Origin of the sequence: Stenotrophomonas indicatrix (assembly GCA_041545745.1) — a bacterium.
GTDB lineage: Bacteria > Pseudomonadota > Gammaproteobacteria > Xanthomonadales > Xanthomonadaceae > Stenotrophomonas > Stenotrophomonas indicatrix_A.
This window is the reverse complement of the sequence record CP168152.1, coordinates 2,016,452-2,074,122: the sequence shown is the minus strand read 5'-3', so window position 1 is coordinate 2,074,122 and position 57,671 is coordinate 2,016,452. Positions and strand designations below refer to the sequence as shown.

The following is a 57,671-nucleotide window of genomic DNA, read 5'->3' as shown; positions in this document are numbered from 1 at the left end:
GCGCAACCTGGCGCAGACGGTCAGCTACGACGAACTGCTGGAAATCACCAAGGTCTGGGTCGATTCGGCACTGGCCCTGGGCGATCGTTCGCTGCGCACCATGGACCGTTTGATCAAGGCCCAGAACCGACGCGCCAATCTGGATGTGGCCTGATACGTTCCCCTCCCCCGCAGGGTTCAAGCCCGGCTGGCCACCGGGCTTTTTTTATGGGCCGTGCGAGCATGGGCAATCCACCGCACAGGCCGGGAAGGCCCGGCGCTAGCGTTCGCCGTCGTCGGCCACGCCGCGTGCCTTGCGTTCGGCGCGCGCATCAAGCGCGTGTCGGCCTTCCTTGATTGCCCCCTGCAGCACCGCAAGACGCTGCCGCCATTCGGCTTTGAGCTGCCAGTCGGCCATCCGCATCAACTCACCGGCGCGGTTGGACGCGCGCACCAGGCCCAGGTTGCTGGCTACGCCCTTGATCGCATGCGACTGCTCGCGGAAAGCGCCCCAGCGTGCCGCTTCGCCATCGCCTTCGGCCTTGCGCAGGCACGATTCGGCATCATCCAGGCACTGGCGGATGAACTCGCGTTCGAAACCCTCGCCCATTCCCAGCGACGCCAGTTCATCAAGCACGCCGGTATCAAGCACGCCATCGAGGTTGGTGACGGTCCGCACGATCGGCGGCGCACTGGACTTGAGCTGGGCGTTGTTGGCGATCTCGGCCAGGGTGTCCAGCAGGCGCACGGCCACCACAGGCTTGGCCAGGAACGCATGTGCACCGGCCTGGGTACAGCGCTGGATCGCCTCAGGAGTGACGTCGGCGCTGAGCACCAGCACCGGCGTGCGCGGGCCGCCACCGGCCTGCATCACCCGCAGCTCCTTCAGCATGTCCAGGCCACTCATGCCCGGCATGTGCAGATCGACGATGGCCGCATCGAACTCGCTTTCGGCCAATGCATCCAGCACCGCTTCGCCACCATCGACGCACAGCACCTTGTGCCCGGCCTTCTGCAGCAGCCGTTGCAGCACCATGCGGTTGGCCTCGTGATCGTCGGCCACCAGGATCTGCATGCTGCGTACGCGCGCGCGATGACGCAGGAACGGATCAGCGAACGCGATGACATTGCCGCCGGCACCGGCTTCGTCGCCCGCAGCGAGGGTCGGCACCGCACCCGGCACCACCGGCTGCGGTGGCGCAAACGGCAGCTCCACCCAGAAGTGGCTGCCCTGCGGTGGGTTGTCCAGGTAACCGATCTCGCCGTCCATCGCTTCGACCAGTCCCTTGGCGATGGTCGTGCCCAGGCCGGTACCTTCATGACGACGGGCCATGCTGACGTCGGCCTGCTCGAAGGCCTCGAACAGGCGTGGGCGCATCGCCGGTGCGACGCCGATGCCGGTGTCAAGAATGTCGAAGCGCAGCCGCACCCCACCCTGGGTGTCGGCGTGGACAACGCTGACGCGGATCTCGACCCGGCCGTGGTCGGTGAACTTGACCGCATTGCCGGCCAGGTTGAGCAGGATCTGCCGCAGATGCCCGACATCGCCGCGCAGCGTCGGCGGCACGGTCTCGGCCACCTTCACCCGATAGTCCAGGCGCTTGGCCTTGGCCTGCGGCAACAGGATCAGGCCGATGGCCTGGATCACTTCGGAAAGAACGAAATCCTCGGCAACGACGCGCAGCTTGCCAGCCTCGATCGCCGAGATGTCCAGCACTTCCTCGACCAGCGCCAGCAGACTGCGCGATGACGCCTGGATGGTACTCACGCACTCACGCTGCTCGTCATCCAGGCGCGTGGTCGCCAACACTTCTGTCATGCCATTCAATCCATTGAGTGGGGTACGAAACTCGTGGCTCATGTTGGCCAGGAATCGACTCTTGGCTTCGCTGGCGCGCCGCGCCTCGGCCATCGCTTCGGTCAACTGCCGCAGCAGCGTGGAAAAATACAGCGGAACCGCGGCCAGGCCAAGCCACAGGCCGATGGCCAAGCGTGCGTTCTGCTGCCAGTACGGGGTTGACAGTGCGGTACTGCCGAAGCTGACCATCGCCATCGCCACGGCCACATACAGATAGTTGTTGCCGAAGCGCATGCCGTTGCCCACCGTCACCCACATCACCACGATGTAGACCCACGACAGTGGCTCACCCATCTGGATCATGCCGGCGGCGATCAGCCCGTAGTCGGCCAGCATGCCCAGTACGCGGCGCGGATCGGAGCGCTGCGGTCGCCACAGCAGCCAGCCAAACAACAGCAGCGACAGGCTCAGGCCGGTCAGCACGATCGCCAGTACACCGACATACTGCGTATGCGGCAGATCATGCCGCGCCGAAGGCAGCAGCACGTAAGCCAGGATCAGGCTGATCAGGACGATGCGGACGATCTGCTGCCCGTGCTCGCTGTCCTGGCGCTGGGACAGGCGCAACCGCAAGCGCGACAGCAGGCGTTTCACGCGCCCAGTCCCGGCCGTGCAGAGGCCGTGGAGTGCTCGGCGCAGATCTGTTCCAGCTGCTCGCGACCGCGCAGCAACGCGTCCACGCACCGCGGATCGAACAGGCGCCCACGCTGGGCGTACAGGTAGGCCATGGTGGCTTCCATCGTCCACGCTTCCTTGTAGGGGCGCGGCGAGATCAGCGCATCGAACACGTCGGCCACGGCGACGATGCGTGCCTCCAGCGGAATCGCATCGCCGACCAGGCCATCGGGATAACCACTGCCGTCGTAACGCTCATGGTGGCGCAGCGCGATCAATGCACCGACCTGGATGAAGCGGTTCTGGCTGCCACTGAGCAGTTCATGGCCAATACGCGGATGCCGACGCATGATCGCCAGCTCCTCATCATTGAGCTTGCCCTGCTTGAGCAGCACCGCATCGGGAATGGCGATCTTGCCCATGTCATGCAGCGGCGCAGCCATTTCGATCAGCTTGACGTCGTCTTCCGGCAGGCCCAGCTGCTCGGCGATCAGGCCAGCCACGCGCGCCATCCGTTCAAGGTAGGCACTGGTGCCGGCATCACGGAACTCGATCGCACGTGCCAGCCGCGAAAGCGTCTCGCGCTCGCGCTCCTCCACCTCATGCATGCTGGCCAGCAGTCGCTGCTCCAGTGACAGCGCACGCTGCTTCACGTTCTCGGTCTGCTGGCGCAACTGCAACAGGTTGTAGCAGCGTGCGCGCAACTCGCGCGGGCGGATCGGCTTGACCAGGAAATCGATCACGCCGGCTTCGAGCGCTGCCTGGCGGATCGGCTCGTCGCCGACCACGGTGATCAGGATCACCGGAATATCGCGATGTTTGGGCAGCCGACGGAAGCGGCGGGCGAATTCCAGCCCGTCCATCTCCGGCATGCGGTAATCGAGAAGCAGCAGGTCGACCGGGTACGATTCGCACCATGCCAACGCGGTCAACGGATCGCCGAAGTCATGCACGCTCAGTTCCGGCGCGATGTCCTCGATGACGTGACGAAGCATCGTCCGTGCGGAAGTCTGGTCGTCGACGATGACGATGTTCAAGGCGTTCTCTGCCTGCTTTCTCGACCATGCTGAAAGGTCAGCGGGCGAGGATACCCCGCCGCTGTGCACGCTGGCACCCTGCATCGGCTCGACTCCCGTCACAAGCTCCCCGATTCATGATCGTCATCACAGTGTGAAGCGGATTCTCCACATTGCGGCCTCCCCTGACGCCATCAAGCCATAGCCGGTGTCAAAGTTGTGCAATAACGATACGCCGAGTGCGGGACGCGTCAATCACGCCGTCTCAAACCGAGACGGCGCGCACAAACAGACGCCGAAAAAGCCGGTTATTGCTCCGGACGCATGTACGGGAACAGCAACACGTCGCGGATCGAGCTGCTGCCGGTCAGCAGCATCACCAGCCGATCGACACCGATGCCAAGACCTCCGGTCGGCGCCATTCCATACTCCAGCGCACGGATGTAGTCGGCGTCGTAGTGCATGGCTTCGTCGTCGCCGCCTTCCTTCGCCGCCACCTGCGCCTGGAAGCGCTGGGCCTGGTCTTCCGGGTCGTTCAGCTCGGAGAAACCGTTGGCCAGTTCCTTGCCGTTGACGAACAGTTCGAAGCGGTCGGTATAGCCCGGATCGTTGTCGTTGGCGCGGGCCAGCGGCGAGACCTCCACCGGGTGATCGGTGATGAAGGTGGGCTGGATCAGGGTGTGCTCGACGGTGGCTTCGAAGATCTCCAGCAGCAGCTTGCCCCAGCCGTAGGACGGCTTGACGCGGATCTTCAGGCGCTCGCAATGGCGCAGCAGCGCGTCACGGTCGGTGCAGTCGGCCGCGGAGATTTCCGGGTTGTGGTGGCGTACCGCCTCGTCCATGCGCCAGCGGCGGAACGCCGGGCCCAGGTCGATGTTGGCGCCGTCCCACTCGACCACCGTGGAGCCATTCACCGACTGCGCCACGTCACGGATCACGCCTTCGGTCAGGTCCATGATCTCGTTGTACGTGGCATAGGCCTCGTACAGTTCCATCATGGTGAATTCCGGGTTGTGGCGGGTGCTGACGCCTTCGTTGCGGAAGTTGCGGTTGATTTCGTAGACGCGCTCCAGGCCACCGACGGTCAGGCGCTTGAGGTACAGCTCCGGCGCCACGCGCAGGTACAGGTCAAGGTCCAGCGCATTGTGGTGGGTGGTGAACGGCTTGGCCGCCGCGCCGCCGGGGATGTAATGCATCATCGGCGTTTCGACTTCGAGGAAGTCGCGGTTGTCCAGCCAGGCACGCATCGCACGGATGATCTTCGAGCGCTTGATGAACACCGCGCGCGACTCCGGCGTCACGATCAGATCGACATAGCGCTGGCGGTAGCGCTGCTCGACGTCGGCCAGGCCATGCCACTTGTCCGGCAGCGGGCGCAGCGACTTGGTCAGCAGGCGGATCGACTCGGCCTTGACCGACAGCTCACCGGTCTTGGTACGGGTCAGGCCACCTTCGACAGCGATGATGTCGCCCACGTCCCAGCCCTTGAAGGCGGTGTAGGCATCGCCCAGCACGCTGCCCTGCAGGAACAGCTGGATGCGGCCGGATTCGTCCTGGATCTGGGCGAAGCTGGCCTTGCCCATGACCCGCTTGGCCATCAGGCGACCGGCCATCTTCACCTGGCGGCCGTTGCCTTCCAGGGTTTCGGCGGTCCACTGCTCCGCATCGGCGAACTCGTTCTGCAGGCTGCCGGCGAAGTCCTCGCGACGGAAGTCGTTCGGGTACGCGATGCCCTGCCCACGCAGCGCTTTGAGTTTCTCACGGCGCTCGGCGATCAACTTGTTTTCGTCGACGGGGGGGGTATCGGTAGCTTCGCTCATGGATCTGCGGGAATCGTGTAGTGAGGGGGAGTCTTGCGCCCGGCGCAGCCGGTTGCCCAGCATACCAAAAGCGCCCTGCCCCGGCCCCTGGGCGGCCCCTCCCCTGCCGTGGGCCGCCCCTGCTCCGGTAGCCGCCAACCTTGGTTGGCGATTCATCGTGTGTCGACCAAGGTCGACACCTACCGGATATCGCGGCACCGACGCACTGGTAGCCGCCAACCTTGGTTGGCGCCCTACCGTGTGTCGACCAAGGTCGACACCTACCGGGCCATGCCCCGGATTCACCCGTTCCCGGGGAACGCCTGCCGCAGTTCGTCCACCAGCACCCGCTGGTTCTCCGAATAATCAATCGGCACCGACACCAGATGCACGCCGCCCGCCGTGAACGCCGCTTCCAGCGTGGGAATGAACTGCTCGATCGCCGTCACTTCGTGCCCCTGGCAGCCATAGGCCTCGGCGTATTTGACGAAATCCGGATTGCCGAAGGTCATGCCGTAGTCGGCGAAGCCGTCCACCGCCTGCTTCCAGCGGATCATGCCGTAGGCGCCGTCATTGAGGATCAGCACCACCAGGTTCAGGCCCAGCCGCCGCGCGGTCTCCAGCTCCTGGCTGTTCATCATGAAACCGCCATCGCCACACACCGCCAGCACGCGGCGCTGCGGGTACAGGATCGAGGCCATGATCGCCGACGGCAGGCCCGCGCCCATCGTTGCCAATGCATTGTCCAGCAGCAGCGTGTTCGCCACCTGGGTGCGGTAGTTGCGCGCAAACCAGATCTTGTACATGCCGTTGTCCAGCGCCACGATGCCGTCCGGCGGCATCACCTGCCGCACGTCATGCACCAGCCGTTGCGGAGTGAAGCCCGCCTCTTCGGCACGATCGGCGATGTGCTCCAGGATCGTCGCGCGCAACGGCAGCAGCGCCGCGGCGTTGTCGACCTTGCCTTCGATACGGTCGGCCAGCAGGGTCAGCGAGCGGCCGATATCGCCGATCACCTCCACCTGCGGGAAGTACACCTGCTCCACTGCGGCCTGCGAATAGCCGATGTGGATGACCGTGCGCCCCCCCGGACGCATCACGAACGGCGGCTTCTCCGTAACCTCGTGGCCAATGGTCACGATCACGTCGGCCTGGTCGATGGCCATGTGCACGTAGTCGCGCTCGCTCAGCGCCGCCGTGCCCATGTACAGGCCCGAGCCGCCGGCCACTGCGCCCTTGCCCATCTGCGTGGTGACGAACGGAATGCCGGCGCGCAGCACGAAGGCCGACAGCGCCTCGCTGGACTGTGGCCGCGACGCCGCCGACGCAATCACCAGCAACGGCCGCTTGGCGTCGCGGATGATCTGCGCCGCACGATCCAGCGCCTCGGGACTGGCGATCGGCCGATCCACCGGGTGTGGCGGGATCAGTGCAACGTCCTCGACCTCCATCGCCGCGATGTCCTCGGGCAGTTCCAGCAACACCGGTCCTGGGCGTTCTTCCTGCGCGGTACGGAACGCTTCGCGGACGATGATCGGAATCGTGCGTGCCGAGACGATCTGCCGCGCGGACTTGGTCAGCGGCTTCATCGTGCCGACGATGTCCACGATCTGGAAGCGCGCCTGCTTGCTGGCAACGATGCCCTTCTGCCCGGTGATCATGATTACCGGCCACGCGCCAAGCAACGCATAGGCGGCACCGGTGGTGAAGTTCAGTGCACCCGGGCCGAGCGTGGCCAGGCACACGCCCGGCTTGCCGGTCAGGCGGCCGTAGGTGGCGGCCATGAACACGGCAGCCTGTTCGTGGCGGGTGATGACCAGCTCGATGCTGGAGTGGCGAAGCGACTCGACGACATCGAGGTTCTCCTCACCGGGAATGCCAAAAATGCGCTCGACACCCTCGTTTTCGAGTGCGGCGACGAGCAGATCTGAACCCTTGGACATGGAATGACGTCCTTCTCGCAATGCGTGATGATGGAACGTTGCAGGGATGCTGACAGCAAGCGTGGACGGCCCGCGTCAACGGCGGTCGAACCACACCGTCTGCGCGTTGACGAATTCACGGATACCGAAGTGCGACAACTCGCGGCCGAAGCCACTCTTCTTCACGCCGCCGATCGGCACGCGCGGATCGGAGGCCGAGAAGCCGTTGACGAACACGCCACCGGTCTGCAGCCGGCGTGCCAGCTGCATCGCACGGGCATGGTCACCCGTCCACAGATTGCCACTGAGGCCGAACTCGCTCTGGTTGGCCAGTTCCACCGCATGGTCGGCATCGCGCGCGCGACTGATCGACGCCACCGGCCCGAAGGTCTCGGTATCGAACGCCTGCATTCCCGGCTCGACGCCGGCCAGCACGGTGGGCGCATAGAAACTGCCGGGGCGATCGAGCTGCTTGCCGCCCACCAGCAACTGCGCACCGGCCTTGACGGAGGCACGCACCTGCGCATCAAGCTGTTCAAGCAGGTCCTGCCGGGCCATCGGACCGATCCGGTTACCGGCCTCGCGGCCATCGCCGACGGTCAGCGCCTGCACCCGCTCGCAGAACAACGCCACGAAGCGCTCGTACACCGGCGCTTCGACGATGATGCGCTTGCCGGCAATGCACACCTGCCCGGTGTTCTGGAAGCGCGAGGCCACCGCGGCATCGACCGCGGCATCCAGGTCGGCGTCGGCCAGCACGATGAACGGATCCGAGCCACCCAGTTCAAGCACCACCTTCTTCAGCGCCTGCCCGGCCTGTGCGGCGATGCTGCGCCCCGCAGCGACGCTGCCGGTCAGGGTCACGGCAGCGATGCGGTCATCGGCGATGGCGGCACTGGTGCCCTCGCGGCTGATGTTGGCGGCGATGAAGGTGCCGTCCGGCAGGCCCGCATCGCGCCACGCAGCGGCGAGGAGCCCGGCGGTGCCGACGATGTTCTCGGCCGGCTTCAGCAGGAAGCCGTTGCCGCCCATTAGGATCGGCACGGCCGCGCGCATCACCTGCCAGTACGGGAAGTTCCACGGCATGATGCCGAGCACCACGCCCAGCGGCAGGTAGGAGACATAGGCCTTGTTGTCGGCCACCGCGGTCGGCTCGTCGCGGAGGAACGCCGCGCCGTTGTCGGCGTACCAGTCACACAGGACCGCGCACTTCTCAATCTCGGCCAGCGACTCGGCGTGGACTTTGCCCATCTCGGCGGTGGCCAGCGCGGCCAACGGCTCACGGTCGCGACGCAGCACGGCCGCCATCGCACGCAGCACGCTCGCGCGTTGCTCGAGTGACTGCGCACTCCAGGCAGCAAAGCCGGCCTGTCCGCGATCAAGGATCGCTTCCAGCTCGGCGTCAGTGGCGAAGGGGTGGCTGGCGATCTGCTGGCCGGTGGCCGGATCACGGGAAATGGCAGCGGGGGCTGCGGGGGAAGCGGACATGCAGGTCTCCTGTTGTCTCGACAACGGGCGGCTGCCCGTTTCCTGACAACGAATGTGGACCCGTTCGATGGCAGCAACAAGGCGTCTGCATATCCTGTGACCCGCACTTACCTGCCTGAATGGGGTTATCGGCGGGGCTGCGCCCTACCTTCGACAATTTCCCGCGGCTGTTGGTAGGTGTCGACCTTGGTCGACACAGTAGATCCACGCCATGCGTGGATGAATTTCCATCGAGATCGAATATCTCGAATTAAAATCGAAAAGCATCCACGCATGGCGTGGATCTACTCGATCGCGGCAATCCGACACTGCCCCGCCAAACGCTTTACCTGCGCGGCAGGTAAGTCACCAGAGACAGGTCGTGCCGGCTCTCTGGCACCAGCGCCACGTACTGCAGGTCCAGCAACCCACGCGTGGGATGGTTCAGCTTCTTCGCGCCTTCGTCGAAACGACGGACATCGTGCTCCGGCCACCACTCACGGAATTGTTCGCTGTGCGTGCCGATGTCCTCGGCCAGCGCCAGGAACGGCGCCTTGTCCGGTGCCTGCGCCATCGCCGCGCGGAAGCTGGCCAGCAGCCCGCGGGTCATTTCTTCCCAGTTGAGGATCAGCGTGCGGTACGGCGGATACAGGAACATCAGCCGCAGCGTGTTGCGCTCATGCGGTGCCAACTGACCGTAGTCGACAAACAGATCGGCGATGGCCGGGTTCCAGGCCAGGATGTCGAAGCGGGTATTGCGCACGTAGGCCGGGATCGGCTGCATCGCCTCCACCAACTGGCGCAGGCCGTCGGTCACCGTCTCGTCGGGCGATTCCAGCGGCACGCCATAACCGGAGAGCGCGAACGCGTACGCGCGCTCGTCGTCGCTCATCCGCAGCACCTGCGCCAGGCGCTCCAGCACCTCGGGCGAGGCGCGCACTTCGCGGCCCTGCTCGATCCAGGTGTACCAGCTGACGCTGACCCCGATCGCCAGCGCGACTTCCTCGCGCTTCAGGCCCGGCGTGCGTCGGCGCCCCGCTGGCAGGCCCAACGTTGCTGGCTCGACCCGCGCACGGCAGGCCTTGAGAAAGCCTCCCAATTCCTTGCGTTCGGCTTCACTGCGCATCATCACCCTGCCCTGCAGGTATCAACAGCATTGCGGGACGCCCATGACGTCCCGCAACGCAGGGCCCGGGCAGCGGACGGTACCGCTGTCGCCGGGCACGCATCAGGCATCGATGCGCTTGGAGCCGACCGCCAGGCCGGCCTTCAGGCTGGCCTCGACGAACTCGTCCAGGTCACCATCGAGCACCTTCTGCGTATCCGAACGCTCGATGCCGGTGCGCAGGTCCTTGATACGGCTCTGGTCGAGCACGTAGTTGCGGATCTGGCTGCCCCAGCCGATGTCGGACTTGGTGGCTTCCACCGCATCACGCTCGGCATTGCGCTTCTGGATTTCCAGCTCGTACAGCTTGGCGGCCAGCATCTTCATCGCGTTGTCGCGGTTCTGGTGCTGGCTGCGGCCGGTCTGGCAGGCCACGACCGTGTTGGTCGGGATGTGGGTGATACGCACCGCCGACTCGGTCTTGTTGACGTGCTGACCACCGGCACCGGACGAGCGGTACACGTCGGTACGCAGATCGGCCGGATTGATGTCGATTTCGATGTTGTTGTCCACTTCCGGCGACACGAACACCGAGGTGAAGCTGGTATGGCGGCGGTTGTCCGAGTCGAACGGCGACTTGCGCACCAGACGGTGCACGCCGGTCTCGGTCTTCAGCCAGCCATAGGCGTAGTCGCCTTCCACGCGCAGCGTGGCCGACTTGATGCCCGCGACGTCGCCACCGGACACTTCCATCAGCTCGGTCTTCCAGCCACGCGATTCACACCAGCGCAGGTACATGCGCAGCAGGATCTCGGCCCAGTCCTGGGCTTCGGTACCACCGGCGCCGGCCTGGATGTCGACGAACGCCGGAGCGGTGTCCATCTGGCCGGAGAACATGCGCTGGAACTCCAGCTTCTCCACGTGCGCCTGGTGCTTGTCCAGGTCGGCCACCACGGCCAGCGCGGTGTCCTCGTCCTGCTCGGACTCGGCCAGCTCCAGCAGTTCGGTGGCGTCGCTCAGGCCTTCCAGCACCGCGGCGATGCCGCCCACGGTCTTTTCCAGGGTCGAGCGCTCGCGCCCCAGGTTCTGGGCGTATTCGGCGTTGTTCCAGACGTCGGGGCTTTCCAGCTCCCGCGTTACTTCCTCAAGACGCTCTTTCTTGGCGTCGTAGTCAAAGATACCCCCGGAGCGACAACACGCGATCGGTCAGATCGGCGATGCGCTGGCGGACAGGATTCAGTTCGATCATGTCGGCGGTTATGCATTCAAAAGATGACTGCAAATGATACCGCAGGCCGGGGTGAACCGGCGCAGAAGCCGGTGCCGCCTGCCACGCCCCTATCCGCCCAAGGCCTGGCGCAGCAGCGGCAGCTGGCGCCGGCTGCACGGCACCCTGGCCCCATCGGCCATGTGCAGCAAGGCCTCGCCGCCATCCAGCGGTTCGATCGAGCGCAGCTGGCCGCGGTTGACCAGCCAGCTGCGGTGGCTGCGCAGGAACAGGACCGGGTCCAGCCGCGCTTCCAGCACCGCCATGGTGATCCGCAGCGGGTAATCATGGCCGCGCACCCGCAGGTTCACGTAGTTGCCGGCGGCCTGGGCGTACTCGACGTCGGCCGTGGCCACCAGGAACTCCTTGCCCAGCTTGCGCACCAGGAAATGGTCGGGACGATCGACCGGCTCGACCGGCGGGCCGACGTCGGGCTCGGCCAGCAGGCTCGCCTCGCCCTGTCTGCGCCGACCGAACCAGCTGGCAAAGTGCTCCAGCGCCACGAACATCGCGAAGGTGCGCACATCCTTCAAGTATTCGTACGCAAAACGCTCCGACCAGCCGGCATCGTCCTGATAGCGATAGCCCATCGCCGCATAGGCAAGGTGCCGGAGCAACATCATCCCCACCACATGCAGCAACGACCAGCCCACGCTGGCCAGTAGATACAGCGGCAAACGCCGCTTCCAGGTATCGGCGTGCAGCGGCCAGCGTTCGCATCCCCACCACAACAGCGGCAGGGTCAACAGAATCAGGCTGAGGCTGCTGAACTCCCAGATCATCGGCTCCCAAAGGCTGAGATCCGCGCCGCGGCGGCTGGCATCCATCACTTCGACCAAGGCATTGGTCACTGCCGAGGCCGAGAGGATCGCCGCCCACACCAACAGACGGGTGGACGTACGCCAACGCGTGGGGCTGCCTTTGGCCATTGCTGCATCCATGTCTTACGGGCGCTCCAGCGTGCATCAAGGGTTCGAGGGTAGCGGCTCCATTCGTCCCGCGGCGTCCGCCATTGGTCACTGAATCGGTCCCGGCCGCCCCCTGCCGATGGATGACGCCCCGATACACGCTCACCGTGGCCTTACTCATCGACCCACCACGACCATGAATCGACGCCACGACATCGACGCCCTGCGCGTATTCGCCTTTACCCTGCTCATCCTCTACCACACCGGTATGGCCTATGTGGACGACTGGGGTTTCCACCTCAAGAGCGTGCACACCGCCGAATGGCTGCAGTGGCCAATGGTGTTCGTCAACCGCTGGCGGATGTCGCTGCTGTTCCTGATCTCGGGCATCGCCATCGCACTGATGCGGCCGGAGACCAGGCTGCTGCGCTTCGCCGGCCTGCGTACCTGGAAGCTGCTGCTGCCTCTGCTGTTCGGCATGTTCGTGATCGTGCCGATCCAGCCCTACTGCGAGGGCGTGGCCAACGGCCACGTGACGCCTGGTTTCGGCCACTTCCTGCTGCGCTACTGGCAGGTGCGGCCATGGCCGGAAGGCAGCTTCGCCGGCTGGCAGTACGGCATCACCTGGAACCATCTCTGGTATCTGGCCTATCTGTGGAACTACACCGTCGTGCTGGCCCTGTTGATGCCACTGCTGCGGACGGCAGTGGTGCGCCGTGGGATCGAACGCATGGCGGCATCACCGACGCTGCTGATCGGCATCCCTTCTGCCCTGCTGCTGGCCTGGGTCGTGTGGCTCGAGCCGATCTACCCGTCCACCAACGCCCTGCTCGGCGATTGGTACCAGCACGCCAAGTACGCGACGGTGTTCCTGGCCGGTTACCTGCTCGGTCGCGAGCCGGTGTTCTGGGAACGCGTGGTCGCACTGCGCCGTACCACCATGTGGCTGGCACTGACCGCCGTCGGCTGGTACATGGGCCTGCGCATCCTCGGCCAGGTGCTGTCGGCGGACTCACCGCTGCGCCAATGGCCCGAACCGTTCTGGGACCTGCAGGTCAGGACCAGCCAGTCGCTGTATGTTTGGACCGCGCTGCTTGCGATCCTGGGCTGGGGCAAGGTCTTCCTGGACCGCCCGTTCCGCTGGCTGCCGTATTGCACAGAGGCGATCTATCCCTGGTACATGCTGCATCAGAGCCTGATCATCGTCCTGCTGTTCTGGCTCAAGCCCCTGCAGCTGGGACCGTGGGCCGAACCGGCACTGCTACTGGTCGGCACGGTCGGCGGCTGCCTGCTGATCCACGAACTGCTGGTGCGGCGCGTGCGCTGGCTGCGGCCGCTGTTCGGGTTGCGTGCTGATCCGCTATCGTTGCCTGCAGTGCGCACGGTGCCGGCGCAGTAATGTCTGCACCCCGTGGAACCGAGCCAAGCTCGGTTCCACAAGGCGAGGGCTGCGACAGCCACGCATGGCGTGGCTCTACTTCACTTCGAATTCGCCGACCAGCACGGTCTCGGCGCGGTCCTTCAGCCGCATCGTCACCCTCTGGTCCTTCTGCTTCGGCGTGCCCCAATGGGTGGTCAGGCGCAGCATCAGCGTCGTCGCACCGGTCACCAGCTGCTGGCGGCTGCCGAAGTAGTTCGCCTCTACCTTGTACTTGCCCGGTTTGGCGTTGCGCAGCGAGAACTGTTCCGGGCCATAGCCACCGGTGAAGTCCTGCGACATCTGCCCGCCCTGATAGGTCAGGCGGTTGCCGTAGTAGGCGCGCTCACCGTTCGGGTCGGTCACCCACAGATCCATGTCGCTGTTGTCGGCATCCCAGGCCAGCACCACGCGCAGGTCCAGCGGCATCGCCTGCAGCAGGCGCGGGTCGATGCCCTGGGTATCCAGGCGCGGCTTGCTGCCGGCCACCAGGTTGGTCAGCTCATCCAGGGCGATCAGCGCGATGCCGTCGAAACGAGCATCCCAGGGCCGCACGACCACCTGATACAACGGCGCCAGCGCCTGCTGCGGCTTGCCCGCTGCGGCCAGCGCCAGGCCCAGGTCACGGAAGCTCTGCGGTTCTTCCTGGCCCATCGCCAGCACCTGCTCGAACACCGGCACCGCCAGCGCGGGAGCGTCGGCCTGCATCAGCCGATAACCGAGAACGCGCAGCAGATGGCGGTTGTCCAGATCCATCTCGGCCAGGTTGGAGAGCACGCGCAGGGCAAGATCGCGCTGCCCCTGTTCGATCAACAGGTCGGCCACGTCGAGGAAGAACGCGCTGCTGTCGGCGTTCGCCGCGCGCTCGGCGAGATAGCGGTCGTACAGTTGCGACGCCGGGCCCTGGCGCAGGCGGCGGGCAACCGGCGAATCCGGCTGCCACGCAGCCAGCTTGATTCCCAGCTGGCCGTCATTGGCGGCGGCCGGCTCGGCCGCCATCGCATCGGCGGCTGCTTCCTGCATGGGCGCTGGTGCCGGTGCCGGGCGTGCGACCGAACGCTGGCGCGCAGTGGCTGCATCCAACTGCATCTCCGCTGCAGCCGGCGCCGGAGCAACCAGCATCGCCATGGGGGCCGGCGGGGCGCCCGCCGCCACCTCCAGCGCCTTCGAATCCACCTGCGGTGGCGCCCCCTTCGGCCAACTGCGACTCCACCACTGCTGGCGCTGCTGCCACTGCGTCACCACCTTGTCCAGGCGCTGGCGGTCGGCCGCATCGCGGTCTGCAACCTGGCGCGCGAAGCGCTGGTCGTACTCGGCGCGCAGCTTGCCCGACGGACGGATTGCATAGCGCAGGTAGTCTTCCAGTGTCTCCAGCACGATCAGCGAGGTGTCCGGGCCCACCAGACCAAATTGCTGCGACAGGCGCTGCATCGCCTCGCGGTTGCCACGGCGGTCGGTCGACAGCTGCTGCAGGCGCGCCTGTGCCCACAGGCCGGCCAGCAGATCACCGTCTTCGTTCTTCTGCGTCGCAGGCAGTGCCTGCCACTCGCCGCCAGCCACGCGCACCCGCATCGGCACCCCTTCGGCCGCCAACCGCGCATGCAACCACAGCCAGCCCTGCGCCTGGCTGCGGCGGTCGACCACCACATCCTGCACGCCACGGCCGGCATCAATCTGGACATCCAGCGGTACCGACAGCAGTTCCCGTGCGGCGGCATCGACATCGCTGCCGAGTGCCACGAAACTGCCGCCATGCGCCTCGCTCCAACCGCGCAGGCGGTTGGCATCGGTGCGTGCACCGGCACTGCTGATCGCGAACAGGCGCTGGTCGGCGGCCAGCGTCGGCAGCGCCTCCGGCCCATAGGTCAGCAGACCATCGCTGACCATCAGATACTCCTTGACCCCCGGCTGCGGCTGCCACTGCGCCAATGCACTGGCGCCATCCGGTTGCACCGCCAGCAACGCCCGACGCAGTTCACTCCAGTCACCACTACGTATACGGAAATGACGCACGGGCTCGGCACGATTACGCAGCACGGTCAGCGCGACATTGCCGTCGCCCATCGCCACGAAGTAGCGATCAAGCAGCGCCAACTCGCGAGTGCGGTCGCGCTGGCCGGCGGAACCGGAACCGTCCCACAGCAGACCCACTTCCGACGGCACACGGCGCGGCGCGGCCGACGTCGGCATCGGCAGCTGTGCCAGCAGGTAATGACCGTCCTGCCAGCGCGCAACCTGCACCTGTGCCTTGCGCTCGGCCGGCAGCGTCCATTGCAGCTGGCCCGGCAGCTGCGCACCGCGTCCTTGCCAGTGCAGGCGGCCATCGGCGATGCGGAACGGTGCGCTGCCGGTGACAGCACCCTTCGGTGCCCGCACGTCCAGTTCAGCGGCAGCGGCGCCGGCGACGAACTGCAGCGGTAGTGTCCAACGCCAGCCCTGTCCGGCGTATGCCAGCGGCTCGCGTACGACCAGCTGCACACGGCGGCTGCCGCCGGCCGGCAGCGGATACACGCGCAGCCGGAACTGGTTGCCGGCAGTCTGCTCCAGCAGGCCCGGATCGACGCCACGACGGGCGATCTGCTCGAACACCTGGCGACCGCGATCCTTGGGCACCGGCACCGCCTCACGCAACTCGCCATTGATGTCCAGAGCGAAGCCGGTGATCTGCTGGCCCTCGCCCAGCGGGAACTGCAGCTCACCCTCCAGCACGCGCTGATTGGGGTTGTGGAATTCCAGGGTGATCCGGGTCTGGGCGATGCCGGCCTGCACCTCGCCCTCGATGCGCGCCCGTCGCAGCTGCACGGGCTGTTCCGCCGCGGGTGCGATCAGCAGCGGCGTGGAGGCGATCGGCGGTGCCGGACGACGCGACGCCTGGGGCGAAGCCGGCCAGGTTGCCAGGGCCAACAGCAGTACGGTGCAGCATCGGGCGAAGACCATGACAGGACTCCAATGGGATCGTGATTGCTTCAACGCACCAGACGGAGGGATGGGGTTAATGCGATTCGATGCTGGCTCTTCGCCGCCCCTGGGCGCACCATGTGCGACTTCCCGATCCCGCGCAAGGATGCCCATGCGTTACCCCCTGCTTCCCACCCTGCTGGCGCTGTCCTGGCCGTTGGTCGCCGGCGCCGTCGATGCGCCTGCCGGGCTGTATTTCCAGCATCACGACTGGGTCGTGGCCTGCGACAACACCCGCACCTGCCGCGCGGCCGGCTACGCCAGTGGCGATGACAGCACCCTGAGCGTGCTGCTGACGCGGAAGGGTGGCCCCGATCAAGCCATCAACGGCCGCGTGTCGTTGCAGCCGATCGATGACCAACCGCAGCCCAAGGGCGTGCTGCACCTGCGCATCCAGCAGCGTGACCTCGGCGTGCTGGCGCCGGCCAAGGAGCCAGGCACCTATGCGCTGAGCCCAACGCAGACCACCGCAGTGCTGTCGGCGCTGGTGCGCGATGGCGGCATCACGGTTGTCGATGCCGCCGGCCATGCCTGGCCGCTGTCGGACAAGGGCGCAGCAGCAGTGCTGTTGAAGAGCGACGAGTTGCAGGGCCGCGTCGGTACGCCGGGCGCGGTGATGCGCAAGGGTACTGCGGACGAAAGCAGCGTGCCTGCCGCCGTTGCCAAACCCGTGGTGCGCAAGGCAGCGACCATGTCGACGCCGCCGGACGACCCGGCATTCGCCAAGCTGGCCGCGTCACCGGCGCTGCGTGCAGCGCTGCGCGCCACCCTGAAAGAACCCAGCTGCGAAGGTCTGCTCGACGCCGACCCGGATGTTTCGATCAGCAATTCGCCACTGCAGATCCAACGTCTGGATGCCAAGCACCTGCTGGTCAACGTTCCCTGCTGGCGCGCGGCCTACAACACCGGCGATGGTTACTGGGTCATCGGTGAGAAAGCGCCCTACCAGCCGCAGTGGGTGACCAGTGATGCGATCGACTACGGCGACGGGCAGATTGTCGCCTCGCACAAGGGCCGCGGCCTGGCCGACTGCGTGTCGGATGAAACGTGGACCTGGGATGGCACGCGCTTCGTTGCGACCTCGGCGATCAGTGGCGGCCTGTGCCGTGGCGTTCCCGGTGGAACCTGGGAACTGCCGACACGGGTGACGGTGATCCGCTGATTTCACAGAAAAAGGGGACGGAGGGGATTAAGTCGTTTAGGCCTTGTTTGCCGTTTGCGACTTAATCCCCTCCGTCCCCTTTTTCAAGCAGGCAGGCAGTGCTCGACGATCAGCTGGATCGCTGCGCCACCGCGATAGTCATCGCAGGCCAGGCGATAGGCCAGGTGGACATGTCTGCTTGGCGCGTTGCCGTGCCAGCCGCCGAAGTGGATCGCGTTGATCGTGCCCGGTACGCCGGGCAGACGCAGTTCCAGCTTCAGATGCCGTTCCTTCAATACGCGCCAGTTGGCCACTTCGAAGTGGCCGTCGAACAGCGGCTCGGGGAAACCCTGCCCCCACGGTCCGGCCAGGCGCAGCGCATCGGCATGGCGATGATCGAGTTCGTTCGCTGCCAGTTCGCCATCGCTGAGCACCTGCTGCTGCAGTGCCGCCGGGTCCAGCATTTCCAGGACGGTGGCGACGAAAGCGGCTTCGAAGTCGGCCAGATGATCCAGTCGCATGCTCAACCCGGCGGCCATCGCGTGACCGCCGAAGCGCTCGATCAAGCCGGGATGGCGTGCATCGACCAGCGCCAGCGCATCACGGATATGCAGGCCGGCGATCGAACGCGCCGAGCCGCGCAGGGTGTCGGCGCCCGGCTCGGCCGGCGCGAACGCGATCACCGGCCGATGCAGGCGATCCTTCATCTTCGAAGCAACCAGGCCAACCACGCCGGGGTGCCAATCAGCATCGAACAGGCAGGCCGCCACCGGTCGCTGCCCGGCGGTATCGAGCACCACCCGCGACAGCGCCTGTTCGGCGTCATCGGTCATCGACTGCTGCACCGCACGCCGCTCGGCGTTGATCTGCTCCAGCGTCTGCGCGATGTCGCGGGCCTGCCGCGGATCTTCGGTGAGCAGCAGCGCGATACCCAACGCCATATCTTCCAGCCGACCGGCCGCATTCAAGCGCGGGCCGAGCCCGAAGCCGATATCGGTAGCGGTCAGGCGTGCGGCGTCGCGGCCGCTGGCCTCGATCAGCGCCTTCAGGCCGACGCAGCCTTGGCCGTTGCGCAGCCGACGCAGACCAGCGCTGACCAGGGCGCGGTTGTTGGCATCCAGCGCAACGAGGTCGGCCACGGTGCCCACCGCCACCAGATCCAGCAGGGTGGTCAGGTCCGGCCCCTTGCCATCGGCAAATACACCCGCTTCGCGCATCCGGCGGCGCAGCGCCATCAGCACGTAGAAGATCACGCCGACACCGGCCAGCGACTTGCTGGGGAAGGCGTCACCGTCCAGGTTGGGGTCGACGATGACATCGGCCGGTGGCAGCTGCGGACCGGGCAGATGGTGATCGGTCACCAGCACCTGCCAGCCACGCGCCTTGGCAGCGGTCACGCCGGCATGGCAGGCAATGCCGTGATCGACGGTGACCAGCAGATCCGGCTGCAGCGCAGCCAGCTCGTCCACCAGCGACGGTGACAGGCCGTAGCCGTGCACCATGCGGTTGGGCACTGCGTGAAAGACATGCTGCGCGCCGAGCATGCGCAGACCGCGCACGCCGACCGCGCAGGCGGTTGCGCCGTCGCAGTCGAAATCACCGACCACCAGGATGCGTTTGTCGGCGGCGATGGCCTGAACCAGCAGGTCCACTGCCGCGTCGATGCCGGTCAGCAGTTCCGGCGCATGCAGGTTGCCCAGCTTGGGCAACGCCAGCTCCGGCGTGTGCGCACCACGTGCGGCATACAGGCGAGCCAACAACGGCAGCGTGCCGTCCGGCCAGACACCGGGAACGGCGACATCGCGGCGGCGGATCGTCGGCGTTTCGGAAGACGGCAGCACAGCATCGGCGGCAAGGGACATCGGCATCGCCGGGTTACGGAAGACCCGCGCATGATACCCCGCTCGGCTTGTCAGACTCTCCGCGGGCTTGGCGCAGGCGTGGTGATCGCCCATGCTTGTTCGCTTCTGAAACGGAATTGGCCATGTATCGCCCGCTGTCCGTACTGCTGGCCAGCCTCCTGCTGCCACTTGCTTCCCATGCCGGAAGCACACCGCTGGAACGCGGTATCGAGTTCGTGCACCACGACTGGTACCTGGCCTGCGACAACACCGGCACCTGCCGTGCCGCCGGCTATGGCCCGGAACCGGCTGACAGCTTGCTGGGCCTGATGCTGGAACGTGCCGGCGGCCCCGGCACGGCAGTGAAGGCGCGGCTGCGGGTCGCTGAGGATGGCGAAAGCGCAATGCCTGAAGGATCGATGCGCCTGCACGTGAACGGCCGTGATCTGGGGCCAGTGCAGGACACCGGCGCCGACGAAGCAGTAACGCTGCGACCAGCGCAGGTTGAAGCCCTGCTCGCCGCCCTGCCCGGCCAGGCCCGCATCGAGGTGATCGACAGCAGGGGCACGCACTGGCCGATTTCCGATCGTGGTGCGGCCGCGGTGCTGCTGAAAATGGACGAGGTACAGGGACGTTTGGGTACGCCCGGCGCCCTGGTACGGCGTGGCACGCGTGCCGAAACGAGCGTGCAGGCTGCGCAGGCCAATCCGGTGATCGTGCGCGGTGTGCTGGCGGCCGGCCGCCCCGGCGATAGCGAGCTGGGCAGCAGCGAAGCGCTGCGCGAGGCGCTGATTGCCACGCTTGGCGACAGCGGCGACTGTCCGCGCTTGATCGAGTACAAGGGAACCCCGGAAATGGTGATCGAGCGGCTGGACGACCGCCATGTGCTGGTGCAGACGCTGTGCCAGATGGGTGCGTACAACTACAGCAATGGTTTCTGGATCGCGCGCGATCAGCCGCCATTCGCACCTGAGACGGTCACGCTGGAAGCAGAGAGCTTCTCGCACTCCGATCGCACGTTGTACGCACGCTACAAGGGCCGCGGCATCGGCGACTGCGTTTCCGGCTCGGACTGGGTATGGGATGGCCGCAGATTCCAACCGAGCAGTGTTTTCAGTACCGGTCTGTGTCGTGGCATGGCGGGCGGGCACTGGACGCTGCCGACCTACGTCACTGAGGTCCAATAGTCCTGGAGCCGAGCATGGGCTCGGCCCTACAGAGGAATCAGCAGCACCAGAGCCTGTGCCCGGGCGGCAGGTGCAGCGTCGGCTTCAATCGCAAAGCTGCCGTGGCTTCTTCCAGAACTGCCAGCGCTGCCCGCGATCCATCTGGAATTGCAGGCCATCCTCGAAATCCAGCACCAACCGTTGCAGTTCGCCACGCTTGAGCGCGGCCAGCAGCGGCCGGATCGCATCGTTGCCCAGCTGCTGCAACGAACGCAGTTGGCGCAGGTCCACCAGCGCATCGACCGACTGTTCGCCATCCACCGCTACGCCTGCGGCCTGGGCCAGGCCCTGCAGCAGCACATCGCGGCTGCGCACCTGCGCGTGCGGCGTGGCGACCGATACCGGCAGCACGCCACCGCCCCAGAACCACAGCGAATTGATCGGCTGCTGACCCTGTGCGGCGCGCTGCTGGTTCCACGAGTGGGTGTGCAGCAGCACCTGCGCCTCGGTCATCAGCGCACGCCAGCGACGGCCCGCTTCGCCCTCAGGCAGATGAGAGAACAGATCATCACCCAGCACCTCATCGGGACTGTCGAATTCCGGCAACGCGATGTCGATGGGAAGCCGCAGGTACCAGCGCGACGGATCGGGTGCATCCAGCACGAAGCCTGCATCCGCAAACAGCGGCTGCAACACGGGCAGCAGGGCCAACGTATCGGCCAGGCTGGGCCGCAGCGTTTCGCCGTGGCCCATCATCCGCGCGCCATGCATGTCCGGCACCATGCAGGCCGGATCGGCACGCAGCCAGCAGGCGCCAGCGGCATCACCGACGTCACGCTGGCGGGTCAACGCGGCAACCGGCCATTGCGGCGCAGCCACCGTGAAGTGACGCAGCAGCTGCGCACGCTCACCGGCGTCGCCCTGCGAGGTGGTGGCGCGCCCCAAGGCACGCGCCACATCATCCGGCAATGCAGCCACCGCAAAGCGGCTGCGTGCCGGCAACAGCAGGGTCGCCGTTGCCACGGATCAGTCCTGGTAGCTGACGCTGACGATCTCGTACTCGCGCTGGCCGGCCGGCGCATCGATCACGATCGAGTCACCTTCCAGCTTGCCGATCATCGCGCGGGCGACCGGCGAGGAAATGGCGATCAGGCCCAGTTTGATGTCCGCTTCCAGATCGCCAACGATCTGGTACTTCTTCTCTTCGTCTGATTCCACGTCGGCCAGGGTCACGCTGGCGCCGAACACCACCTTGGAGCCTGCATTGAGCTTGCTCACATCGATGATCTCGGCGTGCGACAACTCGCCTTCCAACTGCTTGATGCGGCCTTCGATGAAGCCCTGTTCCTCGCGCGCGGCGTGGTACTCGGCATTCTCCTTCAGGTCACCGTGCTCGCGCGCTTCGGCGATCGCGGCGATCACCTTCGGGCGCTTGACCGACTTCAGGTGATCCAGTTCGTCGCGCAGCCGCTGCGCGCCCTTCATCGTGATGGGTGCTCTCATGCGTTCAACTCCTTGTGCAGTTCCTGCAGCGACCAGACCGGGCCGGTACCGCGGAATTCCAGTGAATCCACCAGCGCCTTGGCGCCAGCAATGGTGGTCGAATAGGTGACACGGTGCTGCAGTGCCTCACGACGGATCGAGAACGAGTCGTTGATCGCGGCACGGCCTTCGGTCGTGTTGACGATATAGACGATTTCGCCGTTCTTGATCGAGTCGACGATGTGCGGACGGCCTTCGACCACCTTGTTGATGGTCTCGCAGTCCATGCCGTGCTGCTGCAGCCACGCCGCGGTGCCACGGGTGGCGACCAGGCTGTAGCCACGCGCCAGCAGGGCCTTGGCCACCGGCAGCACGCGCTTCTTGTCCGGGTCGCGCACCGACACGAAGGCCTTGCCCACCGGCGGCGCCTTGATGCCGCCGGCTTCCTGCGCACGCGCGAAGGCGGCGTTGAAGCTGCGGCCCACGCCCATCACCTCACCGGTGGAGCGCATCTCCGGCCCAAGGATCGGGTCGACGCCCTGGAACTTGGCGAACGGGAAGATCGCTTCCTTCACCGAGTAGTAGTCCGGCACGATTTCCTTGGTGGCGCCCTGCTCTTCCAGAGTCTTACCCGCCATGCAGCGGGCCGCGATCTTGGCCAGCGGCATGCCGGTGGCCTTGGACACGAACGGCACGGTGCGCGAAGCACGCGGGTTCACTTCCAGCAGGAAGATGGTGTCGTTGCCTTCCTCGTCGGTCTGGATCGCGAACTGGGTGTTCATCAGGCCCACCACGTTCAGGGCCTTGGCCAGCTCAACCACCTGGCGACGCAGCTCTGCCTGGGTTTCAGCCGACAGCGAGTACGGCGGCAGCGAGCAGGAGGAATCGCCTGAGTGCACGCCGGCCTCTTCGATGTGCTCCATCACGCCACCGATCAGGACATTGCCCTGGGAGTCAGCGATGATGTCCACGTCGCACTCGACGGCGTTGTCGAGGAAGCGATCCAGCAGCACCGGCGAATCGTTGGACACCTTCACCGCGTCACGCACGTAGCGGGCCAGATCGGATTCGCCGTAGACGATTTCCATCGCGCGGCCACCCAGCACGTAGCTGGGGCGCACCACCAGCGGATAGCCGATCTCGCGGGCCAGCAGCAGGGCTTCCTGGTCGTTGCGGGCGATGCGGTTCGGCGGCTGCTTCAGGCCCAGCTTTTCCACCAGCTGCTGGAAGCGCTCGCGGTCTTCGGCCAGGTCGATCGAGTCCGGGCTGGTGCCGATCACCGGCACGCCATTGGCTTCCAGCGCGCGTGCCAGCTTCAGCGGGGTCTGGCCGCCGTACTGCACGATCACGCCCTTCGGCTGCTCCAGCTCGACGATTTCCAGCACGTCTTCCAGGGTCAGCGGTTCGAAGTACAGGCGGTCGGAGGTGTCGTAGTCGGTTGACACGGTTTCCGGGTTGCAGTTGACCATGATGGTTTCATAGCCATCCTCGCGCAGCGCCAGTGCCGCGTGCACGCAGCAGTAGTCGAACTCGATGCCCTGGCCGATGCGGTTCGGGCCACCGCCGAGGATCATGATCTTGTCGCGGTTGCTCGGCGCGGCTTCGCACTCGTCCTCGTAGGTCGAGTACAGGTAGGCAGTGCCGGTGGAGAACTCGGCGGCACAGGAGTCCACGCGCTTGTACACCGGGCGCACCTTGTGCGCGCGACGCAGCGCACGCACGGCCGCTTCGTTGGTACCGGTCAGCTGCGCCAGGCGGGCGTCGGAGAAGCCGGCACGCTTGAGCTTGCGCAGGCGCGCCGCATCCAGTGCGTCGATGCCATCGGCCGCGACCTGGGTCTCGGCGGCGATGATTTCTTCGATCTGGTCCAGGAACCACGGATCGATGTAGGACAGCTTGAAGATGTCCTCCACGCTCATGCCGGCGCGGAACGCATCGGCGACGAAGAACAGACGCTCCGGGCCCGGCGCCTTCAGCTCGCGACGCAGGGTCTGCAGATCATCTTCATTGCTCAGGTCCAGGCCGGTCGGGTCGAAGCCGACCTTGCCGGTTTCCAGGCCGCGCAGCGCCTTCTGCATCGATTCCTGGAAGGTGCGGCCCATCGCCATCACCTCGCCCACCGACTTCATCTGGGTGGTCAGGCGTGCATCGGCGGCCGGGAACTTCTCGAATGCGAAGCGCGGAATCTTGGTGACGACGTAGTCGATGGACGGCTCGAACGACGCCGGGGTCAGGCCGCCGGTGATCTCGTTCTTCAGTTCGTCCAGGGTGTAGCCCACGGCCAGCTTGGCGGCGACCTTGGCGATCGGGAAGCCGGTAGCCTTGGAGGCCAGCGCTGAGGAACGCGACACGCGCGGGTTCATCTCGATCACCACCACGCGGCCGGTGTCCGGGTTGATGCCGAACTGCACGTTCGAACCACCGGTATCCACGCCGATCTTGCGCAGCACGGCGATGGAGGCATCGCGCAGGCGCTGGTATTCCTTGTCGGTCAGGGTCTGCGCCGGGGCCACGGTGATCGAGTCACCGGTGTGCACGCCCATCGGGTCCAGATTCTCGATCGAGCAGACGATGATGCAGTTGTCCGCAGTATCGCGGACCACTTCCATCTCGAATTCCTTCCAGCCCAGCACCGACTCTTCGACCAGCACTTCGGAGGTCGGCGACAATTCCAGGCCGCGGTTGACGATATCGATCAGCTCTTCGCGGTTGTAGGCGATGCCGCCGCCACTGCCACCCAGGGTGAAGCTGGGACGGATGATGGTCGGATAGCCGACGCGGGTCTGGATCTCCAGCGCTTCGTCCAGGGTGTGGGCAACGGCAGCGGTCGGGCACTCCAGGCCGATCTCGCTCATCGCCACGCGGAACAGCTCGCGGTCTTCGGCCATCATGATGGCTTCGCGCTTGGCGCCGATCAGCTCGACGTTGTACTTCTCCAGCACACCGTTGTCGGCCAGGTCCAGCGCGCAGTTCAGCGCGGTCTGGCCACCCATCGTCGGCAGCAGCGCGTCGGGCTTCTCCTTGGCGATGATCTTCTCGACGGTCTGCCAGTTGATCGGCTCGATGTAGACGGCGTCGGCCATCTCCGGATCGGTCATGATCGTGGCCGGATTGCTGTTGACCAGCACCACGCGGTAGCCCTCGTCACGCAAGGCCTTGCAGGCCTGGGCGCCGGAGTAGTCGAACTCACAGGCCTGGCCGATGACGATCGGGCCGGCACCGATGATGAGGATGGTCTTGAGGTCAGTGCGCTTGGGCATTTTCTTCTCTAAGTCAGTACAGCGTGACAAGGGGGAGTGATCGCACGCTGTCGATCAGGAAATCTCTTCGGGTTTCAGCGCAATCCGGCACTGGTCCTGCAACGGCTTGGCCAACTGCGCGTCCAGATCCTCTGGAATCGCCGGCCCACTTTCGAACGACGCCACCATGCGGCGGTACGCCGGGCTGGCCATGAAGGCGGCAAGCTGTGCGCGGTCGGCACCAGCCAGACCGGCGCCGGCCTTGGCCTCGGTGTTGTCCGGGGTGGAATTGGCGAACGTGGTCGACAGGGCCTTGCCCGCAGGCGTGGCCAGGAAGCGCGACCATTCGGCGATCACAGCATCGCCATCGCTGCCCAGACCCTGGATGATCGAACGACGGAACTGCGCATCCAGCAGATCGCGTACGGGTGCCTGCGCGCATGCCTGCTCGGCATCCGGCAACGCCTTCAACGCCGGCGTGCTGTCGATCACCAGGCTGGCCATGGTGGCGCCCAGCGAGCCCATGCCCAGCGTCTTCACTACCGCGGCCACGTCGGCGTCGGACGCCGGAGCTGCCTGCGCCACGCCAGCGGCACAGCACAGCGACAGCAGCAGAGCGGCGCTGCGCATCAAGCCTTGGCCTCGGCCATCAGGGTCACGAAACGATCAAACAGCGGACCGACGTCGGTCGGGCCCGGCGATGCTTCCGGGTGGCCTTGGAACGAGAAGGCCGGCACGTCGGTGCGGGCGATGCCCTGGTTGGTGCCGTCGAACAGCGAACGGTGGGTCACCCGCAGCGTGGCCGGCAGGGTTGCTTCGTCCACCGCGAAGCCGTGGTTCTGCGAGGTGATCATCACCCGGCCGCTGTCCAGATCCTGCACCGGATGGTTCGCACCATGGTGGCCATGGCCCATCTTGATCGTCTTCGCGCCCGAGGCCAGGCCCAGCAGCTGATGGCCCAGGCAGATGCCGAAGGTCGGAATCTTCACCTCGATGAAGGTCTTGATCGCGGCGATCGCGTAGTCGCAGGGTTCCGGGTCACCCGGGCCGTTGGACAGGAACACGCCGTCCGGCTTCAGCGCCAGCACTTCCGCGGCCGGGGTCTGCGCCGGCACCACGGTGACCTCGCAGCCGCGCTCGGCCAGCATCCGCAGGATGTTGGTCTTCACGCCGAAGTCGTACGCCACGACCTTGTACCGGGCCGGCACGCTGACGAAGGCGTTGGCATCCAGGTCCAGCTGGCCCTCGGTCCAGACGTAGGTCTTGTCGGTAGTCACGACCTTGGCCAGATCCATGCCCTTCAGCCCCGGGAACTTGCGGGCCGCTTCCAGCGCTTTTTCCACGTCGATGCCGTCGCCGGCCATCAGCGCGCCGTTCTGGGCGCCCTTCTCGCGCAGGATGCGGGTCAGCTTGCGGGTGTCGATGCCGGCGATGGCGACCACGCCACGCTGGATCAGCCAGTCCTGCAGCGACACTTGGCTGCGCCAGCTGCTCGGGCGGCGCGGCACGTCGCGCACGATCAGGCCGGCCGACCACACCTTGGACGCTTCATTGTCCTGGTCGGTCATGCCGGTGTTGCCAATGTGCGGATAGGTCAGCGTGACCATCTGCCGGGCGTAGGACGGGTCGGTCAACACTTCCTGGTAGCCGGTCATGGCGGTGTTGAACACCACCTCACCGACGGACAGGCCGGGCGCGCCTACGGATTCGCCCTCGAATACGGTGCCGTCTTCGAGGACGAGGATTGCGGCTTGGGTCACGGAATTCTCACTTTGGCTACCGAGGGGGTGCCGAAGTCACGCCTGCGCTTCACGGAAATCCGGTTGCAAAAAAGCGCGGACGTACGGTCTGGGACCGGTCCGGCTTTCGTGATTCGGCGAGTGCGAATTGTAGCGGTGCCGGGGCGCTCGCGCCAGCGGTTATCGCCATTCATGAACAGGCTATTGCGCATTCATTTCAATCCGGGGCCGTATGCAGGCCGATGACCGGGCCGCTGCCATCCCACCTGCCCGGCTCCGGTAGGCGCCAACCTTGGTTGGCGCGTTCAGCAACGGCTGCCAACCAAGGTTGGCATCTACCATCGACCCGGGCCCGTTACCCGGGCCCGTCCAGCAGATCCCGTACCCGGTAGCTGCCCGCCGCCCGGCCCTGCAGCCGGCGAGCGGCAAACAGCGCCCCACGGGCGAAGATGTCGCGGTTGGTGGCCCGGTGCACCAGCTCGATGCGCTCGCCCAGGCCGGTGAACTGCACCAGATGCTCGCCGACGATGTCACCGGCGCGCAGGCTGGCGTACTGCGGCTCGGCGCCGCCCCGCTGCGCCGCGGCGCCCAAGGTCAACGCCGTGCCCGAGGGCGCGTCCTTCTTCTGCGTATGGTGCGACTCGACGATGTCGCAGTTCCAGCCCGCCAGCGCCTGCGCAGCCCGCTCCACCAGCTCGTCCAGTACTGCCACGCCCAGACTGAAGTTCGACGCCCACACCAGGGGGATCTTCGCCGCTGCCGCTCCCAGCGCCTGGCGTTGCGCACCGGAAATGCCGGTAGTGCCCGATACCAGTCCTGCACCGCGCTCCACGCACAGTGCCAGCAGCGCATCGAAGCCCTCCGGCAGGCTGAAGTCGATCGCCACGTCGAACTCCGGCGCCCCCGGCAACTCGCTGGCCGCGAAAAACGGCACACCGTCGATCACCCGCTGCGCCGGCGCCCGGCCGGTCACCGCAGCGACGATCTGCAGGGAATCAGGGTGTTCGGCGGCCAACCGCAACAGGGCTTGGCCCATGCGCCCGGAGGCGCCGTGAATAAGCAATCGCAGGGAAGTCTGGTTCATGCATGCAGGCTAGCGGCAGCACGCATGGTCCGGCAAGCGCTGTCGCTGCTACGCTGCGTGACCTTTTGCCATGGATTGCCTGACCATCATGCAGATCAGCGAACAGCTGGTACTGGTCACCGGCGCCGGTCGCGGCCTCGGCCAGCACATCGCCCGCGCCTTCGCCGCGCAGGGCGCGCGGGTTGTAATCAACTATCACCGCAGCGAAGCGGCCGCACGCGCTCTGGCCAGCGAGCTGGGCGGCCAGGCCATCGCCCTGCAGGCCGACGTCACCCACCGCGCCCAGGTCGACAGCCTCCTGCAGCACGCCCTGGCGCACTTCGGCCAGGGCGTGACCACCGTGGTCAACAACGCGCTGGCCACGTTCTCGTTCAATGGCGATGCCCGCGACAACGCCGCCAACATCGGCTGGCCGGCCTTCCAGGCGCAGTTCGACGGCAGCGTGCGCGGCGCCCTCAACACCGTGCAGGCCGCCCTGCCCGGCATGCAGGCGCGGCGATTCGGCCGGATCATCAACATCGGCACCAACCTGTTCCAGAATCCGGTGGTGCCCTACCACGACTACACCGCCGCCAAGGCTGCGCTGTTGTCGCTCACCCGCACCTTGGCCGGCGACCTCGGCCCGCACGGCATCACCGTCAACATGCTGTCCGGAGGCCTGCTGCGCACGACCGATGCCAGCGCAGCCACACCCGAAGCCGTATTTGACTACATTGCCGCCAACACGCCGCTGCGCAGCGTCACCACCCCGGCCGAGTTCGCCGATGCTGTGCTGTTCTTCGCCAGCCCATGGGCGCGGGCGGTGACCGGACAGAATCTGGTGGTGGATGGCGGACTGGTCAGGGACTAGTAGATCCACGCCATGCGTGGATGAAGATCAAGGGCGTGCGAACCAAGGTTCGCACCCGCCAAAGCAGGAACGGCAGCCTCAGTGCTGCTTCGGCGGCGTCGGTCCGCAGCTGTCACAGCCACCACACGCGCCGCCACCGCCAGTGGCCGGCGGCGCGATCTTCCGGCCCAGCGCCTGCAACCAGGCCGCACGGCCCGGCCTCAGCAGCGCCAGTGCCAGCGCGCCACGCAGCCTGCGCACGGTGCCAGGCGCCTGCTTCTTCAGCACCACCCAGGCACTGACCAGCACGGCCACCGCGATGATCAGGTACTGGACCAGCAGGCCAGCGTCCATCAGCCGCCTCCCAGCGCCACGGTCACCTGGTAGGTGATCAGCGCCGCGACATACGCCGCAGCAAACAGGTAGAACGCCGAGAAGCCCATCGTCTTCCACGAGTTGGTCTCGCGCTTGATGGTAGCCAGCGTCGAAATGCACATCGGCGCGTAGATGAACCACACCAGCAAGGCCAGGCCGGTGGCCAGCGACCAGCCGTCGGCCACCACCGGCGACAGCGCGGAAATCGCCGCATCGTCATCGGCAGCCGACAGCGCATACACCGTCGCCAGCGAGGACACCGCCACTTCGCGCGCCGCCAGGCCCGGAATCAGCGCGATGCAGATCTGCCAGTTGAAGCCCAGCGGCGCGAAAATCGCCGTCATCGCGTGGCCGATCTGGCCGGCGTAGCTGTAGTCGATGGCCGGCATCGTCGCGTCGGCGGGCGCACCCGGGAACGACAGCAGGAACCACAGCAGGATGGTCAGCGCCAGGATGATGCCGCCGACGCGCCTGAGGAAGATCATGCCGCGCTCGTACAGGCCGACGGCAAGGTCGCGCGGGTGCGGAATGCGGTACGACGGCAGCTCCAGCATCAGCGGGTGCTCGCTCTTGTCGCGGCGCCACTTCTTCATCACCCACGACATCACCAGCGCACTGAGGATGCCCGCCACGTACAGGCCGAACAGCACCAGGCCCTGCTGATTGAAAATGCCGATCTTGCCGGCCGGAATGAACGCGCCGATCAACAGGGCATATACCGGCAGGCGCGCCGAGCAGGTCATCAGCGGCGCCACCAGGATCGTGGCCAGGCGGTCACGCGGGTCCTGGATGCTGCGGGTGGCCATGATGCCCGGCACCGCGCAGGCAAAGCTGGACAGCAGCGGGATGAACGAGCGACCGGACAGGCCCGCCGCCGCCATCATGCGGTCCAGCAGGAACGCGGCACGCGGCAGGTAGCCGGACTCCTCCAGCGCCAGGATGAAGGCGAACAGGATCAGGATCTGTGGCAGGAACACCACCACGCCACCCAGGCCGGCGATGATGCCGTCGGTCAGCAGGCTGGTCAGGGGCCCCGCTGGCAGCACGCTGGCGGCCAGTTCGCCCAGCCAGGCAAAGCCGGCCTCGATGCCATCCATCAGCGGCGTCGCCCAGGCGAACACTGCCTGGAAGATCAGGAACATCACCACGACCAGGGTGATCAGGCCGAATACCGGATGCAGCAGCCAGCGGTCGAGCGTGTCGTCGATCTTCGCGGTTCGCGCCGGCATCCGCACGGCTGCGGCCAGGATCGCGCGCACCTGCGCGTGGTAGTCCGCGCCGCTCTCGACACGGGCCAGCGGCGCATCCAGGTGCGGCACCATCGTATCCAGGCGTTCCACCAGTGCACGCGCGCCCTGCTTGCGTACCGCCACGGTTTCCACCACCGGCACACCGATCTCGCGCTCCAGCGCGGCCACATCGATCTGGATGCCGCGACGCTGCGCGGCGTCGACCATGTTCAGGGCGATGATCATCGGCTTGCCCAGCTCGCGCAGTTCCAGGGCGAAGCGCAGGTGCAGGCGCAGGTTGGTGGCGTCGATCACGCACAGAAGGACGTCCGGCGCGGCCTCACCCGGGTAGAAGCCCCGGCACAGGTCGCGGGTGATCGCCTCGTCGAGGCTGGCCGGATGCAGGCTGTAGGCGCCCGGCAGGTCGAGCACGGCGAACTCTCGGCCGGACGGCGCACGCAGGCGGCCTTCCTTGCGCTCAACGGTGACGCCGGTGTAATTGGCGACCTTCTGCCGGCTGCCGGTCAGCTGGTTGAACAGGGCCGTCTTGCCACTGTTGGGGTTGCCGACCAGCGCGATGCGCAGCGGAGCGGCGGTTGCGGTGGCGCTCATGTGCGTCGCTCCTGGCTGGCCGGGTCGATGACCACGCGTCGGGCCTCACTGATACGCAGCGCGAAACGGGTGAACCCGACCTGCACCAGCAGCGGCTCGCCACCGACCGGGCCTCGCGCCACCAGGCGCACTTCCTCGCCCTTGACGAAGCCCAGCTCGCGCAGGCGCCGGGCGATGGCATCGTTGGCATGCAGGTCCTGCACGGAATCGACCACGGCCGAGGTGTGCAGGGGCAGTTCGGACAGCGTCATCTAGCGTGTTCTCTGCTGGATGTAAATGGTTCTCGATTCTAACATTCCCGCGTCGCGTCATGGCCCATGACCAATGGCCCGCTATGATCCATACAGGTATGGAGCAACCCCCGGAATCCCATGAACGATGCTTTGCAGATCGAGCGCAACGGCGCTGTCCTGACCCTCTGGCTGAACCGGCCGGAGCTGCACAACGCCTTTGACGCCGGCCTGATCGCCCGGCTGACCGCAGCCCTGGAAGCGGCCGGCCGCGATGACAGCGTGCGCACGGTGGTGGTGGCCGGCCACGGCGCCTCCTTCTCCGCCGGTGCCGACATGCAGTGGATGCGCGGCATGGCCTCGGCCAGCGAGGCCGACAACCGTGACGACGCCCTGGCCCTGGCCCGGCTGATGCGCACCCTGGACGAGCTGCCCAAGCCCACCCTCGCCCGTGTCCACGGCGCCGCCTTTGGTGGTGGCGTCGGCCTGGTGGCCTGCTGCGATATCGCCATCGCCACCAGCGCCGCCCGCTTCGGCCTCACCGAAAGCCGCCTGGGCCTGTTGCCGGCAGTGATCTCGCCCTATGTGATCGAGGCCATCGGCAGCCGTCAGTCCCGCCGCTGGTTCGCCACCGGCGAGCACTTCGACGCCGACACCGCCCTGCGTATCGGCCTGATCCACCAGCTGGTGGAGCCCGAACGCCTGGACGAGGCGGTGCAGCGACAGCTGGCTTTGCTCGACAAGGCCGGACCGATCGCCTCGGCTTCGGCCAAGCTGCTGGTCCGGCAGGTGCGCGACGCCAATGACCGCGACAGCCTGGACCGCGACAATGCCGCCCTGATCGCCCGCCTGCGGGTATCGGCCGAAGGCCAGGAAGGCCTGGGCGCTTTCCTCGACAAACGCGCGCCGCACTGGGTCACGGAGGCCTGACATGCTGGACCATATCGGCTTGAACAGCAGCGACCTGCCGCGCAGCAGGGCCTTCTTCCTGCAGGTGCTGGCGCCGTTGCAGATCGGCGTGGTGATGGAGGTCAGCGCCGAACAGACCGGCGCCCACGACCACGTGGGTTTCGGCAACCACGGCAAGCCGTTCTTCTGGCTGGGCAATGCAACGCCGCTCAGCCAGGGCGCGCACGTGGCCTTCGTCTGCGGCGAACGCGCCCAGGTTGATGCCTTCCACGCCGCAGCGCTGGCCGCAGGGGGGCGCGACAATGGTGCGCCCGGCCTGCGTCCCTGGTACCACCCGGACTATTACGCCGCCTTCGTGATCGACCCCGACGGCAACAACATCGAGGCGGTCTGCCACCTGCCCGGGTAGACCCCTGCGTCGCCACCAGGCGCATGCGTGGCCGCTTGTGCGACCCGCCTGCGTATCTCATCTGGCAGCCTGGCGAAGACCGGGCCGCCCCCGTTTCCCAGGAACCGCCGTGACCCCAGTCGATCCCATCCGCCCTGCCCGTCCCGCCCCGCCTGCCGTGGGGGTGCCGCGATGAGCGATTTCGTCCGCATCGTCGAAGTCGGCCCCCGCGATGGGCTGCAGAACGAGAAGCAGGCCGTGGCCACCGCCGACAAGATCGCCCTGATCGATCGCCTGTCGGCCACCGGCCTGCGCACCATCGAGGCGACCAGCTTCGTCAGCCCGCGCTGGGTCCCGCAGTTGGCCGACGCGGCCGAGGTCTATGCCGGCATCCAGCGCCGCCCGGGCATCGCCTATCCGGTACTGGTGCCGAACGAGCAGGGCTACGACCGTGCGCGCGCGGTCGGCGTGCAGGAAATCGCGGTGTTCACGGCTGCATCGGAAGCCTTCAACCGCACCAACACCAACGCCGGCATCGATGAGTCGCTGGCCCGCTTCGAGCCGATCCTGCGCCGTGCGGCGGCTGATGGTGTGCGCGTGCGTGGTTACGTCTCCACCGTGCTCGGCTGCCCGTACCAGGGCGAGGTGCCGCTGGCCGACGTTGTGCGTGTGGCCCGTGCCCTGCATCAAATGGGGTGTTACGAAATCTCGCTGGGCGACACCATCGGCGTCGGTACCCCGCGCAAGGCCCGCGCGATGCTGCAGTCGGTGGCTGCCGAGATCCCGATGAGCGCACTGGCCGTACACTTCCACGATACCTATGGCCAGGCCATCGCCAACATCGCGGCCTGCCTGGAAGAAGGCGTGCGCGTGGTCGACAGTGCGGTGTCCGGTGCCGGCGGCTGCCCGTACGCGAAGGGCGCCAGCGGCAACGTGGCCAGCGAGGACGTGGTGTACCTGCTGCAGGGCCTGGGCCTGGAGTGCGGGGTCGACCTGCCGTCGCTGGCCGAGACCGGCCGCTGGCTGGCCGGGTTGCTCGGCCGTGCCACCGCAAGCCGCGTCGGGCAGGCGCTGGCGGCGACATGAACGACAGCGGCCCGCGCGACCGTCCGGCCACCGGCGATGCTTCCGCCGCAACCGACGACGCGCTGGCCGCTCTGGACGCGGCGTTGGCCGCTTCTCCATCGCCGGCCCAGGCCAAGCTGCTGCGCCAGGCGAGACAGGCGCTGGCCGACACACGACAGCGCGAACTGGATACCCAGGCCCGCTATGCCGCGTTGTTCGACGCCGTACCCGATCCGGTCAGCATCCTCAGCGCCGAAGGCGTGGTGCTGGACGTCAACCGTGCCGGCATCGTCGCCTACGACCGCCCGCGCGAGGACATCGTCGGCCAGCCGATTGAACTGCTCAACCCGGACCTGCCCAGCGACCACCTGCAACCGGTGTGGGAAGCGCTGAACCGCGGCGACACCTACGTCATCGAAGTGACCAACATGCGCGGCGATGGCAGTCGCTTTCCGGTAGAGGTGCATTCGGCCGGCTTCCAGGACCGAGGCCAGCCCTGCATCGTCGCCGTCGCCCGCGACCTGAGTGGACGCTGGCGCGCCGAGTCGCGCTATCGCCTGTTGATGGAGTCGATCGACAAGGGCGTGATCCTGTTCGACCGTGATCTACGCGTTCTGTCCGCCAACCCCGCAGCGCACCGCATCCTCGGCCTTACCGGTGGTGGCGTGGGCTTGAATTCGATGCTCGATCCAGAAGCGTGGATCATCGTCGACGAACACGGCCACCCGTTGACCAAGTCACAGTGGCCGACCAGCCGCTGTTTCCAGGCCGGACGGATGATCCGCAGCACCATCATCGGCCTGTACCACCGCCCGCGCGGACGCATGTTGTGGTTGGCCGCCACCAACGTGCCGGTGTTCGGCAACGGCTGCGACCAGGCCGACCATGTCTATGCAATGTTCAGTGACATCACCGAACTGAAGCGCAACAACACCCTGTTCGCGCGCGCTCAGTCACTGGCCCACATCGGCGGCTGGGAGTGGGATCGTGGCCTGCAGCGCCTGTACCTCACCGACGAGGCGCGGCGCATCGTCGGCCAACCGGCCGATCTTGAGGACATGCCGGATCTGCTGGACTGCCTGCGCAGCGACGACCGCGCCGCCCTGCAGCAGGCGCTGGCCGACACCATCGAACACCGCAGCAGCTTCGGCCTGGAGCTGCAGGGCCAGCGCCGCGATGGCCACTCGTTCTGGATCCGGATGATCGGCGAGGTCTCGGCCGGCGATGTCGATGCCGCACGCATCACCGGCACCGTGCAGGACATCACCGAGCGCAAGCAGGCCGAGGAAACCCTGCGCGTGCAGGCCCGCACCGACCCGCTGACCGGCATCATGAACCGCGATGCGGTGCTGAGCGACCTCGGCGTGCGCATGGACAGCCCCAGCCACGACCGCGTGGCGGTGCTGTACATCGACCTGGACCGCTTCAAGGTGGTCAACGACCTGCTAGGGCACAACGCCGGTGATGAACTGTTGATCGAAGCGACCCGGCGCATCGCCACCGCGATCGGCACCGAGGGCCTGCTTGCCCGCTTTGGCGGCGACGAGTTCCTAGTGATCTGTGACCTGCGTGACCAGCCCGACCAGGCCGAACAGCTGGCCGAGCGCATCACCGCGGTCTTCTCGGCACCGTTCCAGCTGGGCAGCGACGAGTTCCCGGTCACCGCCAGCATCGGCATCGCCCGCGCACCGCGCGATGGCAACCGGCCGCAGCAGCTGATCCAGAACGCCGACACGGCGATGTACGAGTGCAAGCGACGCACCCGCAACGGCTGGCAGGTGTTCTCCCCGGAACTGGCACAGCGCCAGCATGACCGCCTGCAGATCGAGAGCCGGCTGCACAAGGCACTCGATGGCGACGAGTTCCACCTGGTCTACCAGCCACAGGTCAACCTGCGCAGCGGCGCCACCATCGCCTGCGAGGCGTTGATGCGCTGGCACAACATCCAGCTGGGGCCGATGCGCCCGGACCTGTTCATCCGCCACGCCGAGCACACCGGCGACATCGTGCGCATCGGTCAATGGGCGCTGCGCGAAGCCTGCCGGCAGGTACGGCAATGGCAGGACGACGGGCTCGGCCTGGTGCGGGTGGCCGTCAATGTTTCCTGGCGGCAGTTCGTCGGTGAGGATCTCGCGCGCTGGGTGCGGCAGGTGCTGGATGAGTTCGGCCTGCCTGGCAGCGTGCTGGAACTGGAGTTCACCGAGCGGGTGCTGATCGAAGACGCGCCGGACACCCTGCGCACTTTCGCCCGCCTGCGCGAGATGGGGGTGATGCTGACCATCGACGACTTCGGCGAAGGCTACAGCGCCCTGAACTACCTGCGCCGGCTGCCCATCCATGGGCTGAAACTGAGCCAGCTGTTCGTTGAAGGCATTCCCCGCAACCGCTCGGACGTGGCGGTGTGCGAGGCGGTCTGCGCGATTGCCCGCAGCCTCGGCCTGGGCGTGGTCGCCGAAGGCGTGGAAACCGAGGCGCAACGACAATGCCTGCTCGACCTGGGGGTGACCGTCGGCCAGGGCTTCCTGTTCGCCCACGGCCTGCCCGCCGCGGACTTCGAGCGCCGCCTGCGCCGCGCCCGCGAACTGGGCTGAGGCCGGCGGCGCAGTGCACAACGGCGGCTGCTGCCGCTTCCGTTAGAATCGGCGGTTCTTGAACCTGCAGGACCGTGCAATGCAGCTGTCTTCCGTACGTGCCGTGATCACTGGCGGCGTCTCCGGCCTCGGCCTGGCCGTGGCCCAGCACCTGGTTGCCCAGGGCGGCAAGGTCGCCCTGTTCGACCTCAACGACGCCAAGGGCGCGGCCGCCGTTGCCGGCCTGGGGCAGGACAACGCCCGCTATTTCAATGTCAACGTCAGTGATGAAGCATCCGTGTCGGCCGCCATCGACCAGGCCTGCGACTTCCTCGGCGGCCTGAATGTCGCCATGAACTGCGCCGGCATCCTCGGCGCTGGCCGCGTGCTGGGCAAGGAAGGCCCGATGCCGCTGGCCGGGTTCCAGGGCACGGTGATGGTCAACCTGGTCGGCAGCTTCAATGTCGCCAAGGCCGCGGCCAACCGCATGCAGCACAACGAGGCCGGCGTGGACGGCGAGCGTGGCGTCATCATCAACACCGCCAGCGTTGCCGCCTACGAAGGGCAGATCGGCCAGGCCGCCTACTCCGCCTCCAAGGGCGGCGTGGTGGCGATGACCCTGCCGATGGCCCGCGAACTTTCGCGCTTCGGCATCCGCGTCAACACCATCGCGCCGGGCGTGTTCTGGACGCCGATGGTCGATGGCATGCCCGAAGCCGTGCAGGCATCGCTGGCCGCGTCGATCCCGTTCCCGTCGCGCCTGGGCAAGCCGGAAGACTTCGCCAGCCTGGTCGGCCACATCCTCGGCAACACCTACATCAACGGCGAGACCATCCGCCTGGACGGCGCCACCCGGCTCGCTCCGAAGTGATTCCCCCCGGGCGCCGGGACGGCGCCCTCCCCCAACGACCAACATCATCATGAAAGCCAACGACATCAAGAAGGGCAACGTCGTCGAGTTCAACAACGGCGTCTACCAGATCCGCGACATCGAGCGCAGCTCGCCGCAGGGTCGCGGCGGCAACGTCCGCTTCCGCTTCATCATGTACAGCGTGCCGGGCGGCAACAAGCTCGATGCCAGCTTCGATGCCGACGACAACCTGGTTGAAGTCGAACTGCTGCGCCGCCAGTCCACCTACTCGTACAAGGACGGCGATGCGTTCGTGTTCCTCGATGACGAGGACTACACCCCCTACACCCTGGACGCGGACGTGATCGGCGATGACGCCGGCTACATCACCGACGGCCTTACCGGCATCTACGTGCAGGTGATCGACGAGCAGCCAGTGGCCATACAGCTGCCGGCCTCGGTGGTGCTGGAAGTGATCGAGACGCCGCCGGAACTGAAGGGCGGCACCGCCACCAAGCGCCCGAAGCCGGCCAAGCTCAACACCGGCATCGAGATCATGGTGCCGGAGTACATCGTCAACGGCGAGCGCGTGCTGGTGAGCACCGCCACCGGCGAATTTGCCGGCCGTGCCGACTAAGCGCGCGGCACTGATCGCCTGCCTGTCCCTGCTTGCGGCGTGCTCGCCGCAAGCAGCGGACAACGACGCTGGTGATGCCACGCCAGAGGCCGCAGCAGTCGATCCGGTGGCCCCCATCGCACCGGCAGCGGCTTCGCCCGCGGCCGTGCAGGAACCGGCCGAGGAGCCCTCCGCTGCCAGCCTGCCCTCGAGCTACGAGGAACTGGAACAGGCCCGTGCTGCCGCTGGCTGCGTGGTGTCCAACGACGTGTACGACATCGAAGACATACGCATCTACTGTCAGATGCCCGACGACGTGCAGGCATTTCTCGCCCGCGAGAACACGTGCCAGCATTTCGCCGGCGAAGAGCCCTACGACGACGAGCGCCGTCGGGAACTGGAAGAGGCCAGCGCGACGTACTGCGAGGGTCGCGAGAAGATCTTCGCCGACCTGGTGGACCGCCACCAGAACAACTGCGCGATCCGCGAAACACTGATCGGCATCAATGGTCGCTACGACCTTGCGTTCGAGCTGGACATCAAGCCCTGCGAGGGCTGACGCAAAAAAGGGGACGGAGGGGATTACGTCGTTCATGGCACAAACGACGTAATCCCCTCCGTCCCCTTTTTCTTACTTGCCGCCGAAGTTGCCGCAGCCGTGGTACTGGCGCGGGCCCACGGTCAGCATGGCCTTGGCCTCGAACGCCTCACCACTCATGTCGTCCTGGCAGGTGGTGCGCTGGAAGCTCAGCTTGATGTCGGTGCCATCGGCCGCCTTGCCGACCCAACCATCCGCGCCCTCGGTCGGCTTGGCGACGGTGAAGCGGCGCTCGCCATAGTCGACGTCCACCTGCAGGCCCGGTGCATCACCATCGACGACGGCCAGCCAACCCGGCTCGTTGCCAGTGGCACGGAACGCTGCGTTGCCGGCACTGCCATCGCCCTCGGTCGCTTCCACCGCACCACACTCACGGTCCGCCTCGCCCTTCAGGCTGAGCAGCGCTTCGTCACTACCACGGGTCCATAAGCTGTTGCCCTTGCCGTCGGCATACTTCGCACCGGAGGCCGCACGCTCGGAGGACATCGCGAAACTGCGCTCGCCGATCACAACCGTCGCTGCGTCCTCACCGTTGAAGGTCGCGCGCACATCGAGATCGCCGCAGCGATAGAGGGTTGCGTTGCCGCCGCCATCAACAGCGGCAGCCACAGGTGCCGGTGTCGGCGTTGCGACCGCATCGCCTGGGCCACTGGCGGCCGGCGTCTGCGCCGGCTGACAGGCGCTCAGCGCAAGGCCGAGGGAGGCAGCCAACAGACTGAAAACTACACGCATGGCTCGACTCCTTGTCGAAACTACAGAGACCTTGGACCCTACCATCTGCACGCAAACGGGGCCTGAAAGCTGCATGACCGTGTTCAGCCTGCCAACACTGCCATTGACAGCAGCTGCGCGCCGCTGGCAGCGGAAGCGCTGGTCCAGACCCGCAACAGGCGAATGCGCTGCACATGTTCACGCTCCAGCCAATGCACATGCAGCTGAACATCGCCGGACAACAACGCCAGGCGGCCACACAGCAGCGTTTCCACCGCATGCACCTGCAGCGCAAGAATCTGCAGGCGGCCTTGCTGCCAGTCCCTCAGCCAGGGCAAGTCGAGCATCCGGCCGCCCTGCCCGTCCATCATGAACAACACCGGTGACAGCAGCGCAGCGGCTGCGCCATGGTCGCCGTCCAGCAGCGCATCGCGCAGCTGCTGTTCCAACACGCACAGCTGCGCCTCGTACAGGCCCTCAGGGCTCCTGCTTTCCATCCACCTGCTTTCCATCCACGCTTCCTTCCGGCGTCGGCCGGCGTCGGCGCAGGCGCTGCGCAAGCCAATGCTGCGCGCCCTGCACCACCACATAGAACACCGGCACGAAGAACACGGCCAGCACGGTCGCACTGACCATGCCGCCGAACACGCCGGTACCGATGGCCTGTTGCGTTTCCTTTGAAGCACCCTGCGCCAGCATCAGCGGCACCACACCCAGCGCGAACGCCAGCGAGGTCATGACGATCGGCCGCAGCCGCAGGCGTGCCGCTTCGATGGTCGCCTCGACCAGGCCGCGTCCCTGCTGTTGCAGCTGGCGGGCGAACTCGACGATCAGGATCGCGTTCTTCGCCGAAAGCCCGATCACCGTGATCATGCCGACCTTGAAGAACACATCATTGGGCATCTCGCGCAGCAGCACTGCAGCAACGGCGCCGAGCAGGCCCAACGGCACCACCAGCATCACCGCCAGCGGAATCGACCAGCTCTCGTACAGCGCCGCCAGCACCAGGAACACCACCAGCATCGACAGCAGCAGCAACCACGGCGCCTGTGCACCGGACTCACGCTCCTGCAGCGACTGGCTGGTCCACTGCAAGGCGAAGCCCGCTGGCAGCTGCTGTGCAAGGCGCTCCATCTCGATCATCGCCTGACCGGTGGAGACCCCGCTGGCGGGTGCGCCGGACAGGTTCAATGCCGGGAACCCCAGGTAACGCTGCAGCTGCAGCGGCGCCTCGGTCCACCGCGCGGTGACCAGCTCGGACAACGCCACCATGCCGCCCTCGCTGTTGCGGACATACAGCTTCAACACGTCCTCCAGCTGCATCCGGTGCGGCGCATCGGCCTGCACGATCACCTGCTGCATGCGCCCGCGATTGGGAAAATCGTTGACGTACTGCGAGCCCATCGCCGCCGACAGCGTTGCACTGATGTCGGTGAACGCCACACCCATCGCCTCGGCCTTGGCGCGATCGATGTCCAGGCGCACATTGCTGCCCGCAGGCAGGCCATCGGCATGCACTTCGGCCAGCAGCGGGCTGGCCTCTGCCAGTTTCAGCAACTGCTGCAGGGCGGCCCGCAGCTCGGCCTGGCCCTGCCCGGTACGTGCCTGCAGCGCCAACGAGAACCCGGAGGAACGGCCAAGACTGTCGATGGCCGGCGGCATCACGCTCATCACCTCGCCTTCCGGGACCGTCGCCATCGCCTGCTGCGCCGCCTTTACTTCGTCCGCTGCGGTGCTGCCGCCGCGCTCACCCCAGTCCTTCAACATGGTGTAGGTCAGCGCCGCGCTCGGGCCGGAACCGGAGAAGCTGTAGCCGAGGATGGCTTGGTTGGACGCGATCGCCGGCCGCGAGGCGACGTGCTGCTCGTAGGCTTCGACCACCGCCAGCGTGCGTTCGGCGGTTGCCTCAGCCGGCAGCTGGATGGAAGTCATGAAATAGCCCTGGTCCTCTTCCGGCAGGAATGCACCCGGCAACCAATGCAGGCCGATCAGCAGCGCCACCAGCAATGCTGCGAACAGGCCCATCACCCGGCCACTGCGCCGAAGGACCGTCGCCACGCCCCGCTGGTAACGCCCGGTCATCCGCTCGAAGCCACGGTTGAACGCACCGAACACGCCGCCGCGGCCATGGTGGCCACGTGTACCCTGCCGCAGCAGCGTCGCGCAGAGTGCCGGTGTCAGGCTCAGCGCCAACAGTGCCGAGAACAGGATGGACACCGACATCGCCACGCTGAACTGGCGGTAGATCGCACCGACCGAACCACTGGCCAGCGCCATCGGGATGAATACCGCGGTCAGCACCAGGGTGATGCCGATCACCGCACCGGTCAGCTCACGCATCGCCTTGATCGTGGCCTCACGCGGTGGCAGGCCCTCTTCGGCCATGATCCGCTCAACGCCCTCGACCACCACGATCGCATCGTCAACGATGATGCCGATCGCCAGCACCATGCCGAACATGGTCAATACGTTGATCGAAAAGCCCAGCGCCAGCATCACCGCGAAGGTGCCCAGCAGCGCGATCGGCGCGACCAGGGCTGGGATCAGCGTATAGCGCCAGTTCTGCAGGAACAGGTACATCACTGCAAACACCAGCAGCATCGCCTCGATCAGGGTCTGCAGCACCTTCTGGATCGAGACCTTGACGAAGGGCGCGGTATCGAACGGAATGCTGGATTCAACACCGTGCGGCAGCAGCGGCTGCAGGTCGGCCATGCGTTCGCGCACAGCCGTGGCAGTACGCACCGCATTCGCACCGGGGCGCAGCTGCACGCCGGCGGCCGTCGCCGGATAGCCGTCTTCGCGCGTGCCCCAGGCATAGCTCTGCGCGCCCAGTTCGACCCGGGCGACATCCCCAAGCAACACCCGCGAACCATCGGCACCGGCGCGCAGCACGATCGCCGCGAACTGCTCGGGCGTGGACAGCTGGCCTTCGGCGCTCAAGGGCACGGTGATGCGCTGGCCGGGAACACCGGGCGAATCGCCGATGCGGCCCGGCGAGATCTCCAGGTTCTGCTGCTCGATCGCGCTGGCCACATCGCCCATGGTCAGGCCGTAGCCGGTCAGGCGGGTCGGGTCCAGCCAGATCCGCATCGCCTGTTCGGCACCGAACAACTGCACGCGGCCGACGCCGTCGATGCGCCGCAGCTCCTCGATGATGTTGCGCGCCATGAAATCGCCCAGTGCCGCTTCGCTGACGCTGCCATCGGGTGAGCGCAGGCCCACCAGCATCAGGAACCCGGAATCGGCCGCCTCCACGAACAGGCCGTTCTGGCGCACGCTGCGTGGCAGGCGCGGCTCGATCGCCTTGATCCGGTTCTGCACATCCACCTGTGCCAGCTCGGGATCGGTGCCGGGCTTGAAGGTGGCGGTAATCGACGCTTCGCCGGAGGTGTCCACCGACGATTCGAAGTACAGCAGATGCTTGACGCTGGACAGCTCGCGCTCGATCAGGCCGACCACCGCATCATTCAATGTCTGCGGGCTGGCGCCGGGATAGCTGGCATAGATGCTGACGCTGGGCGGTGCGACCGCCGGGTAGCGCTCGACCGCCAGCCGTGGAATGGCCAGCACGCCGGCCAGGATGACGAAGATCGCCAGCACCCAGGCAAACACCGGGCGATCGATGAAGAAACGAGCCATGTCGTAGGTTCCTGGAAGGGCTCAGCCCTGGCTTGCGGATGCCGGCGTTGCGCCGGCGCTGGCGACCGGCGCCTGCCAGTCGCGCGGATCGACCAGCACGCCCTCCTGCAGGCGCTCCTGGCCTTCCACCACGACCTTCTCGCCCGCCTTCAGGCCATGCCGCACCAACCATTGCCGGTTGACGCTGCCGTCCACCTCCAGCGTGCGGATCACGGCTTTGCCATCGGCGGCGATGACCCAGGCATAGGCCTGGCCACCGGCGCTGCGCAGCACCGCCTGCTGTGGCAGCAGCAACGCGCTGGCCGGCGCACCGCGCGGCACCCGGGCACGCACGTACATGCCCGGCAACAGCTGCCGCTCAGGGTTGTCGACCAGGATGCGCAGGATCACATCGCCGGTGCGTGCATCGACATTGACACCGGAGAACAACAGCCGGCCGCGCTCGGGCAGCGGCGTACCCGCCGCGCCGATGATCGTCACCGGCAGCTCGCCGTCCACTGCACCACGGCGCAGGGACTGCAGCTGCGATGCAGGCTGGCGCACGTCCACATAGACCTGGTCGATCTGCTGCACCACCGCCATCGGCTCGGCGTCGGCGACGCCGACCAGCGCGCCTTCGGTCACCAATGCCTGGTCGATGCGCCCATCGATCGGTGCACTGACCGTCGCATAGCGCAGGTCGAGCTGGCGTCGCGCCAGGATCGCGCGTGCCTCGTTGACCGCAGCGCGGGCCTGCTCGTGCTCGGCGCTGGCATCATCGCGATGCTGCTGGCTGACCGCCTGCGCAGCGGCCAGTGCCTGCAGGCGCTGTGACTGCACGCGGCTGCGGCCAAGGGCGGCCTCGCTGCGCTGCAGGGCCGCCAGCGCCGAATCGACATCGGCGCGGAACGCCGCCGGGTCGATCTGGAACAGTGGCTGCCCGGCATGTACTTCCGCGCCCTGCTCGAACATCCGGCGCTGCACGATGCCGCCGACCTGCGCACGGATCTGCGCAGTGCGCACCGCCGCGACCCGACCGGGCAGTTCATCATCGCGCTGCACCACCTGCGGGCCAACGGTCACCACGCTGACGCGCGGCACGGCTTCGACGGTGGGTTGGGGGCGGGAACAGGCCGTCATGGCCAAGGCGAAGGCCGCGACCAGCGCGACCGGAGTCCTGAAGGTTCTCATTGCTGTGCACAGTGCCGCAGACGCGGCTGACGAATCATGAAGCGCGCAGTGTGCGTGGCGATGATGGGGTTTCGATGGAGGAACTGTGGAGATACGATGGAGGGCAAGCACCTTCCGGCCTCGCCTTGCCATGCATGCCTCCCCTGCCCTCGCGGCGCTGGTCCTGATCGTCGAGGACGAAGCCGAGATCGCCGACATTCTTGCCGCCTACCTTGAACGCGAGGGCCTGCGTACCCTGTGTGCGGCCGATGGCCAGATTGCCCTGGACATGCATCGCAGCATGCGCCCGGACCTTGTACTGCTGGACGTGCAGCTGCCGCGGCTGGATGGCTGGAGCGTGCTGACCCAGCTGCGCCAGCGCGGCGAAACGCCGGTCATCATGCTGACCGCGCTGGACCAGGATCTGGACAAGCTGACCGCACTGCGGATGGGCGCCGATGACTACGTGGTCAAGCCGTTCAACCCGGCGGAAGTGGCGGCGCGCGTGCGTGCAGTACTGCGGCGTACGCTGCGCAGCTCGCGAGCGGATGCGCCCAGCGCGCTGCGCGTCGGCCCTTTGCTGATCGACACCGCCACCCACGCGGTGCATGTGGAAGGCGAAGGCTACAGCCACGAGCTGCTGCTGACCCTGACCGAATTCAAGCTGCTGCATTGCATGGCATTGGCGCCGTCACGGATCTTCAGCCGCAGCGAGCTGATGCACGAATGCCTGCCGGAAAGCGAGGCGCTGGAGCGCACCGTGGACAGCCATGTCAGCAAGCTGCGGCGCAAACTGGACGAAGTGGGCCTCACCCAGATTCCGGCCAGCGTGCGCGGTGTCGGCTACCGTCTGATGGCCGACCGCTGATGCGCCGCTCCGGGCTCAGCCGGCACATCATCGTGTCGATGTCGCTGATGGTCGTCGGCGTCATCGTGATGGTGATCCTCTCTTCGTGGCTGCTGTATGCAGTACTGATCGAGTTCTTCCCGGCCAGCGCGGAAGAGCCGGAAGGTTGGCTGCCGACGGGACCTGAGCTGGCGTGGATGGTCGGGGTGATCCTGACCGGCCTGGCGCTGGCGATCGCCGCCTCGTTCCGCCTGGCCCATCGCATCCTGTCCCCGCTCAATTCACTGGTGGACAGCGTGCGCGCGCTGGCGGGCGGCGATCTCGGCGCACGCGCCACGGCCGAGGCCAACTCCCCCGGCGAGGTCGCAGCGCTGGTGGACGACTTCAATGCGATGGCGCGCCGCCTGCAGCACATGGAAAGCGAACGGGTGATGTGGCACGCAGCCATCGCCCATGAACTGCGCACGCCGGTGACGATCCTGCGCGGCCGCCTGCAGGGCCTGGCCGAAGGCGTTTTCCAACCTGATGAGTCGCAGTTCCGCAGCCTGCTGGCGCAGGTCGAGGGCCTGTCACGGCTGATCGAGGACCTGCGGGTGCTGAGCCTGGCCGACAACGCCCGCCTCGACGTGCGCCGCGCCCGCACCGACGTGGTGGCCGAAGTGCATTCGGTGATGACCTTGGTGGATCCCGCCTTCCGCAGCGCCGGCTTCGTGCTGGAGCTGGAAACCAGCCGCGAAGAGCACCCCGCCCATTGTGACCCGACGCGGTTGCGGCAGGCGCTGCTGGCCTTGCTGGAAAACGCGCGCCGCTATGCCAACCCGGGCAAGGTACGCATCGCCGTGCATGACACCGTGGCCCACGTACAGGTGGCGATCGAAGACGAAGGCCCGGGTATCGACCCGACCCTGCATGCGGACATCTTCAACCCGTTCATGCGCGGCGACGGCTCACGATCGCGCCTGGGCGGTGGCAGCGGCCTCGGCCTCGCTGTGGTCAAGGCGATCGCCGATGCGCACGGCGGCCAGGTCTACTGCACGCCGGGCATCGGCGGCGGTAGTCGTTTTGTCATCGAGCTGCCGCGCCAGTAGGGAGTGTTTCAGCCGCCTGCTCGCGCACGCGCGCGCCCAACGCAGCGAGATTGTTGTCGATGTCATCCAGTTCACGTCGCTGCGACGCCGGCAGCTGCGCGCGAAGCTGCACGCGCAATGCCTGCCAGGCGGGTACCGTCTGTGCGCTGGCAGCGGCCGCTGCCCGTGCAACTTCCGCTTGTTCATCCGCCTGCGGCAGGCCGTAGCCAGCGTCGACAAGCAACTGGCCCGGGCGCAACCACTGGCCGCTCTGTTCCAGCAACGCACGCAGCGAACGGGTGGCACTGCTGTCCGGGTCGGCCAGCAGCTGTCGCTTGAGCGCATCGCGTGAGCGCAGTTCCGCGCGCCGCTGCGCCGCCTGTTCCAACAGCAGCAGGCCGGCGCTGGCACGCACATCACCGCGCAGCAGCCACGGTGCGCGCTGTTGCGCCGGCAGCGCCAGCCATGCGCGCACATCGCGCGCCGGCAACGCCATCTGCGCTGCTGCAACCGAGAACAACTGCTGGTAGTGATTGCGCGCAGACGCAAAGTAGTAGCCCTGCGCCTGTGCCTGCGCGGGGTCGGCCAGCACCTGCTCGTCCAGGGCATGCAGCCGCGCCAGCCGTCGCCGCAACCCGCGCGGGCTCAGTTGGGCCAGGCCGGCTTCGCCCAGACGCGGAACGCCTGCCTGCAGCAGCTTCGCCGTCTCCACCGCGCAGTTGTTGCTGACGAAGTAATAGCGGCCGTCATAGCTCCAGTGCACCTGTGCAGTGCGTTCGAGCAGGCTGGCGATCTCGCTGCGGTCCAGCTGCAGCGGCAGCGAGGCCAGTCCGCGCAGCTCTACCTTGGTGTACTCGTCCACCACCTGCTGCAGCGGCAGCACGAACAGGCGCGAAGGATAGCCACCGGTCAGGCCGCGCCAGTTGGAAATCTGCACGTCACCGACGAAGGCGCGGAAGGACAGCACCCGGTGATGCTCCAGGTCCAGCCTGCAATCCGGTCCCGGTGCGCGGCCGGGACGGCAGATCACCAGCCGCAGCATGCTGTGGCCCCAGCGGCTCATCGGCTGCGCACTGCCTTCGGCAAACAGATAGTCCACGGCGTAGACCCGGGCCGGGTCCAGTGCCAGCAGCGAAGCGGCGCCCTCTTCCGCGTCGGCCTGCAATAGCGGAACCGTGCCCGCGCAGTGCGGCGCAGGCAACGATGGCGGCATACCGAAATGCGCGCGATACCATTGCGCCAGTGCTGGGCGGCGGCATGCGAACTCTGCATCCAGCACGAAGTGTTCGGCGTTCACCGCCAGGTACTCGGCCGGGTCGGTCAGTTCATAGGCATCGGGGCTGCGGTCGCGGAAGGCATTGTCACCGCGGCCCAGATGCCATGGCTTGCGCTGCCAACCTGCAAGGTCACGCCAGCGGGCACTGCGGGACCAGTGTGTAGCAGTGCGGTCGGCAACATGGGTCAGTTCGTGCACCAGCGCACTGCGGCGGGCGCGCCGGGCGCCGGCCACGTCTTCATCCAGCAGGTCGCGGCGCAGCGCGATGCGCCCGGCGAAGGCACGGCCATGCACGTTGGCGGGCAGGTCGTCACGCCAGCCGACCTGCACCTGCGCGGGCAATGCACGCAACAGACCGTCGGGCAGCAGCGACTGCACATCAGTCAGTGTCTGCGTCGCCACCTGCTGCTGTGCCGGGCTCAGCCCGGCCGGGTCGAGCTGCAGGCGATCAGCCGCGTGCGCAACGTGAGCGGTCAGCAGTAGAGCCACGCCATGTGTGGCTGCGTTCCGAACAGATGTCATGAGGTTGCCGGCCAGCGGCCGGCACTACCCGGGCGCTGGATCAACGCGCCAGAAGCGCGCGCGCCAGCTGCAGGTCGCTCTGCTGCTGTGCAGCTGCATCCTGCTCACGCAGGTGCACCAGTGCCGCCTGCAGGCGTGCGCCACGGATCTGGCCATCGCTGGCGACAAACGCCGCCGCATCATCGCGGGCAGCCAGCACCACCTTGTCATCGCCCGAGCTGCTGCCCGAGGAACCCGAAGAGGCGCCCGTCGCCGACCCGGCCGAGGTGCCGGCAAAGCTCGAAGCGAAGCCGGCCAGCGGCAGGGACAACAGGGCAAGTAGCAGAAGCGGACGGATCATGGTCAGTGAGTTCATCGATTGGGTGGGTGGAGCGTAACGGCTGGGTGAAGTCTTTGCCCGTGTCAAAGGTCGAACAATTTGCCGGGATTCAGCCGCCCTTCGGGATCGAACGCGCGCTTGACCGCCTTCATCAGCGCGATCTCGGCCGGGCCACGGGTGCTGTCCAGGTAGCCCTTCTTGACCAGACCGATACCGTGTTCGGCCGAAATGCTGCCATTGAAGCGCGCCAGCACCTGCGCCAGCAGCTTGGTCACGTGCTCGCACTGGGTCACGAAATCGGCATCGCTGGTGTCATCCGGCTTGAGCACATTGATGTGCAGGTTGCCGTCACCGATATGGCCGAACCAGACCACATCGAAATGCGGGTAGGCGTCGCCGATCAGCGCCTGGGTCTCGGCCAGGAACGCCGGCATCGACGAGATCCGCACCGAGACATCGTTCTTGTAGGGCTTGTAGCGCGCCAGCGCCTCGGTGATGCCCTCGCGCAGGCGCCACAGCTGCGCCGCCTGGGCATCGCTGGCACTGATCACCCCGTCGCTGACCCAGCCATTGCCCATGCAGTCTTCGAAGGCGGCCATTGCCGCTGCTTCCTGCGCTTCATCGCCGGCAGCGAATTCGGTCACCACGTAATACGGATGCACCTCGTCGAACGGTGCCTGCGCGCCGTGTGACAGCACGTGCTCCAGCGCACGGTCGGTGAAGAATTCGAAGGCCTGCAGCTGCAGTCGCGCGCGGAACGCGGCGAACACCTGCATCAGCACGTCGAAGCTGGGCAGCGCCAGCAGCATCACGTTGCTGGCCGGCGGCGGGTCGGTGAGCTTCACCGTGGCCTCGACGATCACGCCCAGCGTGCCTTCCGAGCCGATCAGCAGCTGGCGGAAATCGTAGCCGCTGGAGTTCTTGATCAGGCCCTTGTTGAGCTCGAGCAGTTCGCCCGTGGCGGTGACCACTTTCAGCCCGGCGATCCATTCACGGGTATTGCCGTAGCGGATCACCCGGATGCCACCGGCATTGGTGGCGATGTTGCCGCCGATCGAGCACGACCCGCGCGCAGCGAAGTCCACCGGATAGATGAGGCCATGTTCAAGCGCGGCGTTGTGCAGCGCCTCCAGTGGCATGCCGGCCTGCACCACCAGGGTGCGGTCGACCGCATCGTAGTCCAGCGCCTTGTTCATCCGCTCCAGGCTCAGCACCAGCTCGCCATTGGTCGCTACCGCACCGCCGGAAAGGCCGGTGCGACCGCCGGAGGGAACCACCGCCACGCCCTCGGCCGCGGTCCAGCGCATCACCGCCTGCACTTCTTCGACCGTGGCCGGCAACGCGATCGCCAGCGGCGCCGGTGTCCAGCGCCGGGTCCAGTCGCGGCCGTAATGCTCCAGGTCGGCAGGGTCGGTCTTCAGCTTCAGGCCGGGACAGGCCTGCTGCAACGAGGCGATGCGGGAATCGGTCATGACGGTCCGGCGCGGGGCGTGAAGAACGGGCAAGCGTGCCAGTGGCCGGGCCCAGCGTCCAGCCCTCCAGCGCCCTCGATAGCTGCAGTTGCAACCAATTGCGCACTGCACCATGGGCGTTGCGATCTGGCATAGTGGTCAGCCCCTGTCCCACTGGCCGTGCCGCCCCATGTCGCCGAAGAAGACCTCGTTCCCGAAGCAGGATATCCGCGTACTGTTGTTGGAGGGGGTCAGCCAGACCGCCGTGGAGGTGTTCAGCGCCGCCGGCTACAGCCAGATCGAGGCGCACACCAAGGCACTGCCCGAGGACGAACTGAAGGCGCGCATTGCCGAAGCCCACATCGTCGGCATCCGTTCGCGCACCCAGCTCAGCGCCGAGGTGCTGGCCGAGGCCAAGCGCCTGATCGCGGTCGGCTGCTTCTGCATCGGCACCAACCAGGTCGATCTGGATGCGGCCGAGCTGGCCGGCATTCCGGTATTCAACGCGCCCTACTCCAATACCCGCAGCGTCGCCGAGCTGGTGATCGCCGAAGCGATCATGCTGACCCGCGGTATCCCGCAGAAGAACGCCGAATGCCATCGCGGCGGCTGGTCGAAGTCGGCCAGTGGCAGCCATGAGGTGCGCGGCAAGGTCCTGGGCATCATCGGCTACGGGCATATCGGCACCCAGGTGGGCGTGCTGGCCGAATCGCTGGGCATGCAGGTGATCTTCCACGACGTGGAAACCAAGCTGTCGCTGGGCAATGCGCGTGCCGCGACCAGCCTGGACGACCTGCTGGCGCGCGCCGACATCGTCACCCTGCACGTGCCGGAGACGCCGTCCACGCAGTGGATGATCGGCAGCACCGAGCTGGCGAAGATGCGCCGCGGCGCGCACCTGATCAACGCTGCCCGCGGCACCGTGGTCGACATCGATGCGCTGGATGCTGCGCTGGCCAGCGGCCACATCGGTGGCGCCGCGCTGGACGTGTTCCCGGTCGAGCCGAAGGGCAACGGCGATATCTTCGAATCGCCGCTGACCCGCCACGACAACGTGATCCTGACCCCACACGTGGGCGGCAGCACGCTGGAAGCGCAGGACAACATCGGCATCGAAGTGGCGGCCAAGCTGGTGCGCTACAGCGACAACGGCAGCACCCTGTCGGCGGTCAACTTCCCGGAAGTGACCCTGCCCGAGCACGCCGACAGCCTGCGCCTGCTGCACATCCACCAGAACGTGCCGGGCGTGCTGTCCAAGGTCAACGAGATCTTCTCGCGGCACAACGTCAACATCGACGGCCAGTTCCTGCGCACCGACCCGAAGGTGGGTTACGTGGTGATCGACATCACCGCCAGCGAGGAACAGGCCAGCGCGGTGCGTGACGAACTGGCTGCGATTCCGGGCACGTTGCGCACGCGCATCCTGTATTGAGTGGTGCGCCGCCGGGCGGACCCCGGCGGAATGCATCCGGCACCACGCCATCCACGCATGGCGTGGATCTACCAAGAGATCGCACGCCCAGTAGATCCACGCCATGCGTGGATGCGTTTTTCAGCGCGCCAGCCACCGGCGCGCCATGCGCTGCATCGATTCGTCCGACTGCGGATCGCTGGCGACCTCGGCCACCGGGCGCCAGGCCAGCTCCAGCGACTCTTCGCTGAGCACGAAATCCTCCCCGCCCAGCGCACGGATCACGAAACGCACGTCGTAGTGCCAGTGCCCCGGCACGTCCTTGCGTTCGGGAATCCAGTGCTTGTCCAGGTCGAAGATCGCCGGATCGTCCAGCACCAGCCCACTCAGGCCGGACTCCTCTTCGGCCTCCTTCAGTGCCACCCGGGCCAGGTCGCGGTCACCGTCGGCATGCCCGCCCAGCTGCAGCCAGCGCTGCAGCTTGCGATGGTGGGTCAGCAGCAGGCGCTGGCCATCGGCGCTGACCAGCCAGCAGCTGGCGGTGAAATGGCCTGCCAGGCGCTCGCGGCGGAACGCATCCTCCACATCGTCGATCAATGTGCCGAATTCGGCAGCGAGGGCGTCGTGGGCAGGTTCTTTGCGCGCATAGTCATGCAGCAGGCGGCGCAGCCGATCGTCAAGTGCGGCAAGGGATTCGCTGGTTTCGCTCATGAATGCGGGGTGCCTGGAAAAATACCTGCCATTATCGCCGTTCATTGTTGCGTTTGCGCTTGTGCGGTGCCTTCAGCATTGGCTAAGGTACAGCGGGCCGTTCGCACGGCTTTCACGATTCCAGGCCGCCGGCAATGTACTGGCGGCCCTCCCAATCCGATCATCAGGAAGTACTGCATGCTGAAAGCTCTGTTGAGGGTCAAGCCGGTCGAACCGGCCGGGCACGTCGATGCCGGCGAACCCATCGAAGGCAGCCTGGATGGCGAAGCCACGTTGAAACGGACCCTCACGGCGAAACACCTCATCATGCTTGGCATTGGTGCGGTGATCGGCGCAGGTATTTTCGTACTCACCGGCCAGGCCGCGGCCAACCACGCCGGTCCGGCGGTGATGCTGTCGTTCGTGTTCGCCGGCATCGCCTGCGCGCTGGCGGGCCTGTGCTACGCCGAGTTCGCCGCGATGATGCCGGTCTCCGGCAGCGCCTACTCCTACTCCTACGCCACCCTCGGCGAGGGCATGGCCTGGTTCATCGGCTGGTGCCTGGTGCTGGAGTACCTGTTCGCCTCGGCCTCGGTCGCGGTGGGTTGGTCGGCGTACCTGATCAGCTTCATCACCACCACGCTGCACATGCCGTTCCCGGACGCGCTGAGTGCGGCGCCGATCGCCTGGAACGGGCACGAGTTCGCCGCCTCCGGCAAGCTGTTCAACCTGCCGGCGGTACTGATCGTGGCGGCGGTGACCGGTCTGCTGTACGTGGGCGTGACCCAGTCCGCGTTCGTCAACGCGATCATTGTGGCCATCAAGGTGTTCGTGATCTGCCTGTTCGTGGGCATCGGCGCCGCCCACGTGGACCCGGCCAACTGGCACCCGTTCATCCCCGAGAACACCGGCGTGTCCGGCGAGTTCGGCTGGAGCGGCGTGTTCCGCGCGGCCACCATCGTGTTCTTCGCCTACATCGGCTTCGATGCGGTCTCCACCGCTGCCGGTGAAACCAAGGACCCGCAGCGCAACATGCCGATCGGCCTGCTCGGCTCGCTGGCGGTCTGCACCATCGTCTACATCATCGTCTGCGCGGTGCTGACCGGCATGCTGCCGTACCACCTGCTGGGCACCGACAAGCCAGTGGCCACCGCGCTGGAAGCCTACCCGAGCCTGTCCTGGCTGAAGACTGCCGTGGAAATCGGCGCGATCGCCGGCCTGTCCTCGGTGGTGCTGGTGATGATGATGGGCCAGACCCGCATCGCCTACACCATCTCGCGCGATGGCCTGCTGCCGAAGGTGTTCGGCAAGGTCCACAAGCGCTTCCGCACGCCGTACTGGGCCACGATCGTGGTCGGCGTGGTCGCCGCCTCGTTGGCCGGCCTGGTGCCGCTGAACGTGCTCGGCGAACTGGTGTCGATGGGTACCCTGCTGGCCTTCGCCACGGTCTGCGTGGGCGTGTTGATCCTGCGCTACACCCGCCCGGAACTGCACCGCCCGTTCCGCGTGCCGCTGGTGTGGGTGATCTGCCCGCTGGGTGCGCTGTCGTGCCTGTTCCTGTTCTGGCAGGCGTTCGTGGTGCACTGGCACCTGTTCGTGGGCTGGACCCTGCTGGGCCTGCTGATCTACTTCGGCTACGGCATCCGCCACAGCAAGCTGGCCAAGTCGCCCTGACCCTCCCGACGGGCTGGCCGCTGTGCCGGCCCGTCGATATCCGCAGGCATTTCCGCCCGCGCCCGGTAACCGGGCGCATCGCACAAGACCACCACACATGTTCAAGCAACTGTGGGCCACCAAGCACCCGCACGCCGCCCACGAAGACGCCAATGGCCTGAGCCTGCGTCGCCACCTCGGCCCCTGGGGCCTGACCGCGCTCGGCATCGGTGCGGTGATCGGCGGCGGCATCTTCGTCATCACCGGCCAGGCTGCCGCCAACCACGCCGGCCCGGCCATCATGCTGTCGTTCGTGCTGGCCGCGATCTGCTGCGCCTTCTGCGCGCTGGCCTATGCCGAGTTCGCGGCGATGGTGCCGGTTTCCGGCAGCGCCTACACCTATACCTACGCCACCTTCGGCGAGCTCTCGGCCTGGTTCATCGGCTGGATGCTGGTGCTCGAGTACGGCGTCTCCGCCTCGGCCGTGGCGGTCAGCTGGACCGGCTATTTCCTCAGCCTGCTCAGCCATTTCGACATCCACCTACCGGCTGCGCTGGTCAGTGCCCCATTGGACGCGCAGCTGCGCCCCACCGGCGCCATCGCCAACATTCCCGCTGCGATCCTGGTGCTGCTGCTGACTTGGCTGTGCTACGTCGGCATCAGCAAATCGTCGGCGATGAACATGGCCATGGTCATCCTCAAGACCGGTCTGATCGTGCTGGTGATCGTGGTCGGTTGGAAATACGTGGACACCAGCAACTGGACCCCCTTCATTCCCGCCAACGAAGGCCCCGGAAAGTACGGCATGGAAGGCGTTCTGCGCGGTGCGGCGATGGTGTTCTTCGCCTATATCGGCTTCGAAGCGGTATCGGTGGCCGCGCAGGAATCGCACAAGCCGCAGCGCGACATGCCGATCGGCATGATGTTGTCGCTGGTGATCTGCACGGTGCTGTACATCGCGATGGCCGCGGTCATGACCGGCCTGGTGCCCTACCAGCTGCTGGGCACCGATGAGCCGGTGGTGACCGCCGTGGCCGCGCATCCACAGCTGGGCTGGTTGCGGGTGGTGGTGGAGATCGGTGCGTTGATCGGCCTTTCCTCAGTGGTACTGGTGATGATCATCGGCCAGCCGCGCATTTTCATGATCATGGGGCGCGACGGCCTGTTGCCGCCGGTGTTCACCAAGATCCACCCGAAGTACCGCACGCCGCACATCAACACGGTCATCACCGGCATCGGCATCGCCCTGCTGGCGGCGCTGTTCCCGCTGGACATCCTCGGTGAACTGACCTCGATGGGCACGCTGATCGCCTTCGCGGCGGTCTGTGCCGGTGTACTGATCCTGCGCCGCACGCAGCCGGACCTGCCGCGTCCGTTCCGCATCCGGGGCGCGTGGTTGATCTGCAGCCTGGGCGTGCTGAGCTGCCTGGCGCTGCTGTCGGCGATGACGCTGCACAACTGGATGCTGATGGGCGTGTGGACGTTTGTCGGCTTCGTGATCTACTTCTTCTACGGGTTCAAGCACAGTCGCCTGCGGGGGAAGTGAGGTTTTCTGCATTGCAGGGCCTGCGGCCCTGCACCCGCCTTTGAAGCCAGAGCAACGGCAACAGCTGCGCTGAGGGTTTGGTGGGGTGGGTTGGATTCGCGGGGGACGCCGTGAATCCGTCCCTGGAGGCTTGGCCGCGGCATCCATGCCGCGGACACCCCCCGCGAACCCAACCCGCCCCACCTCCGACAGTCTCCTGCCCCGTCCGGTAGATCCACGCCATGCGTGGATGAAGCGTTCCCGGAAATGAATGTTCGGGAACGAATCTGCTGTAGAGCGGAGCCATGCTCCGCTTCGAGCAAGCGCAGCGAAGCGATCCGCTTTCGCTTTTCCTTCTGCACTCCGTGGCTGGCCGCCCACAGGAACCTGTCAGGGGCGGGTCGGGTGGGCCGTGCAGGGGCGTTGGCGCCATGGATGGCGCCATCGAGCTTACAGGGACGTACTTGCAGCGTCCCCTGCACGGCCCACCCGACCCGCCCACCCCATGAACCGCTCTACGCGACCTGCCGCGAGGGGCTCAGCCGTTGGCCGAATCCAGTAAAATCGCCCCCATGAACGCCCCCACCTTCCCCTACGACACCGCGCGCCTGAGCGAACTGGCCCAGCTGCTGATCGACAACGTCCGCGAACTGGCCCTGGCCGGCTGGACCCCGGCCACCAGCAGCAACTTCTCCCACCGCCTGGATGACCGCCACGCCGCGATCACCGTGTCCGGCAAGGACAAAGGCCGCTTGATCGAAGACGACATCATGGTGGTGGACTTCGATGGCAAGGCCGTTGGCCGCCCACTGCGCCCGTCCGCCGAAACCCTGCTGCACACCCAGCTGTACCGCCGCTTCCCCGAGATCGGCTGCGTCCTGCATACCCACTCGCCGGTGCAGACCATCGCCTCGCGCCTGTACGCGCCGCAGGGGCATATCCGGGTGGAGGGCTACGAGCTGCTGAAGGCCTTCGCCGGCAACAGCACCCATGAGATGGCCATCGACATCCCGGTGTTTGCCAACACCCAGGACATGGATGTGCTGTCGGCCCAGGTCGACGCCCTGCTCGACACCCAGCCCCTGTGGGGCTACCTGATCGACGGCCACGGCTTGTACGCCTGGGGCCGCGACATGGCCGAAGCGCGCCGGCACATGGAAGCGTTCGAGTTCCTGCTGCACTGCGAGCTGGAGCTGCGCAAGCTGCGCGGTTGATCCAGTGATGCAGATTCCCATCTGGAATCTGCGCCCTACCCTCGCCCTGCTACCCTGTCCTTCCCCGAGACGTTCAAGCTGCCGCCATGAGCCGACTGCGCATCTACGACGATACCCGCCCCGAATCGCCGCTGCTGGACACCCAGGACGGCGCCATCATCGCTGCCGAACTGCAGAAGATCGGCGTCACCTTTGAACGCTGGCAGGCCACCGCGCCGGTCGCCCCGGGCGCAAGCCAGGACGAGGTGTTTGCCGCCTACCGCGCCGACATCGACCGCCTGGTTTCCGAACGCGGCTTCAAGAGCGTGGACGTGGCCTCGATCGCGCCGGACAACCCGAACCGCGCCGAGCTGAGGAAGAAGTTCCTCGACGAACACTTCCACAAGGAAGACGAAGTGCGCTTCTTCGTCGCCGGCTCGGGCCTGTTCACCCTGCACGTGGGCGACAAGGTCTACGAGATCGAGTGCGTGAAGGATGACCTGATCGCCGTGCCCGACGGCACCACCCACTGGTTCGACATGGGCGATGAGCCCAGCTTCGTGGCGATCCGTTTCTTCACCGAGCCGGATGGCTGGGTCGGTCACTTCACCGGCACCGACATCGCGCAGAAATTCCCCCGTTACATTCCGACCCAGGCGTCCTGATCAATGCAGCCCCGCGTCATCCTGACCGACATCGAAGGCACCACCAGCAGCATCTCGTTCGTCAAGAACGTGCTGTTCCCGTACGCACGCCAGGCGTTGCCCGGCTTCGTCGCCGAACATGGCCAGCAACCGGAGGTGCGTCGCTGGCTGGACGCCGTCGCTACCGAGATCGGCGGCGCCTGCCAGGACAGCTTGGTGGCCGAGACGCTGCAGGGCTGGATCGACCAGGACCGCAAGCACACTGCGTTGAAGGCCCTGCAGGGGCTTATCTGGGACGCGGGCTACCGTCGTGGCGACTACACCGCGCACTTCTACCCGGAAGTGGCGCCGGTCTTGAAGGGGTGGCACGCTTCGGGCCTGCCGCTGTACGTGTACTCCTCCGGCTCGGTGCCGGCGCAGAAGCTGTTCTTCGGCTTCAGCGATGCCGGTGACCTCAGTCCGCTGGTGTCGGGCTGGTTCGATACCGAAGTCGGTGGCAAGCGCGAGGCCGACAGCTATCGCCATATCGTGCAGGCCATCGGCGTTCCCGCTGGCGAAATCCTGTTCCTGTCCGACGTGGTCGAGGAACTGGACGCTGCCCGCGAGGCCGGGCTGCAGACGCGTCTGATCGATCGCCTGGAGGACTACCCGACGCCGCGCATCGGCGCAGCCGCCAACGGCCATGATCGCGTCGAGAACTTCCAGCAGATCCAGCTGTAAGCGAGAAGGTGTGCGGACCAACGGTCCGCACCCACCCAACGGCCCTCAACGATCGTTGAGGGTGCGCACCTTCAACGCCTCACGCAGGGCAGCCAGATCCACCGGGCCACGCACGGCGACGTCGCGGGTTTCGCCCGGCAGCAGATCCAGCAGGTTGTCTTCCACCTGCACGTCGAGCGCGCCGAAATCGATCCAGGCCGCGCGCACCAGCGCTGCGCTCTGCAGCCGCAGGCGGTAGTGGTCACCGTCGATCGCCAACGTTGATTTCAGCTGCTGGCGTGGCAGCACCTGGTCCTTGGCTTCGACGAACCCAACGACCTGCCGCGCCGTCACCCTGCCGCCCTGCAGCAGCTCGAACACTGCCACTGTCCGCGCCGGATCGGCGCCAGCCAACAGCTCGGCATCGGCGTAGTTGCCGATGTCGATCACTCCGGCAGCGACCAGCGTCACCGCCTGCTCGCGACGGCGCAGTACCTTGCCTTCCACGTCCATCACCCGCAGGCGCCAGCGTGCATCCAACGGCGTGGCCTGGTCATTGATCACGCGCACGCGTGTCCTGCCCTCATCGCGCAACGCC

48 protein-coding genes (2 of these 48 running past the window's edge) are annotated in these 57,671 nt (G+C 66.6%); 20 read left to right on the top strand and 28 right to left on the bottom strand.

Features of this window, described 5'->3' with window-relative positions:
• On the top strand, positions 1-154 hold the final stretch of the coding sequence (locus ACEF39_RS09580) for a crotonase/enoyl-CoA hydratase family protein (protein WP_500287780.1). It extends 719 nt beyond the left edge of the window; the window shows 154 of its 873 coding nt (coding positions 720-873); the start codon falls outside the window, past its left edge; its stop codon occupies positions 152-154.
• Between the two features lie 105 nt (positions 155-259).
• Here the strand turns inward: ACEF39_RS09580 and ACEF39_RS09575 are convergent, their stop codons facing one another.
• The 8 genes from ACEF39_RS09575 to ACEF39_RS09540 form a co-directional block, all read right to left on the bottom strand.
• Positions 260-2,431 (bottom strand): response regulator, encoded by a 2,172-nt coding sequence (locus ACEF39_RS09575; protein WP_500287779.1) that lies wholly within the window; start codon positions 2,429-2,431, stop codon positions 260-262.
• Positions 2,428-3,573, bottom strand: coding sequence for a cyclic di-GMP phosphodiesterase response regulator RpfG (gene rpfG, locus ACEF39_RS09570; RefSeq protein WP_025878945.1), 1,146 nt, complete (start codon positions 3,571-3,573; stop codon positions 2,428-2,430). The genes ACEF39_RS09575 and rpfG overlap by 4 nt, the downstream gene beginning before the upstream one ends.
• A gap of 203 nt (positions 3,574-3,776) precedes the next feature.
• Positions 3,777-5,288, bottom strand: a complete 1,512-nt coding sequence (gene lysS, locus ACEF39_RS09565) for a lysine--tRNA ligase (protein WP_500287778.1) — start codon at positions 5,286-5,288, stop codon at positions 3,777-3,779.
• A 281-nt stretch (positions 5,289-5,569) separates the two neighbouring features.
• On the bottom strand, positions 5,570-7,210 hold the full coding sequence (locus tag ACEF39_RS09560; protein WP_108266093.1) for an acetolactate synthase large subunit: 1,641 nt from the start codon (positions 7,208-7,210) through the stop codon (positions 5,570-5,572).
• A 75-nt stretch (positions 7,211-7,285) separates the two neighbouring features.
• Entirely contained in the window at positions 7,286-8,677 is a 1,392-nt protein-coding gene (locus ACEF39_RS09555) for an NAD-dependent succinate-semialdehyde dehydrogenase (protein WP_500287777.1), read from the bottom strand.
• 325 nt (positions 8,678-9,002) lie between these two features.
• A complete protein-coding gene (locus tag ACEF39_RS09550; protein WP_100465254.1) occupies positions 9,003-9,785 on the bottom strand; it encodes a helix-turn-helix transcriptional regulator in 783 nt (260 codons plus the stop codon).
• Positions 9,786-9,884: 99 nt separating this feature from the next.
• A protein-coding gene (gene prfB, locus ACEF39_RS09545; protein ID WP_099818762.1) for a peptide chain release factor 2 occupies positions 9,885-11,010 on the bottom strand; the annotation gives its coding sequence in 2 pieces (ribosomal slippage) (positions 9,885-10,934 and positions 10,936-11,010; 1,125 coding nt in all).
• An 89-nt stretch (positions 11,011-11,099) separates the two neighbouring features.
• Positions 11,100-11,957: a LytTR family DNA-binding domain-containing protein gene (locus tag ACEF39_RS09540; protein ID WP_500287776.1), complete on the bottom strand. Its 858-nt coding sequence runs from the start codon at positions 11,955-11,957 to the stop codon at positions 11,100-11,102.
• A gap of 175 nt (positions 11,958-12,132) precedes the next feature.
• On the opposite strand from ACEF39_RS09540, the gene ACEF39_RS09535 reads away from it, so the two are divergent.
• Complete coding sequence (locus ACEF39_RS09535) at positions 12,133-13,335, top strand: acyltransferase family protein (protein ID WP_500287775.1); 1,203 nt, start codon at positions 12,133-12,135, stop codon at positions 13,333-13,335.
• Positions 13,336-13,410: 75 nt separating this feature from the next.
• On the opposite strand, the gene ACEF39_RS09530 is transcribed toward ACEF39_RS09535, so the two are convergent.
• A complete protein-coding gene (locus ACEF39_RS09530; protein WP_500287774.1) occupies positions 13,411-16,290 on the bottom strand; it encodes a DUF2135 domain-containing protein in 2,880 nt (959 codons plus the stop codon).
• A 133-nt stretch (positions 16,291-16,423) separates the two neighbouring features.
• On the opposite strand from ACEF39_RS09530, the gene ACEF39_RS09525 reads away from it, so the two are divergent.
• Complete coding sequence (locus ACEF39_RS09525) at positions 16,424-17,473, top strand: DUF1176 domain-containing protein (protein ID WP_500287773.1); 1,050 nt, start codon at positions 16,424-16,426, stop codon at positions 17,471-17,473.
• 83 nt (positions 17,474-17,556) lie between these two features.
• Here the strand turns inward: ACEF39_RS09525 and recJ are convergent, their stop codons facing one another.
• Entirely contained in the window at positions 17,557-19,314 is a 1,758-nt protein-coding gene (recJ, locus tag ACEF39_RS09520) for a single-stranded-DNA-specific exonuclease RecJ (protein WP_500287772.1), read from the bottom strand.
• A gap of 122 nt (positions 19,315-19,436) precedes the next feature.
• Between recJ and ACEF39_RS09515 the strand changes: the two genes are divergently transcribed.
• Positions 19,437-20,480: a DUF1176 domain-containing protein gene (locus tag ACEF39_RS09515; protein WP_500287771.1), complete on the top strand. Its 1,044-nt coding sequence runs from the start codon at positions 19,437-19,439 to the stop codon at positions 20,478-20,480.
• Positions 20,481-20,564: 84 nt separating this feature from the next.
• On the opposite strand, the gene ACEF39_RS09510 is transcribed toward ACEF39_RS09515, so the two are convergent.
• The 6 genes from ACEF39_RS09510 to ACEF39_RS09485 all read right to left on the bottom strand — a co-directional run bounded on the left by ACEF39_RS09510 (position 20,565) and on the right by ACEF39_RS09485 (position 27,955).
• Positions 20,565-21,482: a phosphoglycerate mutase gene (locus ACEF39_RS09510; protein WP_500287770.1), complete on the bottom strand. Its 918-nt coding sequence runs from the start codon at positions 21,480-21,482 to the stop codon at positions 20,565-20,567.
• Between the two features lie 3 nt (positions 21,483-21,485).
• The gene (gene greA / locus ACEF39_RS09505; protein ID WP_176022519.1) at positions 21,486-21,950 is read right to left on the bottom strand and encodes a transcription elongation factor GreA; all 465 of its coding nucleotides are present in this window, start codon (positions 21,948-21,950) and stop codon (positions 21,486-21,488) included.
• Positions 21,951-21,958: 8 nt separating this feature from the next.
• Positions 21,959-25,201 (bottom strand): carbamoyl-phosphate synthase large subunit, encoded by a 3,243-nt coding sequence (gene carB / locus ACEF39_RS09500; RefSeq protein ID WP_500287769.1) that lies wholly within the window; start codon positions 25,199-25,201, stop codon positions 21,959-21,961.
• A 54-nt stretch (positions 25,202-25,255) separates the two neighbouring features.
• A complete protein-coding gene (locus ACEF39_RS09495; RefSeq protein WP_500287768.1) occupies positions 25,256-25,810 on the bottom strand; it encodes a hypothetical protein in 555 nt (184 codons plus the stop codon).
• Positions 25,810-26,940, bottom strand: a complete 1,131-nt coding sequence (carA, locus tag ACEF39_RS09490; RefSeq protein WP_500287767.1) for a glutamine-hydrolyzing carbamoyl-phosphate synthase small subunit — start codon at positions 26,938-26,940, stop codon at positions 25,810-25,812. Before carA ends, ACEF39_RS09495 begins: the two co-directional genes overlap by 1 nt.
• 334 nt (positions 26,941-27,274) lie before the next feature.
• Complete coding sequence (locus tag ACEF39_RS09485; protein WP_500288002.1) at positions 27,275-27,955, bottom strand: 4-hydroxy-tetrahydrodipicolinate reductase; 681 nt, start codon at positions 27,953-27,955, stop codon at positions 27,275-27,277.
• Between the two features lie 136 nt (positions 27,956-28,091).
• On the opposite strand from ACEF39_RS09485, the gene ACEF39_RS09480 reads away from it, so the two are divergent.
• On the top strand, positions 28,092-28,853 hold the full coding sequence (locus ACEF39_RS09480; protein WP_500287766.1) for a 3-oxoacyl-ACP reductase: 762 nt from the start codon (positions 28,092-28,094) through the stop codon (positions 28,851-28,853).
• 78 nt (positions 28,854-28,931) lie between these two features.
• On the opposite strand, the gene ACEF39_RS09475 is transcribed toward ACEF39_RS09480, so the two are convergent.
• Genes ACEF39_RS09475 through ACEF39_RS09465 form a run of 3 tightly spaced genes read right to left on the bottom strand, consistent with a single transcriptional unit; the run spans position 28,932 to position 31,299 of the window.
• Complete coding sequence (locus ACEF39_RS09475) at positions 28,932-29,186, bottom strand: DUF6587 family protein (protein WP_317220213.1); 255 nt, start codon at positions 29,184-29,186, stop codon at positions 28,932-28,934.
• On the bottom strand, positions 29,186-31,048 hold the full coding sequence (feoB, locus tag ACEF39_RS09470) for a ferrous iron transport protein B (protein ID WP_500287765.1): 1,863 nt from the start codon (positions 31,046-31,048) through the stop codon (positions 29,186-29,188). The genes ACEF39_RS09475 and feoB overlap by 1 nt, the downstream gene beginning before the upstream one ends.
• Positions 31,045-31,299, bottom strand: a complete 255-nt coding sequence (locus tag ACEF39_RS09465; RefSeq protein ID WP_500287764.1) for a FeoA family protein — start codon at positions 31,297-31,299, stop codon at positions 31,045-31,047. Before ACEF39_RS09465 ends, feoB begins: the two co-directional genes overlap by 4 nt.
• Before the next feature lie 120 nt (positions 31,300-31,419).
• On the opposite strand from ACEF39_RS09465, the gene ACEF39_RS09460 reads away from it, so the two are divergent.
• The 7 genes from ACEF39_RS09460 to ACEF39_RS09430 all read left to right on the top strand — a co-directional run bounded on the left by ACEF39_RS09460 (position 31,420) and on the right by ACEF39_RS09430 (position 38,235).
• On the top strand, positions 31,420-32,208 hold the full coding sequence (locus tag ACEF39_RS09460) for an enoyl-CoA hydratase-related protein (protein ID WP_500287763.1): 789 nt from the start codon (positions 31,420-31,422) through the stop codon (positions 32,206-32,208).
• A gap of 1 nt (position 32,209) precedes the next feature.
• Positions 32,210-32,596: a VOC family protein gene (locus tag ACEF39_RS09455; RefSeq protein ID WP_500287762.1), complete on the top strand. Its 387-nt coding sequence runs from the start codon at positions 32,210-32,212 to the stop codon at positions 32,594-32,596.
• Positions 32,597-32,767: 171 nt separating this feature from the next.
• Positions 32,768-33,661 carry a hydroxymethylglutaryl-CoA lyase gene (locus ACEF39_RS09450; RefSeq protein ID WP_313283437.1) on the top strand — a complete coding sequence of 298 codons (894 nt, stop codon included), beginning with the start codon at positions 32,768-32,770 and terminating at the stop codon, positions 33,659-33,661.
• Positions 33,658-36,231 (top strand): sensor domain-containing protein, encoded by a 2,574-nt coding sequence (locus ACEF39_RS09445; RefSeq protein WP_500287761.1) that lies wholly within the window; start codon positions 33,658-33,660, stop codon positions 36,229-36,231. Before ACEF39_RS09450 ends, ACEF39_RS09445 begins: the two co-directional genes overlap by 4 nt.
• Positions 36,232-36,310: 79 nt before the next feature.
• Complete coding sequence (locus tag ACEF39_RS09440; RefSeq protein WP_108267319.1) at positions 36,311-37,081, top strand: SDR family NAD(P)-dependent oxidoreductase; 771 nt, start codon at positions 36,311-36,313, stop codon at positions 37,079-37,081.
• 49 nt (positions 37,082-37,130) lie between these two features.
• Positions 37,131-37,697 (top strand): elongation factor P-like protein YeiP, encoded by a 567-nt coding sequence (yeiP, locus tag ACEF39_RS09435; protein WP_099818338.1) that lies wholly within the window; start codon positions 37,131-37,133, stop codon positions 37,695-37,697.
• Positions 37,687-38,235 (top strand): hypothetical protein, encoded by a 549-nt coding sequence (locus ACEF39_RS09430; RefSeq protein WP_500287760.1) that lies wholly within the window; start codon positions 37,687-37,689, stop codon positions 38,233-38,235. Before yeiP ends, ACEF39_RS09430 begins: the two co-directional genes overlap by 11 nt.
• Before the next feature lie 72 nt (positions 38,236-38,307).
• On the opposite strand, the gene ACEF39_RS09425 is transcribed toward ACEF39_RS09430, so the two are convergent.
• The 4 genes from ACEF39_RS09425 to ACEF39_RS09410 all read right to left on the bottom strand — a co-directional run bounded on the left by ACEF39_RS09425 (position 38,308) and on the right by ACEF39_RS09410 (position 43,797).
• Positions 38,308-39,006 (bottom strand): MliC family protein, encoded by a 699-nt coding sequence (locus ACEF39_RS09425; protein WP_500287759.1) that lies wholly within the window; start codon positions 39,004-39,006, stop codon positions 38,308-38,310.
• An 83-nt stretch (positions 39,007-39,089) separates the two neighbouring features.
• Positions 39,090-39,482 carry a nuclear transport factor 2 family protein gene (locus ACEF39_RS09420; RefSeq protein WP_500287758.1) on the bottom strand — a complete coding sequence of 131 codons (393 nt, stop codon included), beginning with the start codon at positions 39,480-39,482 and terminating at the stop codon, positions 39,090-39,092.
• Positions 39,463-42,627 carry a multidrug efflux RND transporter permease subunit gene (locus tag ACEF39_RS09415; RefSeq protein WP_500287757.1) on the bottom strand — a complete coding sequence of 1,055 codons (3,165 nt, stop codon included), beginning with the start codon at positions 42,625-42,627 and terminating at the stop codon, positions 39,463-39,465. The genes ACEF39_RS09420 and ACEF39_RS09415 overlap by 20 nt, the downstream gene beginning before the upstream one ends.
• A 21-nt stretch (positions 42,628-42,648) precedes the next feature.
• Complete coding sequence (locus ACEF39_RS09410) at positions 42,649-43,797, bottom strand: efflux RND transporter periplasmic adaptor subunit (protein ID WP_500287756.1); 1,149 nt, start codon at positions 43,795-43,797, stop codon at positions 42,649-42,651.
• Positions 43,798-43,927: 130 nt separating this feature from the next.
• Between ACEF39_RS09410 and ACEF39_RS09405 the strand changes: the two genes are divergently transcribed.
• Complete coding sequence (locus ACEF39_RS09405) at positions 43,928-44,644, top strand: response regulator (protein ID WP_500287755.1); 717 nt, start codon at positions 43,928-43,930, stop codon at positions 44,642-44,644.
• Positions 44,644-45,711 (top strand): ATP-binding protein, encoded by a 1,068-nt coding sequence (locus tag ACEF39_RS09400; RefSeq protein ID WP_500287754.1) that lies wholly within the window; start codon positions 44,644-44,646, stop codon positions 45,709-45,711. The genes ACEF39_RS09405 and ACEF39_RS09400 overlap by 1 nt, the downstream gene beginning before the upstream one ends.
• Here ACEF39_RS09400 and ACEF39_RS09395 read toward each other — a convergent pair.
• The 3 genes from ACEF39_RS09395 to ACEF39_RS09385 all read right to left on the bottom strand — a co-directional run bounded on the left by ACEF39_RS09395 (position 45,689) and on the right by ACEF39_RS09385 (position 49,279).
• A complete protein-coding gene (locus ACEF39_RS09395; protein ID WP_500287753.1) occupies positions 45,689-47,488 on the bottom strand; it encodes a DUF7844 domain-containing protein in 1,800 nt (599 codons plus the stop codon). The two genes, ACEF39_RS09400 and ACEF39_RS09395, sit on opposite strands and share 23 nt — an antisense overlap.
• 40 nt (positions 47,489-47,528) lie before the next feature.
• The gene (locus ACEF39_RS09390; RefSeq protein ID WP_089240880.1) at positions 47,529-47,828 is read right to left on the bottom strand and encodes a DUF2388 domain-containing protein; all 300 of its coding nucleotides are present in this window, start codon (positions 47,826-47,828) and stop codon (positions 47,529-47,531) included.
• Between the two features lie 62 nt (positions 47,829-47,890).
• A complete protein-coding gene (locus tag ACEF39_RS09385) occupies positions 47,891-49,279 on the bottom strand; it encodes a D-2-hydroxyglutarate dehydrogenase (RefSeq protein WP_500287752.1) in 1,389 nt (462 codons plus the stop codon).
• Positions 49,280-49,448: 169 nt separating this feature from the next.
• Here ACEF39_RS09385 and serA point away from each other — a divergent pair, with 169 nt between their 5' ends.
• Entirely contained in the window at positions 49,449-50,690 is a 1,242-nt protein-coding gene (serA, locus tag ACEF39_RS09380; RefSeq protein ID WP_500287751.1) for a phosphoglycerate dehydrogenase, read from the top strand.
• 120 nt (positions 50,691-50,810) lie between these two features.
• On the opposite strand, the gene ACEF39_RS09375 is transcribed toward serA, so the two are convergent.
• On the bottom strand, positions 50,811-51,425 hold the full coding sequence (locus ACEF39_RS09375) for an NUDIX hydrolase (RefSeq protein WP_500287750.1): 615 nt from the start codon (positions 51,423-51,425) through the stop codon (positions 50,811-50,813).
• Positions 51,426-51,557: 132 nt separating this feature from the next.
• Here ACEF39_RS09375 and ACEF39_RS09370 point away from each other — a divergent pair, with 132 nt between their 5' ends.
• The 5 genes from ACEF39_RS09370 to mtnC all read left to right on the top strand — a co-directional run bounded on the left by ACEF39_RS09370 (position 51,558) and on the right by mtnC (position 57,094).
• Complete coding sequence (locus ACEF39_RS09370) at positions 51,558-53,033, top strand: amino acid permease (protein WP_500287749.1); 1,476 nt, start codon at positions 51,558-51,560, stop codon at positions 53,031-53,033.
• A 97-nt stretch (positions 53,034-53,130) separates the two neighbouring features.
• Positions 53,131-54,558 (top strand): amino acid permease, encoded by a 1,428-nt coding sequence (locus ACEF39_RS09365; protein WP_100552419.1) that lies wholly within the window; start codon positions 53,131-53,133, stop codon positions 54,556-54,558.
• 551 nt (positions 54,559-55,109) lie between these two features.
• A complete protein-coding gene (locus ACEF39_RS09360) occupies positions 55,110-55,751 on the top strand; it encodes a methylthioribulose 1-phosphate dehydratase (protein WP_500287748.1) in 642 nt (213 codons plus the stop codon).
• 86 nt (positions 55,752-55,837) lie between these two features.
• On the top strand, positions 55,838-56,395 hold the full coding sequence (locus ACEF39_RS09355; protein WP_500287747.1) for a 1,2-dihydroxy-3-keto-5-methylthiopentene dioxygenase: 558 nt from the start codon (positions 55,838-55,840) through the stop codon (positions 56,393-56,395).
• Between the two features lie 3 nt (positions 56,396-56,398).
• Entirely contained in the window at positions 56,399-57,094 is a 696-nt protein-coding gene (gene mtnC / locus ACEF39_RS09350; RefSeq protein WP_500287746.1) for an acireductone synthase, read from the top strand.
• Between the two features lie 45 nt (positions 57,095-57,139).
• Here the strand turns inward: mtnC and ACEF39_RS09345 are convergent, their stop codons facing one another.
• A protein-coding gene (locus ACEF39_RS09345; RefSeq protein ID WP_500287745.1) for a beta-mannosidase crosses the window boundary here: on the bottom strand, positions 57,140-57,671 show its end. 2,090 nt of this gene lie beyond the right edge of the window; only the last 532 of its 2,622 coding nucleotides appear in the window; its start codon lies off the right edge, out of view — the gene reads right to left on this strand; it ends in the stop codon at positions 57,140-57,142.

Bases quoted from the DNA above. Each gene is read 5' to 3' on its own strand.
- ACEF39_RS09450 (WP_313283437.1), top strand. From the start codon at position 32,768: ATGAGCGATTTCGTCCGCATCGTCGAAGTCGGCCCCCGCGATGGGCTG.
- ACEF39_RS09395 (WP_500287753.1), bottom strand. From the start codon at position 47,488: ATGACATCTGTTCGGAACGCAGCCACACATGGCGTGGCTCTACTGCTG.
- ACEF39_RS09455 (WP_500287762.1), top strand. From the start codon at position 32,210: ATGCTGGACCATATCGGCTTGAACAGCAGCGACCTGCCGCGCAGCAGG.
- ACEF39_RS09560 (WP_108266093.1), bottom strand. From the start codon at position 7,210: ATGTCCAAGGGTTCAGATCTGCTCGTCGCCGCACTCGAAAACGAGGGT.
- ACEF39_RS09385 (WP_500287752.1), bottom strand. From the start codon at position 49,279: ATGACCGATTCCCGCATCGCCTCGTTGCAGCAGGCCTGTCCCGGCCTG.
- rpfG (WP_025878945.1), bottom strand. From the start codon at position 3,573: ATGCAGGGTGCCAGCGTGCACAGCGGCGGGGTATCCTCGCCCGCTGAC.
- ACEF39_RS09410 (WP_500287756.1), bottom strand. From the start codon at position 43,797: ATGAGAACCTTCAGGACTCCGGTCGCGCTGGTCGCGGCCTTCGCCTTG.
- ACEF39_RS09445 (WP_500287761.1), top strand. From the start codon at position 33,658: ATGAACGACAGCGGCCCGCGCGACCGTCCGGCCACCGGCGATGCTTCC.
- ACEF39_RS09375 (WP_500287750.1), bottom strand. From the start codon at position 51,425: ATGAACGGCGATAATGGCAGGTATTTTTCCAGGCACCCCGCATTCATG.
- feoB (WP_500287765.1), bottom strand. From the start codon at position 31,048: ATGAGCGCCACCGCAACCGCCGCTCCGCTGCGCATCGCGCTGGTCGGC.
- lysS (WP_500287778.1), bottom strand. From the start codon at position 5,288: ATGAGCGAAGCTACCGATACCCCCCCCGTCGACGAAAACAAGTTGATC.
- ACEF39_RS09550 (WP_100465254.1), bottom strand. From the start codon at position 9,785: ATGATGCGCAGTGAAGCCGAACGCAAGGAATTGGGAGGCTTTCTCAAG.
- ACEF39_RS09475 (WP_317220213.1), bottom strand. From the start codon at position 29,186: ATGGACGCTGGCCTGCTGGTCCAGTACCTGATCATCGCGGTGGCCGTG.
- ACEF39_RS09390 (WP_089240880.1), bottom strand. From the start codon at position 47,828: ATGATCCGTCCGCTTCTGCTACTTGCCCTGTTGTCCCTGCCGCTGGCC.
- mtnC (WP_500287746.1), top strand. From the start codon at position 56,399: ATGCAGCCCCGCGTCATCCTGACCGACATCGAAGGCACCACCAGCAGC.
- ACEF39_RS09365 (WP_100552419.1), top strand. From the start codon at position 53,131: ATGTTCAAGCAACTGTGGGCCACCAAGCACCCGCACGCCGCCCACGAA.
- ACEF39_RS09360 (WP_500287748.1), top strand. From the start codon at position 55,110: ATGAACGCCCCCACCTTCCCCTACGACACCGCGCGCCTGAGCGAACTG.
- ACEF39_RS09530 (WP_500287774.1), bottom strand. From the start codon at position 16,290: ATGGTCTTCGCCCGATGCTGCACCGTACTGCTGTTGGCCCTGGCAACC.
- ACEF39_RS09555 (WP_500287777.1), bottom strand. From the start codon at position 8,677: ATGTCCGCTTCCCCCGCAGCCCCCGCTGCCATTTCCCGTGATCCGGCC.
- ACEF39_RS09485 (WP_500288002.1), bottom strand. From the start codon at position 27,955: ATGGGCCAAGCCCTGTTGCGGTTGGCCGCCGAACACCCTGATTCCCTG.
- ACEF39_RS09495 (WP_500287768.1), bottom strand. From the start codon at position 25,810: ATGCGCAGCGCCGCTCTGCTGCTGTCGCTGTGCTGTGCCGCTGGCGTG.
- ACEF39_RS09420 (WP_500287758.1), bottom strand. From the start codon at position 39,482: ATGGAAAGCAGGAGCCCTGAGGGCCTGTACGAGGCGCAGCTGTGCGTG.
- recJ (WP_500287772.1), bottom strand. From the start codon at position 19,314: ATGTCCCTTGCCGCCGATGCTGTGCTGCCGTCTTCCGAAACGCCGACG.
- ACEF39_RS09480 (WP_500287766.1), top strand. From the start codon at position 28,092: ATGCAGATCAGCGAACAGCTGGTACTGGTCACCGGCGCCGGTCGCGGC.
- ACEF39_RS09405 (WP_500287755.1), top strand. From the start codon at position 43,928: ATGCATGCCTCCCCTGCCCTCGCGGCGCTGGTCCTGATCGTCGAGGAC.
- serA (WP_500287751.1), top strand. From the start codon at position 49,449: ATGTCGCCGAAGAAGACCTCGTTCCCGAAGCAGGATATCCGCGTACTG.
- ACEF39_RS09415 (WP_500287757.1), bottom strand. From the start codon at position 42,627: ATGGCTCGTTTCTTCATCGATCGCCCGGTGTTTGCCTGGGTGCTGGCG.
- ACEF39_RS09465 (WP_500287764.1), bottom strand. From the start codon at position 31,299: ATGACGCTGTCCGAACTGCCCCTGCACACCTCGGCCGTGGTCGATTCC.
- ACEF39_RS09525 (WP_500287773.1), top strand. From the start codon at position 16,424: ATGCGTTACCCCCTGCTTCCCACCCTGCTGGCGCTGTCCTGGCCGTTG.
- carB (WP_500287769.1), bottom strand. From the start codon at position 25,201: ATGCCCAAGCGCACTGACCTCAAGACCATCCTCATCATCGGTGCCGGC.
- ACEF39_RS09460 (WP_500287763.1), top strand. From the start codon at position 31,420: ATGAACGATGCTTTGCAGATCGAGCGCAACGGCGCTGTCCTGACCCTC.
- ACEF39_RS09370 (WP_500287749.1), top strand. From the start codon at position 51,558: ATGCTGAAAGCTCTGTTGAGGGTCAAGCCGGTCGAACCGGCCGGGCAC.
- ACEF39_RS09540 (WP_500287776.1), bottom strand. From the start codon at position 11,957: ATGGCCAAAGGCAGCCCCACGCGTTGGCGTACGTCCACCCGTCTGTTG.
- ACEF39_RS09440 (WP_108267319.1), top strand. From the start codon at position 36,311: ATGCAGCTGTCTTCCGTACGTGCCGTGATCACTGGCGGCGTCTCCGGC.
- yeiP (WP_099818338.1), top strand. From the start codon at position 37,131: ATGAAAGCCAACGACATCAAGAAGGGCAACGTCGTCGAGTTCAACAAC.
- ACEF39_RS09400 (WP_500287754.1), top strand. From the start codon at position 44,644: ATGCGCCGCTCCGGGCTCAGCCGGCACATCATCGTGTCGATGTCGCTG.
- ACEF39_RS09425 (WP_500287759.1), bottom strand. From the start codon at position 39,006: ATGCGTGTAGTTTTCAGTCTGTTGGCTGCCTCCCTCGGCCTTGCGCTG.
- ACEF39_RS09355 (WP_500287747.1), top strand. From the start codon at position 55,838: ATGAGCCGACTGCGCATCTACGACGATACCCGCCCCGAATCGCCGCTG.
- ACEF39_RS09535 (WP_500287775.1), top strand. From the start codon at position 12,133: ATGAATCGACGCCACGACATCGACGCCCTGCGCGTATTCGCCTTTACC.
- ACEF39_RS09515 (WP_500287771.1), top strand. From the start codon at position 19,437: ATGTATCGCCCGCTGTCCGTACTGCTGGCCAGCCTCCTGCTGCCACTT.